Source organism: Desulfovibrio sp. (assembly GCF_041907885.1).
Lineage (GTDB): Bacteria > Desulfobacterota > Desulfovibrionia > Desulfovibrionales > Desulfovibrionaceae > Desulfovibrio.
On sequence record NZ_JAYRGM010000001.1, the window covers coordinates 1 to 57671 of the forward strand.

Here is a 57671-nt window from a genome sequence, read left to right on the forward strand (position 1 = left end):
GAATGTCGCCCACCATGATGCCTTTCTGCTTGCCACGGCCCACCACGTCGAGCTTGGTAACGGCGGGAAAGCCCGCTGACAGCAGCTCGGAGAGAACCTCGGTGGTCTTTTCAGGCCGAATAATCGTGCGAATCATCTGCATAGCTGTTCTCCGTTTTGTGCTGTTGGTTTAGGCGTCCATCAAACCGTGTTCCATGAGCAGCTCTTCGAGCCTTTCCTGGGAGAGGGGCTTGGGGATAACAAACATGTCGTTGCCGTCGATCTTCTGGGCCAGGCTGCGGTATTCGTCGGCCTGTCCGCAGGTGGGGTCAAATTCGATAACGGTCTGCTTGTTGATTTCGGCGCGCTGCACCATGTTGTCGCGCGGCACAAAGTGGATCATCTGCGTGCCGATTTCTTTGGCAACGGCAGAAACAAGTTCGGCTTCGCCATCAACCTTGCGGCTGTTGCAGATGATGCCGCCAAGGCGCACGCCGCCGGTATTGGCGTACTTTTTGATACCCTTGCAGATGTTGTTGGCGGCGTAGAGGGCCATCATTTCGCCCGAAGCCACGATGTAGATTTCCTGGGCCTTGCCTTCACGAATGGGCATGGCGAAACCGCCGCACACAACGTCGCCCAAAACGTCATAGAACACGTAGTCGAGGTCTTCGGTGTAGGCACCAAGGCGTTCAAGCAGACCGATGGAGGTGATGATACCGCGGCCAGCGCAGCCAACGCCCGGTTCGGGGCCGCCGGATTCCACGCAGCGGATGCCCTTGAAGCCGTTCTTCAGCACCAGGTCCAGTTCGATGTCTTCACCCTCTTCGCGCAGGGTATCGAGCACGCTCTGCTGGGCAAGGCCGCCCAGAATAAGGCGCGTGGAGTCGGCCTTGGGGTCACAGCCCACGATCATGATGTTCTTGCCCATTTCGCCGAGGCCAGCATTGAGGTTCTGTGTGGTGGTGGACTTGCCGATACCGCCCTTGCCGTAAATAGCTACCTGACGCATGAGAATCCCTCTGGTTTGATGTTCCCGCGCTCGTTGCGCTTGTCCCTCTTTAAGCAGAAAGCGTGCCACTTGATTAATTGTTTGATATTATTAAACTAATTATTAATCTGCCTGCACAATCAATACAATTTTGTAAATATGATTAGTCGTGAACAAAAATTCGTGTATTTCATAATACACTTAAATTATTAATATATTTTTTAAAAAACCTTGGTTGTGGAAAAGGGCAATACAAAATTGTTTGAAATAGCCAACACCAAGGCCAGCCCCACCGCCAACCCCATAGTCAGCTGCGTGAGCAAACGTGATTGCCCTGGGGCTGTGGTTGTACCGAAAGAGTGATTTATTGCCCTGAGGCTGTGGGCTTTGAGAAGAGGGATTTGCGGCACTGGCGGAAGCCGCGCGGGGTGGGGCAGCCCCCGTGCGTTTGCACAAAGCAAAATTTGTGCGGGCTTGGTTGGGTAAAGCACACCGCCCATTGCAAGTAATGTGTGGCATGGGGGCAAAACTGGCAGGCAGTGTGGGGCTGTGGTGGGCAGCTACTGCGCACGTTGGTTGAGTTTGTCTGCTGGCGCAGAAGCAGGTCTGCGGCGGCTGGGGAATGGTTGATCTAAAATTGTATCAAATCTTGAGCGCATTCGTAGGTTCGGCAAAGCGTGAATGTGGCGGAAACGAGGGCAGATCGTAACGACAAAGAATTATTGCATCAAAAGCAAGCCATGTTGGGGCCGTATTGCCGGGTCTGCGCTGCCTGTGCTGACCAAGGGCAGTTTTGTGTTACAGTGGGAGGTGAAAATGTATTTTTTATAAGTAGTTAGTCATTTTTTGCCAGAGGGGGCAAACTGCTTGCAGATATATAAACTTTATGCTTAACATAAAAATGATTTTTATTATTTATAATTTTAAAAATGAATATTTTAACAATCATTCAATGCATGCTTGTATAAAAAATTACAAATAACTTTTTTCTGTGTTGTGTAAAATGCACGCTTTAAATTGATTACGTGAAAATAAATATTTTCACATTATGCACTGCACGGGGTACGGCATGATAAATGTAAGAATTGGTGTCAAGCTATTGGTTGGTTTTATTGCTGTTTCATTTGTTTCATTATGCATTGGACTGTACAATATGCATAATATGCATACACTGGCAGACGATACTGCTTTAATTGGGAGAATATCATTTCCATACAGCATGAATCTTAGTTCGTTGCGATCAGATTTTATGCGGTTAAGAACAACTCAGAGAACATCACTTATTAAAGATCTTCCTCAAGATGTGGTATCTGCGCAAAAAAATATTGTTGCAGAAGTTAGAAAGTCATATGCAGACAGTATCGCAAAAATAGAAAGCATGCCTCTTGATATCCAGGAAAAGGCTAAAATAGCAGAACTTAAAAAACTCATCGCAGAGTATGATTCCATCAATACGCAATTTTTAAATGCTCTTGAAGTGCATGACTATGATAGCATGTTTGATCTGGCCATGAAGAAAGGGCGTGATAAATCTCATCAACTTGATGCGTATCTGAGCAAGATGATTGCACAGCAGACAGAGCTGGCAGGGCAGGCCTCTGCGCTTGCCGATGCCAATGTGGAGAAATCTGCTGCCTGGACTTTGGGGCTTGTGTGCGCCGGTTTTATGGTGTCTGTGGGGATGGGCGTATTTTTTACCATTGCCATTACCCGGCCATTGAAAAAAGCTGTTCATATGGCTCAGGGCATTGCGCTGGGGGATATTTCTACCCGCATGCAGTTGCGTGGCCAGGATGAACTGGGTTTGCTTGCCCGATCACTGGACAAAACAGCCGACACGCTGGCGACCCTTTTGCAAAATATCAATCAGGTGGCGCAGGCTGCTTCTGTGGGCTACTTGCGCAGGCAGGTGGACGATGCGCAGTTTGCGGGGGATTTTCGCAATCTTGTAAAGGGAATCAATACCTGGACAGGCAGCATGGTTGAGCTGATGGACAAGATTCCCACGCCCATTACCATACGCGGGCACGACAGGGTGATACGCTTTATCAATGATTTTGGAACATTGGGCATCGCGCCTGCCGCAAGTATCGAGGGCATCAAGTGCAGCGATCATTTCAAGGCCGATGACTGCGATAACGGCCATTGCGCCTGCGACCGGGCGCTTCTTTCACACAAGGATGAGTCTTCTTCTACCAGAGCCTGCCCGCTGGCCGGTATGGAGCTGGACATAGACTACAAGGCCACGCCCTTTTCTGCCGAGGCTGTTTGCGAACTGGTTATTGATAAAACAGCCCTTATGAAAAGCCAGCGAACCATTACTACCCTGGCCGTTCAGGCCGACGACATCGCCAACCGTGTTGCCATTGCGGCAGAAGAAATCTCCGCTCAGGTCGAGCAATGTTCTGGCGGGGCCATAGAGCAGACCCGGCGCATTTCTGAAACTGCTTCTGCCATGCACGAGCTCAACGATGCGGTGGGCAAGGTTTCGCAAAGTGCAGCCGAAGCCGCCGAAACAGCCGATCAGGCCAGAACGAAGGCAGAAAGTGGCGCGCACATGGTCGCACAGGTGGTAGAAGGCATTTCTGGCGTGCAGACCACAGCTACCGAGCTGAAAACGGACATGACCTCTCTGGGCGTCCAGGCCGATGGCATCGGCAAGATCATGAATGTCATTTCTGACATTGCAGACCAGACCAACCTGTTGGCCCTCAACGCGGCCATTGAGGCTGCGCGAGCTGGCGACGCCGGGCGCGGCTTTGCCGTGGTTGCCGACGAGGTGCGCAAACTGGCGGAAAAAACCATGACAGCAACACGAGAAGTGGGCGAGGCCATCACGGGCATTCAGTCTGGCACACAAAAGAATATTAATAATGTGGACGACGTTGTGAGCAAGATTGACGCTGCAACAAGCCTTGCCAGCGAATCTGGCGATTCGCTGGGAGAAATTGTGCGTCTTGTGGATATGACCACGGATCAGGTAAGGCTTATTGCCACAGCTGCGGGCCAGCAATATGCCGCCACTGAGGGCATCAGCTCAAGCATCAGCGACGTAAACAGAATATCCCGCGAAACCTCCGTTGCCATGAGCCAGACTTCAAAATCAGTAAGCGAGCTTTCTTCTCAGGCGCTAACGCTCAAGGACATGATCGGCAGCATGCAGAGCGGGGGATAGGCATGAGCCGCTCGCGCGGATGTTGCAAAAAAAATGGTCCGACACACAGAGGGGCAGGCCAAAAGGCCTGCCCCTCTGTGTGTCGGCAACAGTAACGCTAAGGGCTAGCGGGCTTCGAGCCGCTGGCGCAGAATGCTGACCGGGTGCAGGCTGAACTTGCCCGATCCGTGCGTGATCTGCACGCGGCAGGTTCCGCATTCTGAAACCGCCGCCTGAGCGCCGCTTTCGCGAACCTTGGTGAACAGTTCGGAGCCCACGGTCTGGGCAATATCGTATTTTTCCTTTTTAAAACCATAGCTGCCAGATATGCCGCAGCAGCCTGCGTCGGCATTTTCTACTGTAACGCCATCGAGGCGGCGCAACAGCTCAAGACCCGGCAAGCCGTTGCCCTGAGCCCGCAAGTGGCAGGGGGCGTGGTAAATGAGCTTGAGATCAGGCAGTGTTTGCTGCTTGCCATCGGCCTTGAGCGAGAGGTCGCCGCTGTCCACGGCATCGAGCAGAAATTCCTGCGCATCGGCAAGGCTGCACGCGCCGTATTTTTCGGCCACATCGGGGAAGTATTCCGGCAGATCCACGCGAAACATGAGGGCGCAGCTGGGGCAACCCGTAACCACGGGCAAACCGGCGTCACGCCACTGGCCCAGGGCTTTGAGGTTATGCTCCGCATTGGAGCGGGCATGCTGCCAAAAACCGTTGGCAACCATGGGCAGGCCGCAGCACACCAGTTCTTCGGGCACAATAACCTTGTATCCGGCGCGGTTCATGGCCCACACCATATCAAGACCCGTGCGGGGGTCGTACACATCCACGTAGCAGCCGGGGTAAAACACCACGCTGCGCTTGTGGTCTGGCTGATGTACGTGGCGCATGAGCTGGCGGAATGTTTGCGGCGCAAAGGCGGGCAGGGGCGCACGTTTATCGATGCCCAGGGCATCAAGCACGGTGCGCGTGACCGGGTTGAGCATGCCAAAGTTTTTGAGGGCAGCGGGGATGAGCCGCAGCCACTTGGCCATAAGTTCGCCATGCCCAAGCACCCAGTCGCGCAGACCGGGCGAGTGTTTTTTGAACTGGTCGGCCCTTGCCATCATGTTGAGGCTTGAAACAGGCACGCCGTGCGGGCAGGAGATATCGCAGTTTTTGCAGTTGGCGCAATAGTGCAGCGAGGGATCTTCCGTAAGGCCCAGCAGGCGAAAGCGTTCATAGGCCGGGCCGATCATGCGCGGGCCCAGAAACTTGGGCGTGGCCTCTGCCACGGGGCAGTGAACCACGCAGGTGGTGCAGGCTATACACTTGTCCGGATTAATGCGCACGCTCATTGTTTTTCCCCGGCAGCGGCGGCTGCGGCGGCCATGCGGCCTGCCTGCCAGCCCGTGGCAATGGCAACGCCATGACCGCTTTTTTCTGTTGCGTAATCGTAACCGCCAAGGCTGCGCCCGGCAAAAAACACGTTTTGCCAGCGCACGGCAGCGGCGGCATCCACAGGCCGCATTTCGCGGTCAACACGCACGCCCATGCGTGAGAACAGGTGGTTGCCAAAAATCTGCGGTTCAGACCACTGTGTCACATCCTGGGGCACGGTGATGTCAATGTTGAATACCGAATCCCAGCACTGGCCGGGTTCAAGCACCATGCCGCCGCCAAGAATGCCGCCCGTGGCGGTTACAAAGGCGCGGGCCTCGTGGCGGCGCTGCTGGCCAGATGCCTCTGCCAGCACTGACGTGCAGACTTTGTCTGCTGTTTCGGCACGCAGAACCGTGGTGTTTTCCACCAGCTCAAAGTCGAGCTTGTGCAGGGCAGTCAACAGGGCATCGCGCAGGCGCAGGCCACCCACCCCCGGAGGAATGGACAGCATTTCAACCACCGGGCAGCCAGCGGCAACATTGACTGCCTGCCATACTTCGGGGTTGGCCCTGCTGCCGCACAGGGGCGGTATGAGGATCAGGTCGTACTTGCCAGCGTGGGGAGCCAGGGCGTTCAACAGCCACTGGCGGCTTTGCTGTTTGTCTGCAAGGCGGGCAAGGTCCAGCGCGGTGATGGCGCGGTGGGTTTCACCAAAGGGCGAGGGCAGCAGGCCCTGGCTGAATTCCCTGTCGGCCCAGCTTCTGTATCGTTTGAGCTGGCTTACCACCAGGGCGGGCTGGCAGTCGCGCAGGCCTTGCACGCTGAGCACAAGCACCTTTTTGGCACTGGCCATGGCCTGGGTATTCAGGCTGGCGGGCAGCAGATAGGTGGGCTTGAGCGTGCCCATGATGGTGGGCAGCTGGGTATTGCGCGGCGTGCCATCCTGGGCAAGGGCGGGGCGCATGGGCCAGTGCTGTTTTTCCATGGTGTCAGAAAAAAACTGAAAGGCCGAGCGCACGCTTTCTGTTCCCAAAAGGCGGTAGGGGTGGTCTTCGGGCAGCAGGGCCAGGCTTTGCCACGGATCAGAGGCCAGCCTGCTGTCTGCATAACCGAGAAAATCCACCGAACCGCCGCTGATGGCCAGCGAATCCATGCCCGATGTGAGCAGCCGCACGCTGCGGCCCTGTTCGGCTGCGGTCAGCGCAGCCACAAGACCCGCAAGACCAGAGCCGACCACCAATACGTCAACAATCCTGCTCATGGGCGGCTCCATCAAGATTGAGTGTTCCCGCGTACACGGCGCGGCCAAGTTCCATTTCACGTGCCTGCATGCCCCACAGGGCGGGCCGCAGCCCTCCCCAGCGTTCCTGAAGGAAGCGCCGCGCGTTGTCTGTGGGCGAAAGCTCAAGTGAAACGCCGTGCTCGGCCAGTGAGGCCACGGTGCGCAGCGAGCAGAACGTGCCCTGGCATGTGCCCATGCCCAGGCGCGTGCGCAGGCGGATATCGGTGAGCGAATGGGTGGAGGGATCTTTTGCCACGCATTCGATTTCGGCCATGCTCACCATTTCGCATTCGCACAGCAGGGGGTTTGTCTTCGCCTTTTCGGCCAGTTCCAGCACCGGGCCGAGGTCGTCGCCCATGCGGTCGGCCATGAGCTTGATTCCCTGCACGGGAAAATACTTGGCCGCGCGGGCCAGGGTGGCCTCGTCCGGGTCGGGGATGATGGGCTCGATGGCCGTGCGGCAGGGCGCGGAAATGCCCAGTTTGGCGCAAACGCGGTCGGCGGCCCTTTCGCCCATGAGACGGTAGGTGGTAAGCTTGCCGCCAAAGATGGAAATCATGCCGTCGAGGCCCTGTTCCGCATGATCCACAACGTGAAAATTGCGGCTGGCCTTGCGCCCGGCGGCATTGCCCGGCGTATAGAGGGGGCGCGTGCCCGCAAAGGCGCGCAAAATACGGTATTCGCGCACGCGGGGGAACAGCGGTTCACCAATCTTGAGCAGGCGCAGCACTTCCTCGCTGGTGGGGGTTGTGTCGTCGGGCCTGTCGGTGGGGGTGGAGGTTGTGCCCAGAATGGTGATGGAACCGTGCGGAACAAAAATGTCGCCGTCCGAACCGGGGTGCAGGCGGTTGACCACACGCGAGGTAAAGCGGTGGTTGAAGACCACAAGCGTGCCACGGTCGGGCGAAACTGCCACATCAAGCCCGGCCAGCGCCGCAATGCGGCCAGACCACGAGCCGGCGGCATTCACCACAACGGAGCAGGCGATTTCAACGGTTTCGCCCGTGTGACGGTTGATGGCCGTAACGCCGCACACCCTGCCGTTTTTCTGGCAGATGCCGGTTACCTCGTGATAGGTGAGCATTTGCCCGCCGTGCCTGCGGGCAGACATGGCGTTGTGCAGCACAAGCCTGAAGCCGTCCACGCACGAATCGGGCACGCGGAAAACGCGGCTGATTTCGGGCGACATGTTGGGCTCAAGGCGCAGGGCTTCCTTGACGTCGATTTCAGGGGCATCAATACCCGCGCGGCCACAGGCCTCAACCCAGCGGTCCACATAGGCCGGGTCGTCCTCTGGGGTGAGGGCAAAAAAGCCCTCGGTTTCTTCAATGCACTGCCTGCCAATGCGCCGCACGATCATGTTTTCTTCAATACATTCGCGTGCCGACTCATTATCTCCCACGGCGTAGCGGCCGCCGCTGTGCAGCAGGCCGTGAAAGCGCGAGCTGGTGCCGTGGGCCAGGCCGCCCTGTTCCAGCAATATGGCAGGAATACCGCGCATGCAGAGATCGCGCAGGGTTCCGATGCCTGTTGCGCCGCCGCCTATGACGACAACAGTAGTTTCAAGCATGGTTTCTCCAGTGGAGCAAATTGTCGGAATCATCACAAGACATGCAGACGCTGCCAGATGCCGCGCCCGCGTGGCCGAAAAACAACGGCGTATCAGCGCAACAGGGTTGAAGAGCCAGACCGGTTATATGATTGCTGCGGTTTTGCCCAGGATGATTGTTGATGCCGTATGGTTATCAATTTGCGGTGTTGCGTCAAGATTGAACTCTGCCAATCGGGGCAGATGTTCTTGCCTTGGGTGGCAATGCCGCATAATGAAAACAAAAAACTCAAGGATTGCAGATATGGATTGGTCACAAAAACGCTGCGTTGTGCTTGATATGGATGGTACTGTCTACCTTGGTCATATTCCCATTGCAGGAGCCGTGCGCTTTATTCGGCAGCACTGGGACAGGCTGGATTTTTACTTTCTGAGCAACAATACCTCCAAATCACCGCTGACCTACGTGGACAAGCTCAATGGAATGGGTATTGCCGCGCGGGAAGACCTGCTGCTCTCGCCCGTGACACCGCTGGTGGATTTTTTGCGCGCCAGAGGCATCGAGCGTGTGTTCCCCGTGGGCAATGCCGATTTTCAGCGCGATCTGCAAGGCCGCATGCCAGAGCTGCACCTGGTGGAGCAGGGCGCGCAGGCCGTGGTGCTGGCCTACGATACCGAGCTCACCTACCACAAGCTTGCGCGCTCTGCTGTGCTGCTGCAAGACAGCTCGGTGCTTTTTCTCGCCACGCATCCAGACCTTGTGTGCCCCTCGCCCGAAGGTCCCTTGCCCGATGTGGGCAGTTTTATAAGCCTGTACGCCACGGCTACGGGCAGAAAGCCGCAGTATATTTTTGGCAAGCCTGATCCCGCCGTGCTTGCCCCCCTGCTGGCCCGCTACCGCAAGGAAGAAATGGTCATGGTGGGCGACCGCCTGAGCACCGATATGCAGCTTGCCCGCAATGCCGGTATTGATTCCATTCTTGTGCTCAGCGGCGAGGCCACGCGTGACGATCTGTCGCGCGTGGAGCACCAGCCAACCCTGGTGCTGGAAGACCTTGGCCACGCCGACAAAAACTGGGCATAGCCCGTATGGCCCATGCCAAAACCAACACCCGCCGTGGCGCAAACCATGGCGGGTGTTGGTTTTGGTGGGGTACAGCCCCGCTGATGTTACGGTAAGGTGGCTAGTAGGCAACAGCCGCGCCGTCGCCGCGCGGGTCTGTGCCGCCCTGGCGCACGCCGGTGGTCTGATCCACAAGAATCGCGCCAGCATGGCCCATGGTGTCGGTGTAGTTGTCAATCAGACGCACAGGATGGCCACGGCGCTTGAGCTCGTCGGCAACCTTTTGGGGAATGCGGCCTTCAAGCTTGAGATCGTTGGAAGAAGCGCCCCATGTGCGGCCATAGAGCCAGCGGGGGGCGGCAATGGCTTCTTGCGGGGTCATGCCAAAATCCACCACGCGGGTAACAATGGCAGCCTGAGTCTGGGGCTGGCCTTCGCCGCCCATGGTTCCGTACACAAGGTAGGGCTTGTCGTTTTTGAGCAACATGGCGGGGTTGAGCGTGTGGAAGGTGCGCTTGCGCGGTTCGAGGTGGTTAACGTGCTTGGGATCAAGCGAGAAAAAGCTGCCCCGGTTTTGCAGCAGCACGCCCGTGCCGCCCGCCACAATGCCAGAGCCAAAGTCGTGGTAGATGCTCTGGATAAGTGAAACTGCGTTGCCCTGCGCGTCCACAACGCCAAGCCAGATGGTATCGCCCTTGGGGTCAAGCGGCGTGAGGTTCACGGCTGCCTTGGACATGCTGATGCGCGCGGCCTGATCCTTGCCGTGCTTGGCAGAGAGCAGATAATCAAGCGGAATCTTTACAAAATCAGGGTCAGAAAGATACTTGTCGCGGTCCACAAAGGCTTCCTTGGTGGCCTCGATCAGCGCATGGTAGTAATCTGCCGTGCCCTCGCCCATGGATTTGATGTCGAAATTGTTGAGAACATTGAGAATTTCAAGTGAGGCCATGCCCTGCGTATTGGGCGGAAAGTTAACAGCCTTGTAGCCGCGATAATTGACCGAGATGGGGTTAACCCAGTCGGCCTTGTGGCTGGCAAAATCGTTGAGGGTCAAAAGGCCCCCGTTGGCCTGCAAATCGGCCACCATGCGCTTGGCGATATCGCCCTTGTAAAATACCTGTGCGCCCTTGTCTGCAATCTGGTTCAGGGTGGCTGCCAGGTCGGGCAGGCGCATGACTTCGCCCACACTGTAGGGGCTGCCATCCGCATGCAGATAGGTTTTACGGAAGGCGTCAAAGCGCTGAAGGTTGCGGAATTCAGAGTCGGCGGGATTGGTGTTGATCTTGCTCCAGTAGGCAAGCGAGGTGCTTACGGGAAAGCCATTGGCAGCGTAATCGGTTGCGGAAGCCAAAAGCTCTTTCCACTTCATCTTGCTGCCCATGGTTTCCTTGCTGTAGGCATAGGCTGCGTCCCAGCCAGAGACCACGCCCGGCACGGTATTGGCGGCAATGTAGCCACGGGAGGGGATTTTTTTCAGCCCCTTGGAGGTATAAAAATCAATGGTGGCCTTTTCGCCAGAGCGGCCACTGGCGTTGAGCGCCTTGAGCTCGCCGGTTTTGGCATTGTAGATAAGCCAGAAGTTATCCCCGCCCAGAGTACACATTTGCGGGTACACAACGGCAAGGGTAGAAGCGGTGGCAATGGCCGCATCCACAGCCGTGCCGCCGCGCCGCAAAACATCAAGACCCGCCTGCGAGGCCAGATAGTTGGGGCTGGTAACTACGCCTCTGGTGCTCAGGGGGTTGGTGGCGGCAGAAATTGTGGCGGTATACTGGGGGGCGTCTTGTGCCTGACCCGTTGCGGCAGGCAGCAGCAGACCGCATGCCAGCAGAACAGGCATGGTTTTGCGACTGACCAGAGAAAAAAAGTTCATCGACATCATAATCTCCTTGCTGAAATGCTTAATTCAATAAAAACAGCAAGATGTATGCATCATCCGTGCCGTTTTGAAACGCAAGATATTTAAATCACTTGAATTTTTTAATTGTCAATAATTGAAACAATTTTGTCATAATTGTTAAGTTCTGATACATTTTTGTAATAAAATTGGTGTGATATAATGCACCGTCGCGTGCATGCAGATGGTTGATTGTCGCGTGAAGCCATGCTCCTTCAGTAAACAAACCCCAGGCGGGTGCAGGGGAGGTGATTGCTGCCAGCAGGCCGTTAAGTGCAGCAGCGCAAGGGTGGGGCAGCCCTTTCAGGTTTGTGCATCAGCACTGCAAGATCACGCAGCATGGAAACATCGGTGAGGGTGCAGCCCGTTTTGGCTTTGCGCACTATACAGGGGAAAGCTCTGGTCTTTCGAGGGAGGGGCGTTTACGCAATACGCCCCCCCCATTAGCCGTTAATGCGCGCTTTTCAGCTCGGCAACCATTTTGTTGAGATTTTTTGCTTCATCCGCAAGGGCGGCAACCGCTCTGGAGGAGGTGTGCATGATGGTGGCAGTCTCTGCCGCAATGGAGCTGACCTGTGTCACCGTTTGGGTGATGGATTCGGTGGCGGCTGACTGCTCTTCGGAAGAAGTGGCGATGCCGCGCACCTGATCCACGGTAAGGTCAACCATCTCCACAATTTCGCGCAGGGCTTCGCCAGATTTTTGAGAAAGGGCAGTGGCGCTTTCAACATTGCTGGCAGTCACGTCTACCTGATGGATGCTGGAATCCACACTTTTCTGGATGGCGCCAATGGCATTGCCCACGTCGCTGGTTGAGCTCATGGTTTTTTCTGCCAGTTTGCGCACTTCGTCGGCCACAACGGCAAAGCCGCGCCCGGCGTCACCGGCGCGGGCTGCTTCAATGGCAGCGTTGAGGGCCAGCAGGTTGGTTTGGTCGGCAATGTCTGAAATAACGCCCATGATCTGCGATATGGCCTTGGCATGCCCCGCAAGCCGGGTCATTTCGTCTTTCAGCACCAGGGCATCCTGCTGCACGTTGCCAATGGCCTGTACAGACTGAAACACCACTTCGGCCCCCTGGGCCGCGCGCTGGCGCATGCCGGTGGCAAGGTCTGCCGTGGCAGAAGCGTTTTTGGCCACTTCAATAACAGTGCAGTTCATCTGTTCCACCGCAGTGGCGGCTTCTGTGGTGCGTGCGGCCTGTGTGGTTGCCCCGTTCTCGGCATGGGCAATGTTATCGGAAAGTTCGGACGAAATGCCAGTTATGGTTGTAACCACCTTTTCCAGGTGCGTTGCGGCGCTCAACATGCCTTCGCTGCGGGCGCGGCGGGCTTCTTCTGTCATGCGCTCTGCTTTTTCGGCTGCTTCAAGGGCCTTTTGGGTGCTCTGTTCCGCCTCGCGGGTTTTTTCTTCAGAAATAGCCAGCGATTTTTTTACGTTGGCTGTCATTTCGGACAGGCAGCGTTCCAGTACTGTCACCTCATCCTTTCCGGTGGCGAGTATCTGCACGTCCATATCGCCGTTTGAAATGCGCTGCGCGGCCTCGCGCGCGGCCTTGACGGGTTGCAGGATGGAGCGGGTGATCAACAGCATCAGCGGTATGTACAAAAGCACAATGCAGCAGACCACGCCGATGAGGATTTTTTTGAGATTTTCGAATATGGCGTTGCTGATTTCGCCAGCAATTTCGTTTTTAACCTGTTCCACGTTATCAATGTAAACGCCCGCGCCCACCCACAGGCTAGTGCCGGGAACCTGCGAACCATAGGCAATTTTTGACTGCGTGCCGCCGCCGGGCTTGTTGAACACAAAGCTCACAAAGCCGCCGCCTTCCGCCGCCTTTTTGGCAAGCTCGGCATTAAACCGCACGCCGTTTTTATCCACAGAGTTGCCAAGGTCTTTGCCCACCAGATCGGAAAAAACGTGGGCCACAACGATGCCGCCGTCGTACACAAAAAAGTAGCCGGAGCTGTCTTTTTCGTAGCGGGCTTTTTTTATGGCGCTGGCAATGATGGCATTGCGTTGAGCTGTGTCGGTAATGCCGCTGATCTGCTCGCCAATGCTGTTTGCCATGGTGCTTGAGAGATCGCGGATGCGCTGCTTTTGGCCTTCATAAAAAACTTCGCCCACTTTTTGGGCCGAAAGCTCTGTGGCAGCGTTGGAAATGTGGATGAGGGAGTACACAAGACCTCCCACAATCACCAGTGTAAAAACCAAAATCATGAACATGCGGTGAGAGATAGTAAACATCCTGAACATGCACGCCTCCGGCCTCATTTGCAGTTAGGCAAGTAGTTGCTGTTAACAATTTGATATGGTTAAATATTCTATCAGAAGATATTTTTTCATTCAGTATTTTCATGCTGATACTGTTTATCGTATCGTTCTTTGTATTTATAATTTTATACCTTTAATAAAAATATATTTTTTATTAAAAAATCGTTAAAATATTGTTGCGACAAATATTTTTTCCTGATTTCTGGTGTTGTCGAGGTGCGCGGTATCCTGACCCTTGTAAGTGCGAGGTGATGCGCTGACCTAAGCGGCCTCACACCTCTGCCCGTTTGCACGAACAAAAAAAGCCCCTGCCTTGGGAAAGGCAGGGGCTTTACTGTTTTAGCGGGCTACTGCTAGTTGCCGCCCATCAGCCAGTTCATGGGAACGAGCGAAAGCTTGGGGAAGAACAGCAGCAGGAAGAGCATGATGGTTTCAACCACAATGAAGGGCACCAGCTTGACGATCAGGTCGGCAAACTTGATATGCCCGATGCCGCATACAACGTACAGCACCGTGCCCACCGGGGGCGTGATAACGCCGATGCCCAGGTTGAGCACAAAGAGCAGGCCGAAGTAGTAGGGGTCGATGCCAGCCTGCTGGATAAGCGGGTAAAACACCGGTGCAAAGATCAGGATATTGGGCGTGAGATCCATGACCATGCCGATAAGGAACAGGAAGATATTGATGCTGATGAGCAGCAATATGGGGCTGTCGATAAGCGGCGAGAAGAGCGCGGTCATCTGGTTGGGAATCTGCGCAATGGTAATGAACCAGCCCACGGCGGTGGCCGTGGCCACGATCAGCATAACCACCGAGGTGGTACGGGCTGCGCGGGCGCTGACCCGCAGCAGATCGCGGAACGAAAGCTCGCGGTAGTACAGTACGCATACCAGGATGGCGTAAATGGCTGCAAAAGCGCCGCCTTCAGTGGGGGTAAAGATACCAAAGCGAATGCCGCCCAGCAGCAGCACGGGCATCATGAAGGCAGGCGTGGAATCAATAAGAATCTTGATTGCTTCCTGCTTTGTAAAGCGGATGGTTTCGTTGTAGCCGTCTTTGCGCACCACAAAGAACCACACCACCATGAGGGCCAGACCGATAAGAATACCGGGCACAAGGCCGATCATGAAAAGTTTGGTGATGGAAAGGCCGCTCACCGTGGCGCCCAACAAAATGAAGTTGGTGCTGGGCGGAATGATGGGGCCAAGAATGGCGCCAGAAGCGATAACCGCGCCCGCGCGGCCGGGGTGGTAGCCCACTTCTTTCATCATGGGCAGCAGCAGGCCGCCAAGGGCCGCAGCTTCACCCACAGAACTGCCCATAAGACCGGCAAAAATGATACTGGCGATAATGGCCGCATAGCCAAGGCCGCCGCGCACCCGGCCAATCATGAGCTGGGCAAGCTGCACCACGCGCTTTGAAAGGCCGCCCTCTGCCATGATTTCACCGGCAAACACAAAGAAGGGAATGGCCATCAAGGGGTAGTTGTTGGCACCGTCGAGCATGCTGCCGGGAATGATCATGGCGTCCCACATGCCAGAGTGCCACATGAGCACGATGGAGCACAGCACAAGCACGATGGCCAGCGGAACACCAATGAGCATGAAGAAGAAGAGGGAGCCGAGGAAAATAAAGAGTTCCATTCTTCTCTCCTAGCCCTTGTGGAAGGTGGATGCGGGTCTGCGAACAAGGGCCACAAGCGAGCGCACTTCCACAATCACGCCCACAAGGGCCATGATGGGCAGAGTGCCGTTGATAAAGGCCATATTGACGTTGGTTGCCACAGAGTAGGTGTCGAGCGTTTGCAGCACGTTGACCACGCCGCCGTAAAACAGCAGGCCCAGGGCAAAAAGGCCGCATACCGAGGCCAGAATATCCACAGCCTTTCTTTTTGTACCTTCCAGCGTGGTTACAAGCAGATCAACGGCAATGTGCTTTTTGCAGATAAAGGCTTCGATGGCACCAAAAAACGTGATGTACATGAAGAGAAACCGCGCCCATTCTTCGCTGGGCGGGTAGCTAGATGAAAAAATGTAGCGCAGCAGGGCATTGTAAAACACAAGGCCAATCATGCCCAGAAAAATAACGGCGCAAAACACTTCAAACAGCAGTTGCCCCATGGTTTCATGCTTGGGTTCCTGCTCTGGTTCAAGCAGGGCATGCACGCCCGGTGCATGGTCGGGCGGAAAGTTTTTGGAAAGATCCTCGCTCATAACGAACCTCAGTAAAACGCTGCCCCCAATCGTTGGCTTTACAGTGCCATGCCTGTACCGGCATGCCCGTTGCGCCGCCTAGATAGCTGCGTGAAAAATTGTTGCAACCCCCGCGACCCAAGGCTGCGGGGGTTGTGTTCATGAACCGCACAGGCCGGAAAAGCACGCGCTCTTCCGGCCTGTAAAGCAGTGAACAGTTATTTGGATTCGCGGTAGCTGGCGGCGCTGTCCAGAATGGCCTGGCAGTTGGGCACCGTGTCGTAAAAGAGCTTCCAGCTGCGCTTGCCAGCTTCGGCCATGTAATCGTGAAATTCCTTGCTGGGCGTGTTGATGTGGCCTTTGTTGGCAAGGATTGTTTCCTTGGCTTTTTCGTCGCCTTCCTTAACCATGGCCCACACGTCATTGGCCGAGCGCTTGGCGGCTTCGTCAAACCACTTTTTGTCCTCGGCGGGCAGCGACTGGTAGAACTTGTCGTTGATGTAGAGGGAGTGGATAACGAGAATGTGGCCGGTAAGGGTGATTTCGGGCGTGATTTCGTACATTTTGAGGCTTACGATGTCGGCCAGCGGGCTGTCGCCGCCGTCGATAACACCCTGGTCAAGCGCGCCGGGCACTTCGGCAAAAGGCATGGGCTGGCCGCTGATGCCGCATTCCTTGGCAAAGTTGGTGTACAGCGGAATGTTGGGCACGCGCATACGCAGGCCCTTTACGTCTTCCACGGTAACAATGGGCTTCTTGGTGTAGAAGTGGCGGAAGCCCAAGGGAAAGGCGTTCATGGTGCGCAGGCCGGACTTTTCGGTAAAGCCCTCGTTGATAAGATCAAACGTCTTGCCTTCCATGGCGCGGCGGGCATGGTCGAGGTTGTCAAACAGCATGGGGGTTTCAAGCATGGCCATGGCGGGGTGCAGGGCAGAGGTCTGCGTGCCGGTGGCGCACATCTGAATGATACCCTTGCGGGTGGCTGCAATGTAGGCGTCTTCCTTGCCAAGCTGGCTGTTGGGGAAAACCTGCACTTCGTATTTGCCGTTGGAGAGCTCGGCAAGGTACTTGCCAAACAGGTGCATGCCCAGGGTTTCGGGCTCGCCCTCGGGTTTCATACCCGCGATCTTGATGATGGTCTTGGCCTCAGAGGCCGAGGCAAAGCCAAGGGTCATGCCGCAAACAAGACCCAGAGCGATAAACAGTGCTACGATACGTTTCATTCCGTAAACCTCCTCACTTGTAAACTTTTGTGCCACAAAAAGAACAAAACCAAACCCCGACCACAGCAGGGCAGCAGTTATACCGGGCGACGAACCTGCGTACCCCAATGCACGCAGCGTGTCAGATTCTTAAAGGCCAAAAGCTGAAGCAAACTTAAGTGACCTACCACCCAAAATTCAACTGTTATTTGCTAAAAAAGTTTGCCACAGCTCAGATATCTTGAGTTTAAGCCAAAAAAGATTTTTTGGAAAACAGAACGTTGTGGATATAAATTGTTTGGCCAGTGAATTTTTATTGATATAGTTACATTGTATATAGTTTATATAACAAAAAGTAACATTAAATACTGATACAGATAATATTTATAATGTATAAATTTTGTTTTATAAGAAAAATTTATTCACTGGCAGATTGCGAATGGCAGTTGGATTGCTATTTATTTTGACCTAAAAAATTTTTAAATAAAAAAATAATTTTTTTAAAAAAAAATATTAAGCACAAATTAAATATGTAACCAGAGTTAAGTAAATTTTTTTAATATATCACGCAAAGAAAAAAATTTCATGCCATAAAAATTACAATTTGGTGACATTCGTGTGACGGAATTGTGTGGGCTGGAATGTGCAACCATATCTGCCCCTTCAGCTCAGCGGCCATGCCTGGCTGAAGGGGCAGATATGGTGCAGGTTTATTTGCAAAAGGGCCTGCCTGTTGGCAGGAGCCCTTATGTTGCAGCTAGATTTTTTTAAGCTTGTACTCGCGGCTGCCAAGCCCCAGGGTTTCACCATAGGCCAGCTGCACAGTGCCAGATGTGTGGGGCCAGCGGGCGGTAAATTTGTCTGTTATATCAGCGCCTGGCGTGGTCGGTGAAAGTGAGGGAGCCTTGGAGACCAGATCAAAACAGGCCTGATCGAGTGCAACGGGGTCAGTAGAGGCGAGTATGCCCACATCGGGCACCAGCGGCATGTCGCTCCAGGGGGCGCAATCGCAGTCGGGCGTTACGTTGAGCACAAAGTTGATGTAGCAGATGTTCTTTTTGCGGCCTTTCACTACGCCATAGGCATACTCTGTCATGCGTTCCATAAAAGGCTGGATTTCTGTTTCCCAGTCTATGCTGATGGCTTTTTCCGGGCAAACGGTAATGCATTCAAAGCAGCCAATACATTTTGCAATGTCCACAACGCTTTTTTTGCTTTTCATACTCAGCGCGTGCTGCGGGCATACCTTTACGCATTTTGCGCAGCCAACGCATTTCTTTTCGCTTACGGCCACATGTGTTGCGTGCTGGGCCTTTTTGCCACGCACCGCTGCGCCGCCCATGGCCAGATTTTTGATTGCGCCGCCAAAGCCCGCCATTTCGTGTCCCTTGAAGTGCGAAAGTACCACCATGGCCGGTGCGCGGCGAATCTCAGTGGCTATGTGTACCTCTTTGAAATGCTTGCCGTTTATGCGTACCGGCGTGTCGTTTTCTCCGTACAGGCCATCTGCAAGAATAACCGGGGCTTTCACCACCGAGGGCGCAAAGCCGTGCGCGTAGGCTGTTTGCATGTGGTCTACTGCATTGTGGCGGCTGCCAGAATACAGTGTGGTGGTGTCGGTAAGAAAAGGCTTGCCGCCCGCCTCGAAAATCTTGTCCACAACCTGCCGAACCAGGGTGGGATTAAGATGGGTATCGTTGCCGAACTCGCCAAAGTGCAGCTTTATGGCGGTCAGTTCCTTTTTTTTGATGATCTTTTTAAGATTCAGCGCTTCGCACAGGCGGGCAACCTTGGCGATTTTGCTGTCTTCGTGCGAGCGGCAGTGCATGTCTGCATAAAAGACGGTGGCGGGCATTTTATGACCTCCGGGCTGTGTGTTTGAGGGGCCGCAGGCCAGTGCCGAATAGGGCACGGCAGGCGCTCTGGTGCGCGCATAGTCTGTAAATACTACCGCATGCGCTGGCAGCAGGGCAACAAGGGGGCCGGGTAATGTCATTGACACAAGCCATGATTAAGAATAGCGTAGTTCGGTTTTAATTTTTTTCAATCCGTCCGTTATGCATAGTCAAGGAGGCGTTATGGCCGTTTATGTCGTCGATCATCCTCTTGTGCGCCACAAGCTGGGCATTTTGCGCATGGGGGCCACCTCCACGCGTGAGTTCCGTTCTGTTTCCAATGAAATTGCGCGTCTGCTGATTTATGAAGCCACCAAGAGCTTCCGTACCGAAAAGCACACCGTCGAAGGCTGGGCCGGGCCGGTGGAAATTGAAGCCATTTCGGGCAAGATGGTGACGGTTGTTCCCATTTTGCGCGCGGGCCTGGGCCTGATGGACGGCGTGCTGGACATGATTCCTGGCGCAAAGATCAGCGTTGTGGGCCTGTACCGCAACGAAGAAACCCTTGAACCTGTTGAATATTATGTAAAGCTCGCCACTGATATGGATCAGCGGCTGGCCATTATTCTCGACCCCATGCTGGCCACCGGCGGTTCGCTTATTGCCGCAATCAGCCTGCTGAAGCGCCACGGCTGCACGCAGATTTGCAGCCTCAATCTTGTGTGCGCCCCAGAGGGGCTCGAAAAAGTGCAGGCCGCCCACCCCGATGTGGATATCTACACGGCTGCCATTGATTCCCATCTGAATGAAAACGGGTATATCATTCCTGGTCTCGGCGACGCCGGCGACCGTATCTTTGGAACCAAGTAGCGAGGGGCCCATGAGTTCAGCCAGCACGCGGCGCGAGATAGCACCCACTGACTATAATTTTCGCTTCAGGGATTGCCTTGTGGGCGCGCAAATGCTCTTTGTGGCCTTTGGCGCTCTGGTTCTTGTTCCCATTTTGACCGGTCTCGACAGCAACGTTGCCCTGTTCACCGCCGGTGTGGGCACACTGCTTTTTCAGATCTGCACCAGGGGCAAGGTTCCCATTTTTCTTGCCTCTTCATTTGCCTTTATCGCGCCCATCATCTACGGCGTGCAAACCTGGGGCATGCCGCAAACCCTTGGCGGGCTTGTGTGCTCTGGTCTTGTATATTTTCTTTTGAGCGGGCTTATCCGCTGGCGTGGCACCGATGTGGTGCTGCGCGTGCTGCCGCCCATTGTGACCGGCCCGGTCATTATGGTTATCGGTCTTATTCTGGCCCCGGTGGCGGTTCACATGGCCCTTGGCAAAACCGGCGACGGTGCTGTGGTGCTTGTGCCAGAAAACACCGCCCTGTGGATATCAATGACCTCGCTGACAGTGACCGTGCTGGTGTCGCTGATGGGCAAGGGCTTTTTGCGCCTCATGCCCATTTTGTGCGGCATTGCGGCGGGCTTTATTGTTTCCATCTTTCTCGGTGTGGGCGAATGGACCAAGGTTGCCGCAACCCCCTGGTTGCAGATGCCCTCGTTCACGTTTCCCGAATTCGCCTGGGAACCAATACTGTTCATCATGCCCATCACGCTTGCCCCGGCCATTGAGCACTTTGGCGACGTGGTAGCCATCAGCTCCATCACCGGGCGCGATTATCTGAAAGACCCAGGCGTACACGCCACCATGTTTGGCGACGGCGTTGCCACCATGGCCGCTGGCTTTGTGGGCGGCCCGCCCTGCACCACCTACGCCGAAGTAATCGGCGCGGTCAGCCTTACGCGGGTGTTTAACCCCGCTGTCATGACCTGGGCTGCCATGTGCGCCATTTTGCTTTCTTTTGTGGCCAAGATCGGCGCGTTTCTCGGCTCCATTCCTGTGCCTGTCATGGGCGGCATCATGATTTTGCTGTTTGGCGCAATCATGGTGGTGGGTCTTAACACTCTTGTGCGTGCAGGCAAGGATTTGATGGAACCGCGCAACATGATTATTGTTGCGCTGATCATCATTTTTGGCGTGGGCGGCATGCAGTTCAGCATCGGTTCGTTCAAGCTTGGCGGCATTGGCCTTGCTGCCCTTACCGGCGTGGTGCTCAACCTGTTGCTGCCAAAAAGCAGAACACAGCAGTAGTTTTATGGCGTTCCCCTCCCGCATCGACAAGCCGGGGGGGGGACACCGACACCAGTTTTGCTGCTCTGCCTGGCTGCCAGCCGGGTGGTGTGTGCGAGCCCTCTTTTGCGGAGGGCTCTTTTTGTTCTGGCGCGCGGAAAACGGCTGTCACCAAGGCTGATAACCAAGCTGGCCTGTTTTTGTGGTATCAATGCGATATCTTTTGGGTGGGCCAGACAGCCATTGACTTTTTATACGATGGGAAGGGATAGCGGATAAATTGACTGCACAGCCAATACATTTATTCCGTAAAAAACAAGTATCATAGCAACAATTCAATTCATAAAAAATAGTCAATTTTATCACTGCGTAAAAAATTGCCTAGATATCTGGCACTATCACCGTGATAGGAAATTTTTTTTCAAATTCCATCGATATATTATATTATTAATAAAAAACTCTTGAAATTATATAAAATTATATAATCGGAATGAGCCGCCAAAACATCTGTACCTGTGTGAAAAAAAATTGTACAAGGATGCTCCCCACTATTGCACATGGTTTCGTCTGTTACAGGCCGTATCAGACCTTCTTTTTCCTTTTTGGTAAACCCTGAGTCTGCAATGCCGCGTAGTAATAATCACCAGTCCTGGGAATGGGTAGCCGGTCCTGACCTGTGTTATTGCGACGATGTTCCCCTGAAGTCTGCTATTCTTGGCGTGCCCACAGTTAAAGGGCAGACGCTGTTTTTCGGCATGGATGTTGCCGATCAGCAGATGGCCATGGAAACGCTTATGGACGAGTACGGGGAGCCGCGTGCTTTTGCCAATGTTATTGGTCACTACGTGCGCAAGAGCGACGGTGTGCTGTTTCTGCTTGAGATGAGCGGCGTGCCGCTGTTTGATGATGGGTACGGGCTCATGGGTTTCAGGGGGGTAGAGCGCGTTGTTGCCAGTATTTCGCTGTATTCTGCGGGCATTTCCACTGCCATTGAGCTTGATACCATCTACGCAACAGCCCCCATTGCCATGTGCGTTGTTGACCGCAACGGCCTGCTTATCTCTGCCAACGAACACCATGGCCTGCTATCGGGTCGATCGCTGTTTGACACAAGCGGTGCGCACATATCGTTGCTGCACCCTGAGCTGGCAGAAAAACTACAGAACGATTTTTACAATCTGGATTCGGGCGGCCATGCTTCTGACCATGAGGTGCATATCGGGGGCAGGGATTATGCCGTTTCAGTCACGCCCGTGCGCAATGCCTCCAGCATGATTACGGCCCTTTCGCTGGCATATTTTGATATTACCGAGCGCAAGTCGCTGGAATACAAGCTCAAGGAAGCAAACGAACGCCTGCGGTACATGTCGATACACGACCACCTTACAGGCGCCTACAACAGAAGGTTCTTTGATGCCATTATCCGCAGAGAGGCTGCCCTGTACAAGCGGCGAGCAGGCAAACTTTCTGTCATCCTTATAGATATCGACTACTTCAAATTTTATAACGACAAATACGGACATGTGGCCGGGGACGAATGCCTCACGCAGGTCGCCAGCACCATGCAGGAATCTTTGGCGGGTGTGGGTGGAGAGCTGTACCGCTATGGCGGCGAGGAATTTGCCGTGGTGCTGCCAGAATACGATGCCTCGAGCGCGCATGAGGTCTGCGAATCGTTGCGCGCTGCGGTTTATGACCTCAAAACGCCGCATACTGGCAGTGACTGCAATTATGTAACCATCAGCGCCGGCGTGGCTACCATGCATGAAACGCAGGAGGACGCGCCAGCCGCCAACCTTGCCGCCAAACTGGTCAAGGCGGCAGATGCTGCCCTGTATCAGGCCAAAAATGCCGGTCGCAACCGGGTTGAGGCCGTTATAGTATAAGGTGGCTGCTGACGTGCAGTGTGCCTGCCTCCATACTCTTCCATTTTTCTTTTCTGCTCTTTCTTCTTCTTCTTCTTCTTTTTCTTCCTTTTCCCTTACTTGTCGCGGTTATTGCCGTTGCCAGTGTCTTGCATGCTGGTTGGAGCATTGCGGCACACGCAGGGGCGTGCCAAAAGCTCTCGCACCGCCTCGCTCATAAAATCAACAAGGGCGCGTACCCGCAGGGGCAGCCCCTTTTGTACCGGGTACACAACATGGGCGGGTAATTCCTGCGCACGCCACTGCGGTAAAAGCCGTACAAGCCGCCCCGTCGCCAGGTCATCGGCTACAAGCCAGCCCGGAAGCGGGGAAACCCCCAGCCCCTCCAGCGCCGCCTCGCGCAGGCCGGTCACGCCTTCTGCCGTAAGCACCGGGGTTACGTGCAGGGTTTGCTCCTCGCCCGATTCATGAAACAGCGTAATGTTGCGCGCCCCGCCAAAAACTTCTGTACCAAGGGTCAGCCAGGGCCAGCTTGCCAGATCGTCCGGCTTGTGGGGCGGCTGCCTGCGGGCCAGAAAGCCGGGTGATGCCACGGGATACCGCCGTATCGCGCCCAGAGGCCGGGCGATGACAGTTTCGTCGGCCACCGTACCCGCAACCACACCAGCGTCGCAGCCTTCTTCAAGCATGCGCAGGGGCCGGTTTGAATAAATCAGGTCAACGGTAATGGCGGGGTTTTGCAGCATGAAACGGGCCAGAAGTTTGCTCACCACGCTCTGCCCAAAGTCGATGGTGGAAAAAAACCGCACATGCCCCACAAGGGTTGTTTGATCGGCACGCAGGCGGCGCTCGCATTCTTCTGCCATGGCCAGCATGGCGCGGGCGTCGGCAAGAACTTTTGCCCCCATGTCCGTAAGGTGCATGCGGTGCGTGTCGCGCCGCAAAAGCACCGAACCGCACTCACTCTCAAGCTGGGCCAGCTGGCGGCTGAGTGTGGGCTGGGTTGTGCCAAGATTGCGTGCAGCTGCCGAGATGCTGTCGCTCTCGGCAATGCTCACAAAGCTGCGCAGCAGGGCAAGGTTTGAAAATATTGTCATACGCAACCTGTATAACCAATATTGATGTCATGCGTCTACCAATTATCCACGGCAACGTTCATGGTGCTTTCAGCAGAGCAGGGCAAGTGCTGCTGATCTGCGAAAAAAAGAAAAACTGAAGGAAAGCCTCATGAACAGCGAAAATACCTCCCGCCAGGGCAATGCCTCACTCATATATCTGCTGGCATTGGCCGCAGGACTGGCCGTGGCAAACATCTATTACAACCAGCCCGTGCTGGGGCTTATCGCCGCCGAGCTCAAAGGTGGCGATCATGTGGGGCTGGTGGCAACCATTACCCAGATGGGCTACACCCTCGGTCTGTTGCTGCTGGTACCCCTGTGTGACACGCTGAACAGAAAAAAGCTGGTCATGGCCCTGTGCGGGCTGCTTGTGGTTTCTGCCACCGCAGCCGCGCTGGCCCCCGGCATGGCAGTGCTGATGATGGCCTCGGCAGGCATGGGTGTGGCCGCCACCATCACGCAGATGGTTGTTCCCATGGCTGCCGATCTGGCAGAGGAAGGCCAACGTGGCTGGGCCGTGGGTATTGCCTTCAGCGGCGTGCTGTGCGGTATTTTGCTTGCGCGTGTGGTGTCTGGGGCGGTGGGGCAGTGGTTTGGCTGGCGCGAGGCCTTTTGGCTTGCCTGTGCTCTTGCTGTGCTGCTGAGCGGCGTACTTGCCTGGCGGTTGCCCGATCTGCCGCGCAAATCGCAGATGTCGTATGGCAGGCTGTTGCTTTCCATGCTGCAACTGCTGCGTGATTACCGGGCGCTGCGCTATGCCGCGCTGATCCAGGCCTGTGTTTTTGGGGCGTTCAGCGCATTCTGGTCTGTGCTAGCGCTGTATTTGCAGAGCCCGGCCTACGGCCTTGGGGCAAGCGTTGCCGGTTCATTTGGTCTGGTGGGGTTGGTGGGCGTGCTGGCGGCACAGGCTGGCGGCAGACTGACAGACCGTTTTGGCGTGCGCTACGGCGTGCTGCTGGGCAGCCTGACGAGCATTGCGGCCTTTGTTATCATGAGTTTCAACGGCATGGTTGCCCTTGTGGTGGGCGTTATCGTGCTCGATTTTGGCGTGTCTATTGCGCAGGTTTCCAATCAGTCCCTGATTCTTGGTCTTTCCGAATCGGCCAGGGGGCGTGTTAACACCATCTATATGACCGTATTTTTTCTTGGTGGTTCACTGGGGTCGGCAGTGGCAAGCCAGGCCTGGGCGGCCTTTCGCTGGCAGGGTGTAATGCTGGCAGGCGGCGGCTTTGCCGTGGCAGGGCTGGTTTTTCATCTGCTTGAAAGGCGTTGCGCCTGCCGCTCTGGATCCCGGCAGGCGCAGGAATGCTGCTAGGTTTCGGCCCGCATTGTCTGGCTGTTACAGTTTGGCGGCTTCAGCTAGGGGCAGTCATGCTATTTCATTGTGTTAGCGCGGATGCGCCAAAGCTGAAATGCCCAATAACCTTCACCTGACCAGAACACTGGGCCTCTGGAAATTTTCTATAGTGCAGGGCATGCAATACACAGCGCATCCGCATCATTCTACGCAAGGCCGCAAACAACGGAAACACCGTTGCTGCGGCCTTGTTGCTGGCAGCGCATGACGGCGCATGATGGCGGAAACGCGGACGGCCCACAGCACATCCAGGAGGAAGCCGTATGTTTCAGAGCATTGCCGGAAGCACTAAAGATTCCAGCCCATTTCAAGCCTCATTCTGCGTTGATCTGCACGTCCATTCCTGCCATTCAACATGCCCTTCGCAGTGGATTCTGCAAAAGATTGGTTGCGGCGAAAGCTATACTCCGCCCCGCAAGATATACGACATCGCCAGGGCCAGAGGCATGAATTACGTAACCATCACCGATCACGACACCATCAGCGGCGCGCTGGAAATTGCCCATCTGCCGCAGGCATTCATCAGTGAGGAAATTTCGGCATTCTTTCCCGACGACAAGTGCGAAGTCCATGTGCTTGCCTGGAACATAACAGAAGCGCAGCACCGCGAAATATCGAGCCTGCGCCACAATATTTTTGAGCTTGTTCCCTATCTTGCGGGTCAGGGCATTGCCCACGCCTGCGCGCATCCGCTGTGCGCCGCCAACAACCGGCTTACCATTGATCATGTGGAGCAGCTCATACTGCTGTTTTCTGTATTTGAGCTCAATGGAGCCCGCAACAACGTGCAAAACGAGGCCCTGCGCAAGATCGTGAGCGCCCTTACCCCCGAATCCACCTCGCGGATGGAAGAAAAGCACGGTTTCAGAACCCATGTGGCACAGCCGTGGCTCAAGAGCTTTGTGGCAGGGTCGGACGACCATTCGTCATGCAATATCGCAAGAAGTTCAACGGTGGTGGGCGTGCCGCGCGCACTTGTTGGGCGCTCAGGCTACGCGCCAGCGGCGGCGCTCATGCGGTCGGTCATGGAGGGCAAAACGTCCCCCCGGGTCATTCCCGCAACGCCGCTGGGGTTTGCCCACAATCTGTACGCCATTGGCTACCAGTTTTATAAAAATACCACCGGGCTTGCACAGGACATCAACAACAGCACCGTGTTGCGCTTTGCCGAAAACATGCTCACCGGGCAGCCGGATACGCGCAGCCGCAGCATAAAAACGCGGGTCATGTCACTGGGTGGATTTTTGCTGCAATGCGGCCGATGGGTGGCAAGGTCTGAAAAAAGCATGCAGGAAAACATGCTGGAAGCGGCAGGCCGGGCCATTGCGGATTCGCCAGGTTTGGCGGCAGCTGCCGAGAGCGTTAATGTGATTCTGCCGCAGCAGCACATGCCACAGCGCGAGGCCATGTTGGCCAGTTTTGTGGCCGAAGTGACAGAAAGCGTGCAGCTCTCGTGCGCAAATTCTGTTCTTGCCGATGTGCTGAAGGGGAATTTTTTCAACGTATTCAAGCTGGTGGGGGCCATGGGCTCGCTCTATGCCATGCTGGCTCCCTACGGCATCGGCTATTCGCTTTTTGCTCAGGACAAGATGTTTGCGCGCCAGTGCCTGCGCCGCATGGTTGCAAAAGGCAGGGGCGGTGAGATCAGCAGCGAAAACGCGGCCATCGCGCACTTTACCGACACCTACAGCGAAGTAAACGGCGTGGCCAAAACGCTGCAATCCATGCTGCCCCTGGCCAGAGAGCAGGGCAAAAAAATGGATATCCTCACCTGCGTGCGGGATGATAACAGCGAAGCGTGCGCACAGCCCGGCCATGGCCCTGTCAACTTTGATCCCATTGGCAGTTTCTCCATCCCGGAGTACCCGGAACTGTCGCTCAACTATCCCCCGGCGCTCAAAATTGTGCAGCACTGCTACGAGCGTGGCTATACCCTGCTGCATTCGGCCACGCCCGGCCCCATGGGGCTGGCTGCGCTGCTGACGGCAAAGATGCTCAAACTGCCCATCCACGCCACCTACCACACGGCCTTTCCCCAGTATATTCTTGAACTTACTGGCGATCCCTCGCTAGAAGAAGCCACCTGGCGCTATGTATACTGGTATTACAACCAGATGGATGTGGTTTTTGCACCTTCAGCGGCAACCATGAAGGAGCTCATCGCCCACGGCCTGCCGGAAGAAAAAATCCGTCTGTACCCGCGCGGGGTGGATGCCTCGCGCTACACCCCTGCATGGCAAAAGCAGGATGCAACACAAAGCGCTGGTGTGCGCTTTTTGTATGTGGGGCGGTTATCGCGCGAAAAAAGCGTTCATCGCCTGGTGGATGCCTTTCGGCTTGTGCTTGAGCAGATACCCACGGCACGTCTGAACATTGTGGGCGACGGCCCGCAGGCAGAAGACCTGCAAAGGCAGGCGGCGGATCTGCCCGTGACCTTTACGGGCTACCTGAGCGGGGCGGCCCTGGTAAGTGCCTATGAACAGGCCGATATCTTTGTATTTCCCTCCACAACCGATACCTACGGCAAGGTTGTGCTGGAAGCGCAGGCTGCCGGTCTGGCGGTGGTGGTGAGCGGGCAGGGCGGGCCGCGAGAGAACGTTGTTCCCGGCAAGAGCGGGATTGTGGTAAGGCAGGAAACAGCAGAGGCCTATGCCTCGGCCATGCTGGCTCTGGCAAGCGATGCCCACATGCTGCTTGGCATGAAGCGCGAGGCGCGTTGCTATGCAGAATCGCGCAGTTCGCAAAAAGCCTTTGCCGCGCAGTGGAAGCTTATAGAAACACTGGCTCCGCAGGCCTGCTGGTAGGCATTGCCCGCCCGCGAGCGTGTCTGCGCGACTGCACGGGCAGGGGACGCGGCAATGGTGTCCCTGGTTTTTTTCCCAGCCTTGCTTTTAAAGAATGCAACCGCCTCTGGCCGTGGCCTGGGGCGGTTTTTTTCAGTCGCTAACCCGGCTCACCAGGCGGGCCAGAACATCGGGGCCGTCCTTGATGAGTTTTTCGTACAGGGCTGATGCCTCGTTGAATGAAAGCTCGGCCAGCATGTCCTTGCTCTTGTCGGGGTTGGCGGCAATGATGGCTTCAAAGGTCTGGGCTACGGCTTCTTTGTCGCGGCCAGTCAGTTCGCTGAGGGCGTTGACCAAAACATCAAGTCTGCGCATGAAACAATCCTTAAGGCCGTGAAGGCAACTGGGCATGATAACAGCATGGGGATAGCATGCGGCAAGAGTGACAGCTTCTGGCCGGTGCGGTAACCATGCAGGAACAGTACGGTTTATTTGCTGGCAGCTTGTATAGCGCCAATGGGGTGTGCGGTGCAAGCCCTCACGCACAAAAAGCAGCGGGGCGGGGCCAGATTTTTCTGCAACAGCGGCAACAGACATACCGGGGCAGTATTGCGGTTGCCAGCTTAGGCCGGGCCGCCCAGCAGGGCCGGAATGTCAAATTCCGCAGATTCCGCAACAGAAAGCGACCGCGTAATGCGCAGGCCGATATAGCGGGTGAGATCGACAAACTGCGGTTGAATGGAGCGGCCATCCGGGTCTTGCGCCACAAGAACGCAGGGCTGGGCCGGAAAATTGGTGTTGGAGCGGCACACAATGCCCCGGTGGTCGTTGGAAAGTTCCACGGCTGTACCCACAGGAAAAATGCCCACCATCTTGATGAAGCGTTCAACATAGCCCGGCGCCCAGGCCTGCCCACGCATCTTGTACATCATGCCGAGGGCCTTGTTGGGCGGCAGCGCACCCTTGTAGACACGCTTGGAAGAAAGCGCGTCGTACACGTCGCTGAGCGAAAGAATGCGCCCGATAACGCCAATCTGCTTGCCAGAGAGCCGGTAGGGGTAGCCCGTGCCATTGTGTTTTTCGTGGTGCTGCTCGATACCATCAATGGTTTCGCTGTCAACACTAGAGAACTGCCGAATCTTTTCAACACCCAGCTGCACATGGCCGCGCATGGTTTCAACTTCCTGAAAAGTCAGCGAGCGGGGAGCCGTAAGAATATCGTGAGGAATCAGCGCCTTGCCATAATCGTGCAGCAGCCCGGCCAGGCCAACGCTGTGCAGGCGGTCAACGGGCATACCCAAAAAACTGGCAAAAGCCACAGCAAAAATGGTTACGTTGACGCTGTGGGCATAGGTGTATTCGTCTGTCTTTTTGAGCAGCGAGAGGGTAACAAGGGCGTCAACATTGTGCGAAAGGCTTTTAATGATGTCACCCACCAGCGGGCGCGCAAAGGTAAGGTCAAGTGCGCCGCCTCTGGCGGATTCGAGAAAATTTTTTACGTTTTCGTATGCGTCTTCGTAAACTCTGTTGGCGTTTTGCAGTTCAACGGCAAGCGGTGTATTTGGGGTGGGAGCAGCGGCATTTTCGTCGCATGAGCGGTCAGGGTCGTAGTATGCCTCTGCAAAACCCTGTAGAATGATACCGTTGATTTCATCGCTGGACGCCAAAATGCCCTCCTGCATGTAAAGCAGGGGAGCTTTTAGCCATGAAATCCCAGGGTCTACGATGTACATGCCTGGGCGTAGGGTTGCAACGGGTATTTTGATATGCGCCATATGGTCTTGATCGCCTGCCTGTGAGGTGCGTACCTTTGCGTTGAAGATTGCTGCCTGTGCCTGGAGTTGTGGTTGCCCAGGGCTCTGGCAAACAATTTTTTACATCATGCGATATTTGAAAAATAAATTCAACATGCAATTTATGGTAAATGTAATCAGACAATTATAAAATTCAAAGTGCGCTTGATGTTGGCTTGTGAGCTGTGACCGATAAGGATATAGACCAGCTTGTCCGCTACGAAAATGCTGGCAGCCGGTTATCACAATCTGGCAATAATTATTGTTTTGTATAAAACCACTGAAGCCGCAGCGGCGGCGCAGGAGGCAATAATGGTTCTGCTATCAACAAGCATGGGCCGCGTGGCAAACATGACTCGTATTTGTGCCATGTGGGCAGCAGTCATGTGTCTTTGGGCAGTCATGCAGGCAGTGGCCTGCGCACAGGAAACCGCCCCCGCTGCTGCTTCGTGGCTGCCCGACGCGCAAGATGCCCGCAAGGCCCTGCCCAACAATTCCGCTCCTGCCGCGCAGCGCGAACCAGCCACGAAGCTTGCGCCCCTGCCAGCCGCAGATGTGGGAACCATACGCCGGGTTGCCATTGCCGACGGAACAAAGGTGGTTGCCCTTACCTTTGACCTGTGCGAGCTGGATACGGTCACCACGGGCTGCGATATGGAAATTCTGGGTTTCTTGCGTGACGAGCGCATACCCGCCACGCTCTTTATGGGCGGCAAGTGGATGCGCACCCACGCCCGCAGGGTAGTGCAAATCATGGGCGAGCCCCAGTTTGAGATAGCCAACCACGCGTGGTCGCACGGCAATTTTGCCCTGCTTTCCCCCACTGGCCTGCGCGCCCAGGTATTGTGGACCCAGGCGCAGTATGAGCTTTTGCGCGAGCAGGCCTATAGCGAAGCCCTGGCGCAGGGCCGCCCGCAACCTGCCATACCGCCTGTGCCAACCCTGTTTCGTCTGCCTTACGGGCGTTGCAATGATCAGGCCTTGCAGGCCATAGCCAGCATGGGCATGCAGGTGGTGCAGTGGGACGTGGTGGCAGAATCTGGCGCCGACAATACCAAGCCCGAACACGCGCGTCACGAGGCCCATCTGGTTGCCTCTCAGGTGCGGCCCGGCTCCATTATGCTGTTCCACGCCAATCTGGTTCCCAAGGGATCGGCCCGGCTGCTGCGTGAAACTGTGGCAGAGCTGCGCGCCAAGGGCTACAGCTTTGTTACCGCAAGCACCCTGCTGGGGATGGGCAAGCCACAGCGCACCATGAACGGCTACTTCACCTCGCCCGGCGACAACAAGGCCCTGGACAGCCAGTTTGGTGTTGACGGTACGGGGCGGCACACCCCCTTTACCGGCAATTGACCGCAAAAGCCGCGCCCGCAGCCAGAAACCCGAAGCCAGAAACCCGCAGCCACTAACAAGGTCAAGGATGTTTATTTGTGAAGCAATACCTTTTTTTTGACCTCGACGGCACAGTCACCGATTCAAAAACGGGCATCATCCGCTCTGTGCAGCACGCGCTGGCGCACTTCAACGTGAGCCGCTCCGACGACGATCTGCTGTATTTCATCGGCCCCCCCCTGCGCGATTCGTTTGGCAAGATATTTGAGGGCGATACCGCCAAGGCAGAGCTTGCCGTGCAGAAATACCGCGAATATTACACGGTCACAGGTATTTTTGAAAATGCCCTGTACGAAGGCATTGCCGATCTGCTGGCCGATCTGCGCGGCGCTGGCCGGGTGCTTTCGCTGGCTACCTCAAAGCCGGAGCCTTTTGCCCTGCGCATTCTGGAGCATTTTGGCATTGCCAGCCTGTTTGACCACGTGGCGGGCGCAGAGCTTACAGGGCCGCGCAACAGCAAATCATCTGTATTGCGGCATGCCTGCGGCCTTTGCGGTGTTGCCGACATGCAGCAGAGCCTGATGGTGGGCGACAGAAAGTACGATGTGCTGGGCGCGCACGCCGTGGGCATGCCCTGCGCCGGTGTGCTCTACGGCTACGGTTCGCGCCGCGAGCTGGAAGAAGCCGGTGCGGAATGCCTGTGTGACGACGTGCCCGCCTTGCGGCAACTGCTGCTGGCCTAGGATTTCAAAGCTTTTGCATCAAGCCTGCAAACGCGGGCAAGCGCCATTCTGGTGGCAGAACAAAAAAACTCCCCGCAGTGATGCAGGGAGTTTTCTGTTTTATGGAGCAATACCGCTGGCGGGGAGGCAGCCGTAGAAAAAAGGCAGCCCCGGCCCGGTCAGCCGTGCGGGTCTAGCCCAGATCCCAGTCCAGCCCGAAGGTGTCGTGCAGAATGCGCACGGCAAGTTCAACGTATTTTTCCTGAATCAGAATGGTGATCTTGATTTCAGAGGTGCTGATCATGAGAATATTGATGCCTTCCTGGGTCAGCGCGGCAAAAGCACGCGCGGCAACACCAGAGTGGTTGCGCATGCCCACGCCGATGGCAGAAACCTTGGCCACGCTCACGTCGTGCAGCACTTCGCGCGCGCCGGTTTTCTGGGCGACTTCTTCCATCATCTCAAGGGTCTGCTTAAGCTCCTTGCGCGAGACGGTGAAGGTCATGTCGGTGTGGCCGTCCTGGCTGGTATTCTGCACGATCATGTCGACCAGAATGCCTTTTTCGGAAAGGGGGCCAAAAACCGCCGCAGCCGTGCCCGGCACGTCGGGAAGGTCGCGCAGGGTCACGCGGGCCTGGTCTTTGTCATAGGCAATGCCGGAAACGAGTACGGCTTCCATGGTGGAGTCCTCCTGGGTGACAAGCGTGCCGGGATCATTGCTGAACGTAGAGCGCACGCGCACGGGAACCTTGTATTTTTTGGCAAATTCTACAGAGCGTATGTGCAGTACCTTGGCCCCCATGCTTGCCATTTCAAGCATTTCTTCATAGGCAACACGGTCCATCTTGCGGGCCGTGGAGCAGATGTTGGGGTCGGTGGTGTAGACGCCGTCAACGTCGGTATAAATGTCGCATTCCACAGAGCCCAACGCCGCAGCCAGGGCCACCGCAGAGGTGTCCGAGCCGCCACGGCCAAGGGTGGTGATGCGTCCGTCTTCGGTGCAACCCTGAAAGCCGGCAACCACAAGGACATCGTAATCCTTGAGGTACTTGTGCAGAGAGTTGCTGTCGATAGAACGAATGCGCGCACGACCAAAGTCGTTGTCTGTGGTAATGGGAATCTGCCAGCCGAGCAGCGAACGGGCGCGAATGCCCGCATCTTTCAGCAGCATGGTGAACAGGCTGATGGAAACCTGTTCGCCAGTGGAAACGAGGGAATCGACTTCTGCGCGGTCAGGCGTAGAAGACCATTCATCGGCCAGGGCAAGCAGCTTGTTGGTGTCGCCAGCCCGCGCCGAAAGCACCGCAATGACCTTATACCCCTGGGCAAGGCCTGCCAGCACTTTCTCACGCACCTGCTTCATGCACTCCAGCTTGGCAACGGAAGTGCCGCCAAATTTCTGGACCAAAATTTTCATGCCTGTATCCATTGTCCTCAATCCTTGATGGGTACAACAGGTCAGCCCGCGCCCGTCTTAACCGTGGGCAGAGCTGTCCACAGGCCAGAATTGGCGCAGGTGGCGCAAAAGCCCGTCGGCAACGGGGCCGTGGGCTTGCAGCGTCAGTAGGCGACTTTCTTCGCACGGTTGCAGGGATATGTCCAGATAATCTTGCGGCATTTCTGCCTCAGGCAGATATTCTGACCACTCCAGAATGGAAAAAATTTCAGGTCTGTCGAGGCCCTCGGCAATTTCATCGGGCAGGCTGCCGGGGCTGCGGTACAGGTCGCAGTGCATGACCGGCGGGGTTGTGGGGTAGTAGTTGCACAGCGTAAACGAGGGGCTGGCCACCTCTGCCTGATCGCCGCCGGGCAGAGCCTCTACCAGCGCCCTGGTGAGCGTGGTTTTGCCGCTGCCGAGGGGGCCGCGCAACAACAGGGCCGCAACGCCGCAACTGCTTACCGCCTGGGCCAGCAGACGGCCAAAGCGTTCGGTTTCAGAAAGATCGTGAAGGGTTATCTGGGCCATGGCAAAATATCATCCTTGCGGTCACGGGTATGAATTCGGGGCGCGGCCTGCGCCGGGGCAGCCGCGTAGGCGCTCAGCGTGCGGGGCAGGGCATCGGCCACGTCGGAGGGCGTGTTGCCCCTGAGCGGCCAGATATCCGCAAGGCTTTTGCCCGCCAGCGCGTGCAGGGCCACGGCCTGACCAGCCAGTGTGTGTGCTGGCTGCAAACGTACTGGCTGCGAAATATCTGTTGCGGTAGTGCTGTTTTGTTGCGCCGTAGCAAACGCTTGCGCCATGGCGGGCAGCATGCGGGCAAGCAGGCCGCCGGTGCAGCCCGCCAGTACATCGCCAGAGCCGCCCACGGCAAGTTGCGGAACATCATAGGGGCACAGCAGTGTGGGCGATTGCGCCTGCCCCACAAGGCTTGCCGCTCCCTTGAGCACAACAACGCCCCGGCACAGGCCGCACAGGCGGGCCAGCGATTCTTGCCGGTCTGCCTGAATTTCTGCGGCAGAGCAGCCCAGCAGGGCAGCAGCCTCACCGGGGTGCGGGGTGAGAACATCGTGCTCGGCTATGCGGTCAAGCAGGTCTTGCCGCCCTGCCAGCAGCACCAGCGCATCGGCGTCAAAAACCGTAGGCGGTCTGTGGGGCTGGCGCAGCAGGGCCTCGATAAAGTCTGCCGCGTCAGCTCCCCGGCCCATGCCGGGGCCGACCACCAGTGCGGCGCAGCGCTCAAGCAGCTCCACCAGCTCCGCAGGCAGGGCAGCGGGCCACCGGCGCTCTGTAGCGCCCAGCGGCAGGGTCATGATTTCGGGCCAGCTGTTTTTGATATCTGCCATGCCCGCCCCAGGTGCGGCAGCCGTAACAAGGCCTGCTCCGGCACGCAGGGCGGCGCGGGCTGCAAGGTGGGCTGCGCCGCCAAGGCCGGGAGCGCCCCCCAGCACCAGCACATGGCCATAGGAATTTTTGAAGCCATCGGGCAGAATGTGGGCTAGAGGCTCAAGACTGCGGCCATCAAGGGCATAGAAAGAGCATGGGGCCTTGCGCTGGGCTGCCAGCGGTATGCCAATGGCGCGCACATGCAGCGCGCCTGTCCATGCGTGCGCGTGGGGCAGCACCAGGCCGGGTTTTGCAGCAGCAAAGCTCACCGTGGCACTGGCCCGTATGGCCTCTGGCATGGCAAGGCCGGTGCGGCCATCGAGGCCGGAGGGAACATCGAGCGCCAGCACAAAGGGCTGGTTGGGCAGGGCATTGACCGTGCGCACAAGCTCTAGGGCATCGGGGCGCAGCGAGCCGCAAAAACCCGTACCCAGCAGGCCATCAATAATAATGTGGGGCAGTGCCCCCCCGTGGAAGACAGCGGGGCGGCAACGTTCAAATTTTACCCCCGCAGCCCGCGCCACGCGCACATGCCTGCCGCTGGCGCCCTTGCAGGCCGAGAGGGGGCGCGTGTGCAGCACCAGCGGTTCCGCGCCCGCATCCAACAGATGCCGCGCAAGGCAGGCCGCGTCGCCGCCGTTATTGCCGCCGCCCATGAGCAGCCAGATGCGCAGCCCGGCCAGCTCTGGCCGGTACACGCGCAACACATCCAGCGCCGTGCGGGCGGCATTTTCCATCAGCAGTTCTTCGGGCAGGCCAAGGGCAATGGCCTCTGCATCCCACCGGCGCATTTCTTCCGGCAGGGGCAGGGGCGGAAAAAGATCATGAAAAAGCCTTGGCATGGCTATGACTCCAACACTACAACCGCCACGGCGGCGCTGCGGTCATGGCTTATGGAAACATGGGCCGCGCGCATGCCCAATGCCTCGGCACGCTGGCGGGCAGGGCCGTGCAAGTACAACAGTGGTTGCCCCGCCGGGCCGCGCAGCACTTCCACATCCAGCAGGCCAAGCCCGTTGCTGAAGCCCGTGCCAAGCGCCTTGACGGCTGCCTCTTTGGCGGCAAACCGACCTGCAATGTAGGCAATGGGACTCTCCGGCAGGTTTTTTTGCTCCTCTTCAGTGAGGATTTTTTGCAATAAGCGTTCGCCAAACCTGTCATAACTGGCTTTTATGCGTGCAAGTTCCGTAATGTCCGTACCCAGGCCAATGATCATACAGTTGTCCACCAGGCGCAGTGCGGGCGCTGCGCACTGCAAGTTGGGCTGTTGCCCATTAAAAGAAATTAGCGTATTGGTTCGCATTCCACCTAAACTATTCTGACCCGTTCCCCGCCGAAACGTCAAGGCGTTGGCCGTGGGAGCGAACGGAGAAATTTTGTTATGAAGTTGTGCATTATCGGAACAGGTTATGTTGGCCTGGTAAGTGCCGCCTGCTTTGCTGAAATGGGCAATACCGTGACCTGCGTGGATGTTAATCCCGCAGTTGTCGAAAAGCTCAACGCCGGTTCCGTGCATATTTTCGAGCCTGGGCTTGAGCCCATGGTGCGTCACAGCCGCGCCGATGGTCGCCTTACCTTTACCACCCGCCTGGAAGAAGGCATTGCCAATGCCGACTGCGCCTTTATCTGCGTGGGCACGCCGCCCCAGCCCGACGGTTCCTGCGATCTGAGCTACGTGCGTCAGGTGGCGGGCGAAATTGGCCGCCACATGCAAAAAGACCTTGTGGTTGTTGACAAATCCACTGTGCCGGTGGGCACGGCCGACGAAGTGCGCGCCCTTATCGACAAGGAGCTGGCCGCCCGTGGCGTTTCCTACAAGGTAGACGTGGTTTCCAACCCCGAATTTCTCAAGGAAGGCGACGCCATCTCCGACTTCATGAAGCCCGACCGCGTTGTGCTTGGTACGGATTCGGAACGCGCCGCTGCCCTGATGCGCGAGCTGTATTCGCCCTTTGCGCGCACCCGCGACAAAATCATTGTCATGGGCGTGCGCAGCGCAGAAATGACCAAGTACGCGGCCAACTGCATGCTGGCGACCAAGATTTCGTTTATCAACGAAATCGCCACCATCTGCGAAAAGGTGGGGGCCGATGTGCGTGACGTGCGTACCGGCATTGGTTCCGACACGCGTATTGGCTACCAGTTCATCTACCCCGGCGTGGGCTATGGTGGATCGTGCTTTCCCAAGGACGTCAAGGCGCTGATCCACACTGCCGAAAAGGCTGGCGTGGAGCCCAAGCTGCTCAACGCCGTGGAAGACGTCAATGCCCGCCAGAAAAAACACATGGCTGGCCGCATCAAGGAATACTTTGCTCCCCAGGGCGGCGTAAAGGGTAAAACCCTTGCGCTGTGGGGGTTGGCCTTCAAGGCCAATACCGACGACATGCGCGAAGCCGCTGCCATCAGCATAGTCAACGAGCTCACGGAAGCGGGCATGATGGTTCGCGCCTTTGACCCCGTTGCCGCCGACAACGCCCGCCAGATTTTCAAGGACAACCCGCTGGTGGAAATTGTGGACAGCCAGTACAGCGCTTGCGAAGGCGCCCAGGGGCTTTTGGTGGTTACGGAATGGAACCAGTTCCGCAATCCCGACTTTGACAAGATCAAAAGCCTGCTGACAGCCCCCCTGCTGTTTGACGGCCGCAACCTGTACTCGCCCAGCTTTATGGCGCAGCGTGGTTTTGCTTACTTCTGCATTGGCCGCCGCGCCGATTAGGGCCTGTTAACACTATGGTTCTTTTGCCCCCTGCCTGCGTCAGGAAGTCTTTTTATTCCGGTCGAGTACCGGCGGAGTACACTCCCTGCATAAAAAGTCTTCCTTCCTTGGCAGGGAACAAAATCCCTCATAGTGTCAACAGTCCCTTGTAAAAAAGCTCAGAAGATGATCTGAAATGGTTTAAACCGCCCCAAGCGTCAGCTTCGGGCGGTTTTTCTCATAAAAAAGGCTCTGTTCCTGCGGGAACAGAGCCTTTTGGCTTTGAATCTGCGGCAAAAGCCTACACGTTGAACAAAAAGTGCATGACGTCGCCGTCGTTGACCACGTATTCCTTGCCTTCCACGCGCAGTACGCCGGCGGCGCGGCAGGCGGCCTCGTTTTCGTGGCTCATGTAGTCATCGTATGAAATGACTTCGGCCCGGATAAAACCGCGCTCAAAGTCGGTGTGGATAACACCAGCGGCCTGCGGGGCCTTCCAGCCCTTGTGGATTGTCCAGGCGCGCACTTCGTCCGGCCCGGCGGTAAAATAGCTGTACAGGCCAAGCGTGGCATAGCCGGTGTGGATGATGCGCACAAGGCCGCTTTCATCAATGCCGTAAGAGGCCAGCAGTTCGGCCTGTTCCTCATCGGGCAGACCTTGCAGTTCTTCCTCAAGCTTGGCGCAAATGCGGGCAAAGCCCGACTGACGTTCCTGCGCAAAGGCCTCAAGCGTGGCAGAAAAATTGTTGCCATCGGCCACGGCGGCTTCGTCCACGTTGGCGCAGTAGATCACGGGCTTGGCCGTGAGCAGCCCAAGCTCGCGCCATGTGGTCAAAAACAGGTCGTTGTCGGGCAGGTCAAAGCCACGGGCGGGCTTGCCGTCGTTGAGATAGGCCAGCAGGGTCTGCATGATGTCTGCGGCGGCCTTGGCGATTTTGTCAAACTTGCCAAGCTTCAGCAGCTTGTCCAGGCGTTTTTCAACGCTTTGCAGGTCGGCCAGCAGCAGTTCGGTTTCAATGGTGTCCACGTCGCGCAGGGGGTCAACGCCGCCGTCCACGTGGGTGATGTTTTCGTCCTCAAAGCAGCGCACCACATGCACAATGGCCGCGCATTCGCGGATATTGCCCAAAAACTGGTTGCCCAGCCCTTCGCCCTTGCTGGCCCCGCGCACAAGCCCGGCGATGTCGATAAAATCAACGCTGGCATTGATGGTTTTTTTGGGTTTTGCCTTGGCGGTCAGGGCGTCCACCCTTTTGTCCGGCACTGCCACGGTGGCCTTGTTGGGCTCGATGGTGCAGAAGGGATAGTTGGCGGCCTGAGCATTCTGGGCCTTGGTGAGGGCGTTGAACAGGGTGGATTTGCCTACATTGGGCAGGCCCACAATACCAATACTGAGCGACATGTTGTCTCCTTGCGGTACGCAAAAAGGCGTATAGCCCGCAGTGGGCGGCGTGCCCGCGCGGGTTTGGCCGCCGATGCAATCAGCGGCCTGGGTTCAGGAATCAGCTACGGTTTGCCCTTGCGGGCAAGACGGAATCTGGGGAAACGGCGCTGCCTCAAAGGCAACCCGCGCCGTCATTGCAGACAGGCGCGGGCATGTTATAGACGCAAAGCTCGTATGAGGCAAGAAGGCTACTGAAGGCGCGTGCTCACAGAGGGGGCCAGGCCATCGCCGGGGCGTGGTTCGCGCACCAGAGGCCGCAGATCGTCAGTAATGGGCACAGTGGCCGTGGCCATGGCCAGCACCTCGTTGCTTGAGGTGTGGATAAGCCGGATGCTGAAGCGCACCTGCTCGCCCGTGGCAATGTACGTGCCCGCCAGCACCGCCTGGCTTGTGCCGCTTGAGCTCGAAAGCTGGCGCACATCGCGCGTGAGAATAAATTCGCCCTTCAGCTTGTCAAAGCGAATGTCGCGCCCTTTGCGCAGTTCCTGAAAGCGGTAGCCCTCGTTGATGAGCCAGCGGCTGATCTCTTCTGTCATCTGGCGGGCCAGAGGCGAGGCTTCGTCCAGATTATTGATGTTCACCGGGGTAGTGCCCATTATCATGATGCGCGCGCGGGCAAGGGCCTCGCGGTCTTTACGGCTCATGTCGGGGCTGTCGCCGGCAAAGCGCATCATGATCTGTTCATCCAGCTGTTTGGCAATGCTTACGGCTGCCCTGGGCACGTTACCGGCTGCCGCCGCAGTGAGCGGAAAAAGCAGGGCCGCAAGCACAAGCATGGTAATAAAAAAGCGGTTCATGGCAATCCTCAGCGCATGGTGCGCAAAAGCAGTTCAATACCGTTGAGTTCCCTTTTGATGACAGAAAGGGTCTGGTCGTCGGCACAGATGGAGAGGGCCTGAAGGTAGCGCTGCCGCGCTAGTTCATAGCGCCCCTGCTCGCGAAACTGGCGGGCCTGACCAAGATAGGCCAGGCTGTGCTCGTTGGCTTCAGAAAGATAGTTGGCCCTTTCCTTTGCCTCGCGGCGGGCCTGGGCGTCGCCCGGCTGATTGCTGTAGGACGACATGCTGTCAGCCTGAACTGTGGCTGGCAGCGCCGCAAGCGGCAGGGCGATGAAGGCCGCAAAATACAGTGCGCAAATGCTGTTCAACGATTTTTTCATGGCAGTTCCGGCATTACCGGCGTTGTTTGATTACAAGCGTGCCGCTGCTGATGCTGCTGGCAGGCGTATAGAGCGAAGTGGGGGCCGGTCTGGCGTTTGAGCTGTTTTCTGCGGTTTTGACCGGTGGCGGCGGTGCGTCGGCCTGGGCCATGCGCTGCACAATGGGCGTGTTGACCAGCACAAGCTGGCCCGTGCGCATCACAAGGCCATCGCTCGCGCGCACAAGGCGCGCGTTGATAAAGGTTGCGTCCTTGTCCACATAGTAGGTTCCCACAACCAGGGCCGCCCATTTTTGTCCGTTGGTCGAAACCATCTGGTTGGCGGCCAGGGCAAGGTCGTCGCGCCCGCCCTGCACGTTGATGGCCCCGTTGAGCCTGTATTCCCGCGTGGGAAAACCCCGCTGGTTGAATTCGTAAAACAGCGATTCGGCCATAAGCCTGCCCATGGGTGAGCTTTGCGAGGTATTGTTCTGGTTCACAAAGGCCGTGGGCATGGCCACAAAGCCCTGAATGGCGTCGTTGGGCATGGTGGCCAGCATCTGCTCGGCCAGTTCGCGGCTTTTGAGCTTGAACTCGACGGCGTCGGTATAGCCGGGCGAAAGGGCAGAAGGGCCGCTCTTGCCACAACCGGCAAACAGCGGCAGCAGCAGTGCGCAAAATATAAGTAGACGCGGCATGATATGCATATAAACCCCGGTGGTGTTCTAAAAGCTGCCCGTGCGGTGCGGCCATTGTGTGCGGCCAGCCGGTGCTGTTGCCGCCTATGCCAGCAACAGCCCGCAAATGAGGGCCGCTCTTTATGGATACTTATCGTCAGCATGGCCGCAAACTTGAGTGCAGGGGGAAAAAACGTCTGCACGCAGCCCTTTTCAAAAAACTTTGCAAGACACGTTCCAGAATATTTGTCTGTAATATTTTCCGCTTGCGGGGTGAGAAAAAAAATTTCCCAGACCAGTTCTGGGGCCTGCGCCGCAGCCCTGCCGTGCCGGGCGCACTTGGCTTGAAGGGGGAAATAGCATACAAGATTCGTTTACGGCACACTGCGGCTTTTGGCCGTGGGTAGATGATGTTTTTGAGAGGCAAGCATGCACAAGCGCACAACCCGCGCCATCAGTCTGGGCGGGCTTTCCATTGGCGGCGGCGCACCCGTGGTGGTGCAGAGCATGACCAATACAGACACCCGCGATGCTGCGGCCACACTGGCCCAGATAGAGCGGCTTGAAGCACGCGGCTGCGAGGCCGTGCGCGTGGCCGTGCCCGACGAGGCGGCGGTTGCGGCCCTGCCCGCCATCCGCGCTGGCACGCGCCTGCCGCTTATTGCGGATATCCATTTTGACTACCGTCTTGCCGTGGCCTCGCTGGAGGCTGGCCTTGAGGGCCTGCGCATCAACCCCGGCAACATTGGCCCAAGGGAACACGTGGACCGCGTGGTGGATGCCGCCAAGGCTCACGGGGCGGTTATCCGCGTTGGGGTCAATTCCGGCTCGGTCGAAAAACGCCTGCTCCAGCAGTATGGCGGCCCCTGCCCAGAGGCGCTGGTTGAAAGCGCGTTGGGCCACGTGCGCATGCTTGAGGCCCGTGGATTTTACGACACAAAAATTTCGCTCAAGTCTTCATCGGTGCTCGATACCATTGCCTCGTACCGCAAGCTTGCAGAGGTATGCGATTACCCCCTGCACATTGGCGTAACCGAGGCCGGGGGCCTCATGCGCGGCACGGTCAAATCTGCTGTGGGGCTGGGTATTTTGCTGCACGAGGGCATTGGCGACACCCTGCGCGTTTCGCTCACCGCCGACCCGGCGGAAGAAGTGACCGTGGCGTGGGAGATTTTGCGTGCTCTTGGTCTGCGCTCTCGCGGGCCGGAAATCATATCGTGCCCCACGTGCGGGCGCACGGAGATTGACCTGTTTTCGCTGGCCCGCGCAGTAGAAGACCGCCTGGCGACCTCCAAGGCCGACATCAAGGTGGCTGTCATGGGTTGCGTGGTCAACGGCCCCGGCGAGGCCCGCGAGGCCGATCTGGGCGTTGCTGGCGGGCGCGACAAGGGCATCATATTTCGCAAGGGCGAGGTCATCCGCTCGGTCAAAGGGCAGGAAGCCCTGCTGGCGGCTTTTATGGAAGAACTGCAACAACTGCTCAACGAAAAGGAATCACAGTAATGCGTTTCAGCAACTGCTATATTCCCACCCTCAAGGAATCCCCGGCCGATGCCGAAGTGATCAGCCACAAGCTTTTGCTGCGCGCCGGTATGGTGCGCAGGCTTACTTCGGGCATGTACACCTATCTGCCGCTGGGCTTGCGGGTGATTGAAAAAATAAGCCGCGTCGTGCGCGAAGAAATGGCCGTAGCCAAGTTTGAAGAACTGCTCATGCCCATGGTGCAGCCCGCCGACCTGTGGAAGGAATCTGGCCGGTGGGAACACTACGGCAAGGAACTGCTGCGCTTCCGCGACCGCAACGAGCGCGAATACTGCCTTGGCCCCACGCACGAAGAAGTCATCACCGACCTCGTGCGCGGCGAGGTGCGCTCGTACCGCCAGCTGCCCGTGCGCCTGTACCAGATACAGACCAAGTTCCGCGACGAAATCCGCCCCCGGTTCGGCCTTATGCGTGGGCGCGAATTCATCATGCAGGACGGCTATTCCTTTGACGCTACCGAAGAAGGTTCGCAGCAGAACTACTGGGCCTGCCACGCGGCCTACAAGCGTATTTTTCAGCGCCTCGGCCTCAAGTTTCGCCCTGTGGAGGCCGATTCCGGCTCCATCGGCGGCAATTTTTCGCACGAATTCATGGTGCTGGCCGACACGGGCGAAGACACCATTGCCTTCTGCCACAGCTGCGAGTACGCGGCCAACGTGGAGCGTGCCGAGGTTGCCTGGAACGGCCAGCCCTGCACCCAGGCCTGCGCCCCGGCAGAAAAGGTAGCCACCCCCAACGCCCATACGGTGGAAGAAGTTGCCGCCCTGCTTGGCGTGGCCGCTTCCACAGTGGTCAAGACCATGCTCTTCAAGGCGGATGGCAAGGCCGTGGCCGTGCTGGTGCGCGGTGACCGCGAAGTGAACGACATCAAGCTCAAGAACCTGCTGAACGCGCAGGATGTGGTGATGGCCGATGCCGCTGCCGTGCAGGAAATTACCAAGGCTCCCGTGGGCTTTGCCGGGCCGGTGGGGCTCGAAATCCCTGTCTACGCCGATGCCGAGCTTCAGGCGGGCACGGATTACGTGGTGGGCGCCAATGCCGCCGATGCCCATCTGGTTCACGTTGACCTTAACCGTGATGCCAAGGTGGCCGCGTGGGCCGATCTGCGCGCCATCACCCCTGAAGACAAATGCCCCCGCTGCGGTGGCCGCATCGAGCTTACGCGCGGCATTGAAGTGGGCCACGTGTTCATGCTGGGCCGCAAGTACAGCGACGCCATGCACGCTGCCTTCCTTGACGAAAACGGCAAGGAACAGATCATGATCATGGGCTGCTACGGCATCGGTGTTTCGCGTGTGGCGGCTGCCGCCATCGAGCAGAACAACGACGAGCACGGCATTGTGTTTCCGCCGCCCATGGCTCCCTACGACTGCATTCTGCTGAATCTTGACCCGCGTAATGACGAGGTCAACGCCAAGGTCGAGCAGATATACACCATGCTCAAGGATATGGGTGTGGACGTGCTGATGGACGACCGCGAAGAACGCCCCGGCGTCAAGTTCAAGGATGCTGATTTGCTGGGTATTCCCATGCAGCTCGTTGTGGGCGGCAAGGGCCTGGCCAAGGGCATTGTGGAATGCAAGGACCGCCGTAGCGGCGAAAAGGGCGAGCTGCCCGCCGATGCCATGGCCGAAGCCTTTTCTGCCTGGGCCGCCAAGGTTCGCGATGGCTGGGCGCAGCAGCAGGGCTAGGGGCTGTCTCTAACTAGTTCTTTTGGCCGATCCCTGCGTCATCCAGTATTTTTTACTCCAGTCATGGACAGAAGAGTCCACTCCTGTCGTAAAAAACACTGTTTTCCTTGTCCTCGGCGCAAAATCTTTTAGCTAGAAACAGCCCCTAATCCACAACCCAGTCTGGTTGTGCCTTAAAAGATTTGGACCATGCCGTGGGCAATACCACCCACGCCGAGAACCAGGGGTTCATTAGAGGTTGAGGTATGAAGGGGCGCTGCAAGCGCCCCTTCAAATAGATGACAAGCTAGATGGCAAGCCCTGCGCCGAGGGGCCCCGCTGTTGGCAATGCCGCTGGGCGCAAAGATTTGTAGATCAGTCGGCTTGAGGCGCGGGCAAGCCGCGCGGCCTCTGATTTCTGGCCCTGTTGTTGTGCAACATTCGGGGGGGCTTACCGTGCCCCTTTTCCACCCAAAAACACTTGACTGGATACGGGGTCGCAAGCGGAGTACCATGCAGGAAGCCATACTGTCTGTCCGTGAGCTCACGGAACAGCTGCGCAAAACTCTTGAGGGGCGTTTTCCCTTTGTGTGGGTGCGGGGCGAGGTTACAAACCTTACCCGTCCCGGCTCTGGGCACGTCTATTTTACCCTCAAGGATGCCGACGCCCAGTTGCAGTGTGTGTGGTTTCGGCACATGCAAAGGCAGACTGCCCAGGGTTTTGACCCGCTGACCGGCGAGGTTTTTGACGCGCCACGGCCCTCGCCTCTGGAGCTTTTGCGCAACGGCCTTGATGTGCTGTGCGCCGGGCGCATCACCCTGTACGCCCCGCGCGGGCAGTACCAGCTGGCGGTTGAACTGTTGCAGCCTGCGGGCGAGGGGCTGCTGGCGCAGGCCTTTGAGGCCAGCAAGCGCAAGCTGGCGGCTCTGGGATATTTCTGCCACGAACGCAAGCGGCCCCTGCCGCACGATCCGCAGCGCGTGGCACTTGTCACTTCGCCCACGGGCGCGGCCCTCCACGATTTTATGGAACTTGCCGCCAGCCGTGGCAGCGGGGCGCGAATCCGCCTGTTTCCTGCCCTGGTGCAGGGGGCAGAGGCTGCCCCCGCCATTGTGCGGGCCGTGCAGGAGGCCAACGCGCAGGGCTGGGCCCAGGTAATTGTGCTGGTGCGTGGCGGCGGTTCGCTGGAAGATTTGTGGGCTTTTAATGAAGAAGCTGTGGCAGAAGCCGTGTTTCACTCGCGTCTGCCAGTGCTGGCGGGCATTGGGCACGAGGTGGATGTCACCCTTGCCGACATGACCGCAGACCAGCGCGCGGCAACGCCCTCGCACGCGGCGCAGTTGCTCTGGCCCGCACGGGCCGAGCTGGTGCAGAAGGTTGACGAGGCCGAGGCCGCCCTGGTGCGCGCCCTGCGGCGACGGCTTGAGGCGGCGTGGCAAAGCCTTGCCCAGTACGAGAGCGCCCTGCGCTGGTTTTCGCCCATGCGGCATCAGGCGCGACTTGCAGAACAGCTTGACGGCCTGCACCTTCGCCTGCACAGGGCTGCCCGGCAGTGGCTTGATACTGCCAATGCCCGGCACGACAGGCTTGCCCAGGCCCTGCAAAATGGCATGAGCCCAGCACGGCTGGACATGTTAAGCAGCAGGGTAGAGGCGCTTTCGGCCAATCTGGCTGCGGCCATGCCGCGCCTGCTGGCAGCGCAGGAGCAGCGGCACGATGCCGCCCGGCAGCGTCTGCATGCGGCAGGGCAGCAAATGCTTGCCCAGGCCGGGCGCGAGCTGGACAAACTGGAATTTTCGCTTGCGGCGGCCAATCCGCTTGCCCCGCTCAAACGTGGCTATGCCCTTGTGCGTGGTGCGGATGGCGGGCTGCTGCGGTCGGTATCGGCGGCCCCTGCGGGCAGCGCCATTACGGTGCGGCTGGCAGACGGCAGCCTGGCCGCCGTGGTCAGCAAGGTGCAGCCCGATGTTGCGCCCACCACGGCAGGGGCGGATGCGGTGAAACGAGGAAGGAATATCTGATGTCTGGGCGTGTGTCTGTACCACTATCAGCATTTGTGCGCATTACGCTGGCGTTGCTGGCATGTTGCCTGTTTTTTGTCGGGTCAGCCGCGCTGGCGGCTCCCTCGCTTGTACTGGACGCCCCGGAATCGGTGGCGCGTGGCGATGCCTTTCCCGCCCTGGCGGTGAGCGATACGCCCACAAAGGTATTTATTTTTCGCTGGTTGGGCAAAACCTACGAGGCAAGGGCCGAACAGGTGACCGCCAGCACCGCTGCGGGCGCTGCCGCGCGCTGGCAGGCCGTGATGTTGCTGCCTGTGCCGCTGGAAGAAAAAGAAGCAGCCCGCGATCTTGCCGTGTCCCTTGGCGGTGGCAAGGATGCCCCTCTTACGGCCCGCCGTATCGCCCTGTTTGACAAGGATCGCCCGGTACAGAAGCTCAATGTGGATAAAAAATATGTGGATCCCCCCGCAGAGGTGATGGCGCGTATCAAGGCCGACAGGGAGTTGGTACATCGGGCCCTTGCCCAGAGCCTGCCGGAGCGTCTGTGGGTTTTGCCCCTTGTGCGGCCTGTTCCTGGTGACGTATCAAGCCTGTACGGGCTCAAGCGTATTTTCAACGGGCAGCCCCGCGGGGTGCACAAGGGGCTTGATCTGCGCGGCCCGCAGGGGCAGCCTGTGCTTGCCTGCGCCGATGGCCAGGTGGCCCTTACGGGTAATTTGTACTTCTCTGGTAATGTAGTGTACATCAATCACGGCGAAGGGGTGTTTACCGCGTATCTGCACCTCTCTGAAATACTGGTGCAAAATGGCGACAGGGTGCGCCAGGGCCAGGTTGTGGGGCTGGTGGGGGCCACTGGCCGCGTTACCGGGCCGCATCTGCATCTGTCGCTTCTGGTTCAGGGCGAATCGGTTGATCCGCAGCCCTTTTTGACCACCGGCAACGCCGCCAAGGAAAAAAATCCATGAGCGCCAAGACAGACAACAGCTTTGAAAAAAAGATGGCCCGGCTTCAGGAAATAGTGGCGGCGCTTGAAAGCGGCGACCTGCCTCTGGAGAAGGGCATGGCCCTGTACAAGGAAGGAGCGGCCTGTTCGCGCTATTGCCGTGAACAGCTTGAAAAAGCCCGGCACGAGCTTGAAATCTGGCAGGATGGTCAGGCGCGTCCGCTTCAGCCACGCCCAGTGGCCGAAGGCGGGCAGAATGCAGAAGAGGAGGCGGAATAGGCGATGATGAGCGTTGCTGACATGAAGGCCCTGCTGCGCACGCGGGGCAAGGACGTGGAAGCCTATCTGGCCACCTGTCTTGACGGGCGCGATCTACCCCAGAGGCTCAAGGATTCCATGCTTTACAGCCTTCAGGCCGGGGGCAAGCGCCTGCGCCCTGTTTTGTGCCTGAGCACGGCGGCCCTGTGCGGTCTTTCTCCGCAGCGCAGCATGCCCTTTGCCGCCGCCATCGAGATGATCCATACCTATTCGCTCATCCACGATGATCTGCCAGCCATGGACGACGACGATCTGCGCCGTGGCAAGCCCTCGAACCACAAGGCATTTGACGAGGCCACGGCCATTCTTGCGGGCGACGGCCTGCTTACCGATGCCTTTATGGTCATGTGCCGCACCCCCGAAGCACCCGAACGCGTGCTCGAAGCCGTGTCCACGCTTGCGCTGGCGGCGGGGTCTTCCGGCATGGTGGGCGGGCAGGAGTGGGACATGATCTACACCGGCGCGGCCTCCATCAGCCTTGAGCAGATGCGCACCGTACACGCCATGAAAACCGGGGCCTTGTTGCGGGCATCGTGCCTGTGCGGGGCCATTCTTGCCGGGGCGGAACAGCCCGCCCGCGATGCCATTTCTGCCTACGGCGCGGCCCTTGGCGTGGCTTTTCAGATTGCAGACGATATTCTTGATGTGGTCTCCGACACAGAAACCCTGGGCAAGCCTGCCGGCAGCGACGAGGAGCAGGGCAAGAGCACCTATCCCGCCTTGCTGGGGCTTGAAAAAAGCCGCGAGCTGGCGCGTGAGCAGGCTCTGGCAGCCCAGAACGCCCTGGCCTGTTTTGACGGGCAGGAGGCGGATTTTCTGCGGGCATTGGCCGACTACACGGTAACCAGGGCGGCCTGAGATGGATACGAAAGAGCACAGCGGCGTGCTGGACGGTATTGAAAGCCCGGCCCAGCTGAACAAATTTTCTGATGCCCAGCTGGCCCAGCTGGCTGGAGAAGTGCGCAGCCGTATTATTGAAACGGTTTCGCGCAATGGCGGGCATCTTGCGCCCTCTCTGGGCGTGGTGGAACTGACCCTGGCCCTGCTGGCCACCTTCAATGTGGAGCACGACAAGCTCATATGGGACGTGGGACACCAGGCCTATGCCTACAAGATGTTGACGGGGCGCGCCAAAAATTTTCATACATTGCGGTCATTTGGCGGTATTTCAGGCTTTCCGCGCATGGAGGAAAGCCCGTATGACCACTTTGGCGTGGGCCATTCCTCCACGTCCATTTCTGCCGCTCTGGGCATGGCCCTGGCGCGTGACCTTTCCTGTCTCAAGCACCACGTGCTGGCTGTTATCGGTGATGGTTCTCTTACGGCGGGCGAGGCCTTTGAGGGCCTGAACCTCGCCGGGCACATGGGGCGGCGGCTCATTGTGGTGCTCAACGACAATGAAATGTCCATTTCGCCCAACGTGGGCGCGCTTTCGCTGTTTTTGAGCCGCACGCTTTCGCAGCGCTGGGTGCGCCAAACCCGCAAGGAAGTGCTCAATTTCCTGCGTTCCATTCCGCGAATCGGTCAAAAGCTGGCGGTTTACGCCATGCGGGGCGAGTGGAGCTTCAAGTCTTTCTTTACGCCGGGCATGCTGTTTGAGGCTTTTCGCTTCAACTACATCGGCCCTGTGGACGGCCACGACATCACAAGCCTGCGCCGCCATCTGGAAATGGCCGCCGCCATTGAGGACGGCCCGGTGCTGCTGCACGTGCGCACGCAAAAGGGCAAGGGCTACGGCCCGGCAGAAAAAAATCCCACTCTCTACCACGGCATTGGCCTGTTCACGCCCGAAACCGGGCAGCCCCTGCCCTCCACCGCCAAGCTGCCTTCGTTCACTACGGTGTTCAGCAATACGCTGACCGAGCTTGCCGAGCACAATGACAAGATCATTGCCATCACAGCGGCCATGCCCGAAGGCACGGGCACAGACAAGTTCCGCGCGCGTTTTCCCGACCGATTTGTGGATGTGGGCATTTGCGAGCAGCATGCCGTAACCTTTGCGGCGGGCCTTGCCAGCCAGGGCTATCGCCCGGCGCTGGCGGTGTACTCCACCTTTTTGCAGCGTTCGTATGATCAGGTTGTGCATGATGTGTGTCTGCAAAATCTGCCCGTCACTTTTTGCGTAGACCGTGCGGGCCTTGTGGGCGAAGACGGAGCCACCCATCACGGGGCCTTTGATATCGCCTATCTGCGGCATATTCCCAACATTTCCATGCTGGCCCCGCGCAACGAAAATCTGTTGCGCCACTGCCTGCACACGGCATTGTGCCATCCCGGGCCCTGTGCCCTGCGTTACCCGCGCGGCAGCGCCTTTGGCGTGCCCTCGGACGGCGCACCCCGGCTGCTGACCCCCGGCAGGGGCGAAGTGCTGCAACAGGGCGAGGGCCTTGCGGTGATCGCCCTTGGCAACCGCGCCCACCCGGCCCTGGAAGCGGCGGCAATGGTGGAACGGCAAACCGGGATCAAGCCTCTTGTATTCGACCCCGTATGGATCAAACCCCTGCCTGAAGAGCAGCTGGCCGAAATCGCCAATACCTTTGACCGCATTCTTATTGTGGAAGAAGGCGTACTGGCCGGGGGCTTTTCTTCTGCCGTGCTTGAGTTCTGGAATGACCGGGGCCTCATGCGCGGCCAGCGCATCAAGCGCCTTGGCCTGCCCGACCACTTTGTTGAGCACGGCAGCCAGCTGCGCCTGCGCGAGCTTGTGGGCCTGCGCACCAACAATATTGCCGAGGCCATGCTGGAACTGGTGGGGAAAAAATAGCCCTGCCCGCCCTGTGAATGTCAATGCGCCGGAATGCCTGCCAGTTGCGGGCCATCCGGCGCATTTTTCATCTGCTGCATTAAAAAAAGCCACGGGCCGTGCCTGTGGCTTTGTCATGATCTGGATGGGGCGGGGGCTTTGGCGGGGCTAGTCTGCCTGAATGTCGTACTGCTCCAGCTTGTCCCACACGGCGCTGATGACCATGGCCATAATGGCCGCAAGGCGGGCCTTGGCGTGGTCGTCCGGCGGGGTGGCCTGGCCGCGCAGATTGGCAGCCTGCACAGCAAGGCGCTGGCAGAAAAGATCGGGGCACTGCGCCTGCTGTTCCTGCGCCAGCAGGGGCATGTACTGTGCAAATGGGCCGTCCACAAAGGCGTTGAGGGCTGCGTTGACAGCCTCTTCGTCCGCGCTGTCAAAATTACCGCTGGCAGCCGCCAGCAGATGGCCGGTCTGCCGCAGATAGGCCAGAAAAACCGTATTGGGCGCGTGCTGCATGATGGCTGCGGTAACCACCGCATGCACAAAGGCGCGCCATTCTGCGCAAAACATCTCCGCACCGGGGCCAGCCAGATATTCCTCTGGCATTTGTGCGCCGCTGGCCATGTTGATAATGTCGGCGGTCTTGCTGTTGATCTGAAAGAGTATGCAGGCCGCTTCCAGACCCTGGGCGGCACTGAGCTGCTTTTTGGACATCAGGCTTCATCCTTTGGGCAGTTTGGGCCCTGTTCTGCCAGGGCTTGCGCGTAGGCCGCGTAGCCAGCGGCGCGCAGGCGGCAGGCCGGGCATGTGCCGCAGCCATAGCCCCAGGGCTGCCGTTGGCCGCGCTGGCCCATGTAGCAGGTGTGGCTTTCTTCCACAATCAGGTCTACCAGGGCATCGCCGCCCAGCTCTCTGGCCAGCATCCAGGCGTCTTTTTTGCTGCGCCACATCAGCGGCGTGTGCAGGGTAAACTGCGCATCCATGCCGCTGTTTACCGCAACCTGCATGGCCTTTATGCTGTCGTCGCGGCAGTCTGGGTAACCGGAGTAATCGCTCTGGCAGACGCCCAGCACAAGATGCCGGATATTTTTGGCATAGGCCCAGGCGGCGGCGTGCAGGATAAAAATGAGATTGCGCCCCGGCACAAAGGTATTGGGCAGACCATTGGCCCCGTGTTCGTCAATGGGCGTATCAGAGGTCAGGGCCGTGTCGGCCAGCTGGCGAAAAATATCGAGGTTAAGCAGGGTGTCGGCCCCCAGGCGTTCGGCCCACAGGGGGGTTTGCGCTGCAATGCCCTCGCGCACGCGCATGCGGCAGGCAAGCTCTACCGAGTGGCGCTGGCCGTAATCAAAACCCAGGGTGAATACCCGCTGAAAGCGGCTGAGCGCCCAGGCCAGGCAGGTGGCGGAATCCTGCCCGCCAGAAAAAACGACAAGTGCCTGTTGTTCAAGCAGGGGCGAGGTGGTGTTCATTTTGCGTCTGGCCAGATGTTGCAGGGCCTGGCCGGAGCATAACCGGCCATAAAGGCATCCATGAGTGTGCCAAAAAATACGCGGTTTCGGGGCTTGATGTGCTGCACCTCTGCGCAGTCTGTGGGGAAAAACCGCATGGATTCGCGGTTGCCGAGGTAGGTTTTTTTGGCGGCGGGCAGGGTGAGTATATGTGCCCACATGCCCCGCCGGGCAGCGATGGCCTCGTGCTGAAGCTTGCGCAGCCTCTCCTGAAAATGGGCGCTCTGCTCGGTGTGGGGATACACAAAGGCCGCACCGTTGCGCACCATGGTGTCTGAAAGCGAGTGGCCGTCGGGCAAGATGACATCGGCCACAATGCGGCCATAGTGATCCTTGCCCTTGGCGTCCACAGCCACAAGGCGCACTTCCTTGCCCTGGGCCAGGCGCGTGAGCTGCTCTGTGGCCTCGCGGGCAAAATACTGCGGCTTGTGCTTGCCGTGGTCCATTTCTGGGGCATCTATGCCCGCAAGGCGCACCGTGCGCCGGTCTGTGAGCTTGATGGTGTCGCCGTCAAAGCATTTGGCAACCTTGCCTGTGGTGGCTTGCTGCTCTGCGGCGGGGGCAGCCCCAACAGCGCTTGCAAGCACCAGCAGGCACAAAAGAACAAGCACAAAGGCATGCGCCGGGGTATGTTTTTTGCCAGCCGATAATGAAGGCCAGCGGAAAAGCTTTGGCATGTGTTTCAGCATGAGGGCTTTGCTCATTCGTTGCTGTGAGTGTGCGGAATGGGCTTTGGGGTCAAAGACCGCGCATGCCCGGCAGGACATCCTGTCGGGCATGCGCGATGATAATCAGTTTTCGTAATAGGAACGCAGGGGCTGGCTGCGAACGGGGTGGCGAAGCTTGCGCAGGGCCTTGGCCTCGATCTGGCGGATACGTTCACGCGTAACGTTAAAGAGCTTGCCCACTTCTTCAAGGGTGTGGTCGCTCTTTTCTGCAATGCCAAAACGTTTGCGCAGCACCTGTTCCTCACGGGGGGTGAGGTCGGCCAGCACGGCGGCAAGCTGCTCGGAAAGCTTGGTATTGATGACTTCTTCAGCCGGTGCAACGGCCTTTTTATCTTCAATAAAGTCGCCGAGGCTCGAATCTTCTTCGTCGCCAATGGGCGTCTCAAGCGAGATGGGCTCCTTGGCGATCTTGAGCACTTTTTTGACCTTTTCCACCGGGTATTCCATACGCTCGGCGATTTCCTCGGGGGTGGGGTCGCGCCCCAGTTCCTGCACAAGGTAGCGCGAGGTGCGGATAAGCTTGTTGATGGTTTCGATCATGTGTACGGGAATACGGATGGTGCGGGCCTGGTCGGCAATGGCGCGGGTAATGGCCTGACGGATCCACCACGTGGCATACGTGGAAAACTTGTAGCCGCGCTGGTATTCAAACTTGTCTACGGCCTTCATGAGGCCGATGTTGCCTTCCTGAATAAGATCGAGGAATTGCAGGCCACGGTTGGTGTATTTTTTGGCAATGGAAACAACCAGGCGCAGGTTGGAGCGGATAAGCTCCTGCTTGGCGCGCATGGCGGCGGTATTGCCGCGCTTGATGCGCCACAGCACTTCTTCAAGATCAGTGACGTTGTGGCAGCACTTTTCCTGCAAGCGGCTGAGAATTTCAATCTTGCCGATGATCATTTCCTTGAACGAAAACAGCTCGTCCACGCTCAGCTTGAGGTCGCGTGCTGCCTCGTTGGGGTTCACCTCGCGCTTGTCCAGCCCGTCAAACATGGCCTGAATTTCTGCCTGGGTGCGCCCGGTAGAAAGAATGTAGGCCGAAAGGTCGCGCTGGCAGTTGTGCATCTGGCGCACGTAGTCCTCGACCGTTTCAATGATGCGGTCGATGAGCGTTTTTTCCAGCTTGATGTCGCGCAGGCGGGTGACGATTTCGTCCTTGAAGCTGATGATTTCTTTCTGCACTGCGGTAACGCGGCGGTCCATGCAGGCGCAGGCATCGAGCTTTTTGTAAATCTTGCGTTTTTTCTTGAAGGTCTGCTTGATTTCGTCCAGCAGCAGAATAACGCGGGTGCGCTGGTTCATTTCGTCTTCGCTGGGGTCGTCTTCTTCAATGGTTTTGACCACGTCCTTCAGTTTGACGCGGTTCTGGCGCAAGTCTTCGCCCACATTGATGAGTTCTTCAACGGCCACAGGCACTTCAACCAGAGCGTACAGCACGTCCTGTTCGCCCATTTCGATCTTCTTGGCGATGACAACTTCGCCATCGCGGTCGAGCAGGGGCACGGCGCCCATTTCACGCAGATACATGCGCACGGGATCGGTGCTGCGCGAGGAATAGTCTGCCGTGTCCTCGTCTTCAGACAGATCCAGCGAGCCCTCGGTAATGTCTTCGTCAGTCTCGGTGGTGGCGGCGGAAATCTTTTTTCCGTCTTTTTCCGAATCCACAATGACAATTTCGAGCTGTTCAAAGATGCCGATTATTTCCTCAAATTGCTCAGGCGTGCTCATTTCAACGGGCAGGGCCTTGTTGACCTCTTCAAAGGTCAGAAAGCCCGCGCCCTTGCCTTTGGCAATAAGGGACTGTATCTGCTGGATATCTTTAAGATTGCTCATGCCCTTTCTCCAAGGTTTCCTTAAGTGCGCGAAGATAATCTAAATCAGCTTCAAAGTCACCTATGCCGGTATTGGCCCGCATGGCCGCCGACAGCGAGGATGCCTGAGCTGACGCGTAATATTGGTCTAGCGACTGTCGCAACAATTCCAGTTCTTTTTCGCCACTGTCGCAGGGTGCGGCCTCTGGGCCGCGACTTTTGCACCAGAAGTTTTTTTCCCGTTCGTCAAGCTGGTAAAATACTTCTTCCGGCCCGTGGGTTTCAATTTTGTCCCACAGCCGCCGCGCAATGTCTGACCTCAAGGCCAGATCTGCCCCCATTTCCTGCATGTCCCGCAGGCGGTGGGGGTACCGCACGGCAAACATCATTATTTCGCGGTCGCGTATATTCTGCCGCGAACGTGTGGTTGATAGTGCCTGCGGCTGACCTTCCTTGCGCTGCCCGCGCGTACCGGCCAGGCCCTCGCGCAGGTCAGCTTCCGAAAGCTGCAAGTGCGCCGCCAGCCGTGATATGTACGGGCTGATAAGCTCAGGAATATCAAGCTGACGCAAAAAATTGCGCGCCCATTCCACTGTTTCGCGCGGGGCAAGGGCCTTGAGCACATCCACGCAAAAGCGCAGGCCGTCGGGGGCCTGTGCCTGCAATGTCTCAAAGGCTTCACGGCCTTGGCCGCGCAGCAAACTGTCTATGTCTTCGCCTTCGGGCATGATCACCACACTGCACGATAGGCCGCGTGTAAGCAGCATTTCGCACGAGCGTAGGGCTGCCTTGCGTCCGGCGCGGTCGCCGTCAAACAGCAGGGTCATCTGCGATGCAAAACCCGAAAGGCGTTTTATCTGTTCAGGCGTAAGGGCCGTGCCCAGCACCCCAACGGCGTTGTCGTAGCCGAACTGGTGCAGGGTGAGCACGTCCATGTACCCCTCTGTCAAAAGCGCGCGGCCCTTGGTAACAATGCCGCGCCTCGCCTGCGCCAGACCGTAAAGATGCTCCCCCTTTTTATACAGGGGCGTGTCGGCGCTGTTGATGTACTTGGCCTCTTCTTCATCGGCGATAATGCGGCCGCCAAAGGCGATGATCTGGTTTGACAGGCTCTTGATGGGAAAGATGAGCCGCCCGCGAAACCTGTCGTATGGCCGCCCGCCGCTCGATTGCCCCGCAAGCCCGGCCTCTGCGGCCATGCGCATGTCAAAGCCCGCACGGCGCAGGGCATCGGCCAGCGACTGCCATTCGCGCCTGGCCCAGCCAAGGCCAAAGCGCTGTACTATCTCATCGCTCAAACCGCGTTTTTCTATATACCTTCTGCATTCTTCCGCTTCGGCACTTTGCAGGGCCGAGGCAAAATGCCCTGCGGCCAGCTCGTACATGCGCAGCATCTGCTGCCGTGCCGAACGCTGCTTGCGTTCCTGCCCGTCGCGCTGCGGATCGCGCGGGCCACGGTCAATGGTAACGCCCGCTTCGCCAGCCAGCTGTTCAAGGGTTTCCTTAAAATCAAGCCCGTTGATGCGGCTGTAAAAATCAAAAATATCGCCCGATGCGTGGCAGCCAAAACAGTAAAAAAGCCCCTGATCTTCGTTGACAGAAAAGGAAGGCTTGGTTTCCTGATGGAAGGGGCATGGCGCAACCCAGCGCGGCCCGTTGCGCTTCAGCTCCACATAGCGGCGCACCACGTCAACGATATTAAGGCGCTCCTTGATGGCGCGAATTGCGTCCCTGGACTGCATGGGTCACACGCCTGCGTGTTAACGAAAATTCACAATGGTCATGCCGTCGCCGCCACGGTCTTCGGGCGCAAGGGCAAAATGCCCCACAGCGGGAAAACCACGCAGAAAATCGTGCACCTGACGGCGCAAAGCGCCAGTACCCCTGCCGTGGACCACCTCCACCTCTGAAAAACCGGCAAGCAGGGCCTTGTCCATAAAACGCTCCAGCTCCGCAAGGGCCACATCGGCCCGCATGCCGCGCATATCAAGCCGCAGCGAAGCACCCTCACCGCCCGATGTATGCCCAACCACACCGCGTGTGGCAGCTCTGGCCTGCGGGGCGGATGCCTGACCGGGCACGCGCAGGGCCTTCATTTCGGCCCAAAGGTTCACGCCGTTCATCTCAAGGCGCACACGGCCACGGCGTTCGTCCACATCGGTGATGACGCCGTGCTTGTTGAATACGGTGTGCAGCACCTGCTGCCCCGTCGTAAATGTCTGGGGCTGGGGCAGTACTGACTGGCCCTCTGCTGTTTCGTCCTGAGCGGGCGCCAGCGAGGCCCGCAGGCGCGACATTTCCTTAAGCGCCTGCTTGTGGGTTGCGCGTCCTTCCTTCCAGGCGCGCATGAGCTCACCAGCCCTGGTGCGCACCTCGTCGTGCAGGCGAATGCGCTCATTTTCAAACTTGTCGCGCATATCCTGTGTCTGGCGGCGCGTTTTTTCCTGCTCGCGCTTGAGCTCTGTCAGTTCATCCTCGCGCCGGGCGGCAAGATCGTTGAGCCTGCCCAGCAGGGCCGTGGCGTCCTGCCCGTCCTGCAACAGATAATGCTCTGCCCTGCGCACAATGCTTTCCGCAAGGCCGTGCTCGCGGGCCACATCCAGCGCCTGACTGGCCCCCACCTGATCGTAGGCCAGCCTGAACAGAGGTCTTTTGCTTTGCGGATCAAACAGCATGGAGGCCGCCCGCGCGCCCTCACGCGTGAGTGCATAGCTTTTGAGCGCGGGAAAATGCGTGGCCGACAGAACAAAGGTATGTTTGTCGAGCAATTCGTCAAGTACCGCCTGCGCAAGGGCAGCGCCCTGGGCCGGGTCTGTGCCCGCGCCAAATTCGTCGAGCAGCACAAGGCTGCTGGCGTCAAGATGTTTCCAGGCCTTGGCTAGGTGCTCGATCTGGGCGGTAAAGGTGGAAACATTGTCGGCGAGGCTCTGCTCGTCGCCGATAAAGGCATCCAGTCTGCTGAACCAGGGCAGGTGCGAACCGGGACCAACAGGCACGGGCAGGCCGCTCAGGGTCATGGCCGCGATGAGTCCAAGGGTTTTGAGGCATACGGTTTTGCCGCCCGCATTGCCGCCGGTGATAACCAGCGCACGCTCGCCGGGGCGCAGCACAATATCCAGGGGCCGCACGCGGCTTTGGGCCAGGGCTGCGGCAGTGCCAGCCTTGGCATCCTTGCCTTTATCCCTGGCGGCTTCGGCCACGCGGTTGAGCATGAGCAGGGGGTGGCGGGCATCGAGCAGCTGAATGCCCTCGGCCACGGGGGTGAGCGGCAGGCAGCGGCCATCAAAAAGGGCAGCCAGCTTGCGCTTGGCCTGCAAAATATCGAGCTGGGCAAGCAGATCGAGGGCAGCGCGCGCGCCGGGCAGTTCCGCCTCAAGCAGGGTGCGCAGATAAACCAGAACCTTGCGTTCTTCTTCGCGTTCTTCGCGTTTCAGTTCCTGAAGGCGGTTGTTGATCTCCACCAGAAACATGGGTTCAAAGTAGCAGGTTTCGCCTGTTTGCGACCAGTCGTGGATGATGCCCTGCATGCGGCCCTTGAAGTTGGCCTTGAGGGGCAGCACATAGCGGTCGGACGAGAGCGTCATGAACTCGTCTTGCAGATAGGCCAGCATGTTGTACTGCTGGGCAAAATCCTTGACCTTGTGCATGCAGCTTTGGTGCAGGCGGCGCAGTTCGCCGCGCAGGCGGTAGAGCTCTGGCGAGCTTTCGTCGCGCAGCAGGCCGTCGTCTGAAATGCAGCGCAAAAG

The 57671-nt window shown here is 57.7% G+C and carries 45 protein-coding genes (1 of these 45 running past the window's edge); 17 read left to right on the forward strand and 28 right to left on the reverse strand.

What is annotated here, in order from left to right; translation table 11 throughout:
* Both ACE3NW_RS00005 and nifH read right to left on the reverse strand, forming a co-directional pair.
* Positions 1-142 (reverse strand): P-II family nitrogen regulator (locus ACE3NW_RS00005; RefSeq protein WP_374279610.1); only part of this gene is annotated, 142 nt, incomplete at its 3' end.
* A gap of 27 nt (positions 143-169) precedes the next feature.
* Positions 170-991: a nitrogenase iron protein gene (gene nifH / locus ACE3NW_RS00010; protein ID WP_240824534.1), complete on the reverse strand. Its 822-nt coding sequence runs from the start codon at positions 989-991 to the stop codon at positions 170-172.
* Between the two features lie 1048 nt (positions 992-2039).
* Between nifH and ACE3NW_RS00015 the strand changes: the two genes are divergently transcribed.
* Complete coding sequence (locus tag ACE3NW_RS00015; RefSeq protein WP_374279326.1) at positions 2040-4145, forward strand: methyl-accepting chemotaxis protein; 2106 nt, start codon at positions 2040-2042, stop codon at positions 4143-4145.
* Positions 4146-4249: 104 nt separating this feature from the next.
* Here the strand turns inward: ACE3NW_RS00015 and ACE3NW_RS00020 are convergent, their stop codons facing one another.
* The 3 genes from ACE3NW_RS00020 to glpA are packed head-to-tail and all read right to left on the reverse strand — an operon-like array spanning position 4250 to position 8338.
* Positions 4250-5461, reverse strand: coding sequence for an anaerobic glycerol-3-phosphate dehydrogenase subunit C (locus tag ACE3NW_RS00020; protein ID WP_374279327.1), 1212 nt, complete (start codon positions 5459-5461; stop codon positions 4250-4252).
* Positions 5458-6747, reverse strand: coding sequence for an anaerobic glycerol-3-phosphate dehydrogenase subunit GlpB (gene glpB, locus ACE3NW_RS00025; RefSeq protein ID WP_374279328.1), 1290 nt, complete (start codon positions 6745-6747; stop codon positions 5458-5460). Before glpB ends, ACE3NW_RS00020 begins: the two co-directional genes overlap by 4 nt.
* Entirely contained in the window at positions 6731-8338 is a 1608-nt protein-coding gene (gene glpA, locus ACE3NW_RS00030) for an anaerobic glycerol-3-phosphate dehydrogenase subunit GlpA (protein WP_374279329.1), read from the reverse strand. Before glpA ends, glpB begins: the two co-directional genes overlap by 17 nt.
* Before the next feature lie 283 nt (positions 8339-8621).
* Here glpA and ACE3NW_RS00035 point away from each other — a divergent pair, with 283 nt between their 5' ends.
* The gene (locus ACE3NW_RS00035; protein WP_374279330.1) at positions 8622-9401 is read left to right on the forward strand and encodes an HAD-IIA family hydrolase; all 780 of its coding nucleotides are present in this window, start codon (positions 8622-8624) and stop codon (positions 9399-9401) included.
* Between the two features lie 100 nt (positions 9402-9501).
* Here the strand turns inward: ACE3NW_RS00035 and ggt are convergent, their stop codons facing one another.
* From ggt to ACE3NW_RS00065, 6 genes are all read right to left on the reverse strand, one after another.
* On the reverse strand, positions 9502-11253 hold the full coding sequence (gene ggt, locus ACE3NW_RS00040; protein ID WP_374279331.1) for a gamma-glutamyltransferase: 1752 nt from the start codon (positions 11251-11253) through the stop codon (positions 9502-9504).
* 474 nt (positions 11254-11727) lie between these two features.
* A complete protein-coding gene (locus tag ACE3NW_RS00045; RefSeq protein ID WP_374279332.1) occupies positions 11728-13536 on the reverse strand; it encodes a methyl-accepting chemotaxis protein in 1809 nt (602 codons plus the stop codon).
* Between the two features lie 371 nt (positions 13537-13907).
* The gene (locus ACE3NW_RS00050) at positions 13908-15197 is read right to left on the reverse strand and encodes a TRAP transporter large permease (RefSeq protein WP_374279333.1); all 1290 of its coding nucleotides are present in this window, start codon (positions 15195-15197) and stop codon (positions 13908-13910) included.
* A 9-nt stretch (positions 15198-15206) separates the two neighbouring features.
* Positions 15207-15767: a TRAP transporter small permease gene (locus ACE3NW_RS00055; protein WP_374279334.1), complete on the reverse strand. Its 561-nt coding sequence runs from the start codon at positions 15765-15767 to the stop codon at positions 15207-15209.
* Between the two features lie 197 nt (positions 15768-15964).
* On the reverse strand, positions 15965-16969 hold the full coding sequence (locus ACE3NW_RS00060; protein ID WP_374279335.1) for a TRAP transporter substrate-binding protein: 1005 nt from the start codon (positions 16967-16969) through the stop codon (positions 15965-15967).
* A 736-nt stretch (positions 16970-17705) separates the two neighbouring features.
* Positions 17706-18803: a DUF362 domain-containing protein gene (locus ACE3NW_RS00065; protein ID WP_374279612.1), complete on the reverse strand. Its 1098-nt coding sequence runs from the start codon at positions 18801-18803 to the stop codon at positions 17706-17708.
* A 223-nt stretch (positions 18804-19026) separates the two neighbouring features.
* Here ACE3NW_RS00065 and upp point away from each other — a divergent pair, with 223 nt between their 5' ends.
* The 3 genes from upp (at position 19027) to ACE3NW_RS00080 (ending at position 22794) form a co-directional block, all read left to right on the forward strand.
* On the forward strand, positions 19027-19653 hold the full coding sequence (upp, locus tag ACE3NW_RS00070; protein ID WP_374279336.1) for a uracil phosphoribosyltransferase: 627 nt from the start codon (positions 19027-19029) through the stop codon (positions 19651-19653).
* A gap of 10 nt (positions 19654-19663) precedes the next feature.
* The gene (locus ACE3NW_RS00075) at positions 19664-20929 is read left to right on the forward strand and encodes a uracil-xanthine permease family protein (RefSeq protein ID WP_374279337.1); all 1266 of its coding nucleotides are present in this window, start codon (positions 19664-19666) and stop codon (positions 20927-20929) included.
* Positions 20930-21531: 602 nt separating this feature from the next.
* Entirely contained in the window at positions 21532-22794 is a 1263-nt protein-coding gene (locus tag ACE3NW_RS00080; protein WP_374279338.1) for a GGDEF domain-containing protein, read from the forward strand.
* Between the two features lie 95 nt (positions 22795-22889).
* Here ACE3NW_RS00080 and ACE3NW_RS00085 read toward each other — a convergent pair whose 3' ends face one another.
* Positions 22890-23870 carry a LysR family transcriptional regulator gene (locus ACE3NW_RS00085; RefSeq protein WP_374279340.1) on the reverse strand — a complete coding sequence of 327 codons (981 nt, stop codon included), beginning with the start codon at positions 23868-23870 and terminating at the stop codon, positions 22890-22892.
* A gap of 130 nt (positions 23871-24000) precedes the next feature.
* On the opposite strand from ACE3NW_RS00085, the gene ACE3NW_RS00090 reads away from it, so the two are divergent.
* Both ACE3NW_RS00090 and ACE3NW_RS00095 read left to right on the forward strand, forming a co-directional pair.
* A complete protein-coding gene (locus ACE3NW_RS00090) occupies positions 24001-25206 on the forward strand; it encodes an MFS transporter (protein WP_374279341.1) in 1206 nt (401 codons plus the stop codon).
* A 305-nt stretch (positions 25207-25511) separates the two neighbouring features.
* A complete protein-coding gene (locus tag ACE3NW_RS00095; protein WP_374279342.1) occupies positions 25512-28052 on the forward strand; it encodes a glycosyltransferase in 2541 nt (846 codons plus the stop codon).
* 132 nt (positions 28053-28184) lie between these two features.
* Here the strand turns inward: ACE3NW_RS00095 and ACE3NW_RS00100 are convergent, their stop codons facing one another.
* Both ACE3NW_RS00100 and ACE3NW_RS00105 read right to left on the reverse strand, forming a co-directional pair.
* Entirely contained in the window at positions 28185-28406 is a 222-nt protein-coding gene (locus ACE3NW_RS00100) for a hypothetical protein (RefSeq protein WP_374279343.1), read from the reverse strand.
* A 248-nt stretch (positions 28407-28654) separates the two neighbouring features.
* Positions 28655-29806 (reverse strand): HD-GYP domain-containing protein, encoded by a 1152-nt coding sequence (locus ACE3NW_RS00105; RefSeq protein ID WP_374279344.1) that lies wholly within the window; start codon positions 29804-29806, stop codon positions 28655-28657.
* Positions 29807-30136: 330 nt separating this feature from the next.
* Here ACE3NW_RS00105 and ACE3NW_RS00110 point away from each other — a divergent pair, with 330 nt between their 5' ends.
* Complete coding sequence (locus ACE3NW_RS00110) at positions 30137-31177, forward strand: polysaccharide deacetylase family protein (protein ID WP_374279345.1); 1041 nt, start codon at positions 30137-30139, stop codon at positions 31175-31177.
* A gap of 77 nt (positions 31178-31254) precedes the next feature.
* Complete coding sequence (locus ACE3NW_RS00115) at positions 31255-31899, forward strand: HAD hydrolase-like protein (RefSeq protein WP_374279346.1); 645 nt, start codon at positions 31255-31257, stop codon at positions 31897-31899.
* A 172-nt stretch (positions 31900-32071) separates the two neighbouring features.
* On the opposite strand, the gene ACE3NW_RS00120 is transcribed toward ACE3NW_RS00115, so the two are convergent.
* The 4 genes from ACE3NW_RS00120 to ACE3NW_RS00135 are packed head-to-tail and all read right to left on the reverse strand — an operon-like array spanning position 32072 to position 35918.
* Complete coding sequence (locus ACE3NW_RS00120; RefSeq protein ID WP_374279347.1) at positions 32072-33295, reverse strand: aspartate kinase; 1224 nt, start codon at positions 33293-33295, stop codon at positions 32072-32074.
* A 57-nt stretch (positions 33296-33352) separates the two neighbouring features.
* Positions 33353-33844, reverse strand: a complete 492-nt coding sequence (gene tsaE / locus ACE3NW_RS00125; protein WP_374279348.1) for a tRNA (adenosine(37)-N6)-threonylcarbamoyltransferase complex ATPase subunit type 1 TsaE — start codon at positions 33842-33844, stop codon at positions 33353-33355.
* Positions 33832-35544: an NAD(P)H-hydrate dehydratase gene (locus ACE3NW_RS00130; protein WP_374279349.1), complete on the reverse strand. Its 1713-nt coding sequence runs from the start codon at positions 35542-35544 to the stop codon at positions 33832-33834. The genes tsaE and ACE3NW_RS00130 overlap by 13 nt, the downstream gene beginning before the upstream one ends.
* 2 nt (positions 35545-35546) lie before the next feature.
* Entirely contained in the window at positions 35547-35918 is a 372-nt protein-coding gene (locus ACE3NW_RS00135) for a holo-[acyl-carrier-protein] synthase (protein ID WP_374279350.1), read from the reverse strand.
* Positions 35919-36083: 165 nt separating this feature from the next.
* Here ACE3NW_RS00135 and ACE3NW_RS00140 point away from each other — a divergent pair, with 165 nt between their 5' ends.
* Complete coding sequence (locus ACE3NW_RS00140; protein WP_374279351.1) at positions 36084-37418, forward strand: UDP-glucose/GDP-mannose dehydrogenase family protein; 1335 nt, start codon at positions 36084-36086, stop codon at positions 37416-37418.
* Positions 37419-37698: 280 nt separating this feature from the next.
* Here ACE3NW_RS00140 and ychF read toward each other — a convergent pair whose 3' ends face one another.
* The 4 genes from ychF to ACE3NW_RS00160 all read right to left on the reverse strand — a co-directional run bounded on the left by ychF (position 37699) and on the right by ACE3NW_RS00160 (position 40676).
* Positions 37699-38799, reverse strand: coding sequence for a redox-regulated ATPase YchF (gene ychF / locus ACE3NW_RS00145; RefSeq protein ID WP_374279352.1), 1101 nt, complete (start codon positions 38797-38799; stop codon positions 37699-37701).
* Positions 38800-39029: 230 nt separating this feature from the next.
* Positions 39030-39638: a FlgO family outer membrane protein gene (locus ACE3NW_RS00150; RefSeq protein WP_374279353.1), complete on the reverse strand. Its 609-nt coding sequence runs from the start codon at positions 39636-39638 to the stop codon at positions 39030-39032.
* An 8-nt stretch (positions 39639-39646) separates the two neighbouring features.
* Positions 39647-40000, reverse strand: coding sequence for a hypothetical protein (locus ACE3NW_RS00155; protein WP_374279354.1), 354 nt, complete (start codon positions 39998-40000; stop codon positions 39647-39649).
* Between the two features lie 13 nt (positions 40001-40013).
* A complete protein-coding gene (locus tag ACE3NW_RS00160; RefSeq protein WP_374279355.1) occupies positions 40014-40676 on the reverse strand; it encodes a FlgO family outer membrane protein in 663 nt (220 codons plus the stop codon).
* A gap of 408 nt (positions 40677-41084) precedes the next feature.
* On the opposite strand from ACE3NW_RS00160, the gene ispG reads away from it, so the two are divergent.
* The 7 genes from ispG to dxs all read left to right on the forward strand — a co-directional run bounded on the left by ispG (position 41085) and on the right by dxs (position 49896).
* Entirely contained in the window at positions 41085-42158 is a 1074-nt protein-coding gene (ispG, locus tag ACE3NW_RS00165; protein WP_374279356.1) for a flavodoxin-dependent (E)-4-hydroxy-3-methylbut-2-enyl-diphosphate synthase, read from the forward strand.
* Positions 42158-43888, forward strand: a complete 1731-nt coding sequence (locus ACE3NW_RS00170) for a proline--tRNA ligase (RefSeq protein WP_374279357.1) — start codon at positions 42158-42160, stop codon at positions 43886-43888. The genes ispG and ACE3NW_RS00170 overlap by 1 nt, the downstream gene beginning before the upstream one ends.
* 492 nt (positions 43889-44380) lie before the next feature.
* Positions 44381-45889 (forward strand): exodeoxyribonuclease VII large subunit, encoded by a 1509-nt coding sequence (xseA, locus tag ACE3NW_RS00175; RefSeq protein ID WP_374279358.1) that lies wholly within the window; start codon positions 44381-44383, stop codon positions 45887-45889.
* Positions 45889-46836 (forward strand): M23 family metallopeptidase, encoded by a 948-nt coding sequence (locus ACE3NW_RS00180; RefSeq protein ID WP_374279359.1) that lies wholly within the window; start codon positions 45889-45891, stop codon positions 46834-46836. The genes xseA and ACE3NW_RS00180 overlap by 1 nt, the downstream gene beginning before the upstream one ends.
* Positions 46833-47093 (forward strand): exodeoxyribonuclease VII small subunit, encoded by a 261-nt coding sequence (xseB, locus tag ACE3NW_RS00185; RefSeq protein ID WP_374279360.1) that lies wholly within the window; start codon positions 46833-46835, stop codon positions 47091-47093. Before ACE3NW_RS00180 ends, xseB begins: the two co-directional genes overlap by 4 nt.
* Positions 47094-47096: 3 nt before the next feature.
* Positions 47097-47990: a polyprenyl synthetase family protein gene (locus tag ACE3NW_RS00190; RefSeq protein ID WP_374279361.1), complete on the forward strand. Its 894-nt coding sequence runs from the start codon at positions 47097-47099 to the stop codon at positions 47988-47990.
* A 1-nt stretch (position 47991) separates the two neighbouring features.
* Positions 47992-49896: a 1-deoxy-D-xylulose-5-phosphate synthase gene (gene dxs / locus ACE3NW_RS00195; protein ID WP_374279362.1), complete on the forward strand. Its 1905-nt coding sequence runs from the start codon at positions 47992-47994 to the stop codon at positions 49894-49896.
* A 147-nt stretch (positions 49897-50043) separates the two neighbouring features.
* Here dxs and ACE3NW_RS00200 read toward each other — a convergent pair whose 3' ends face one another.
* From ACE3NW_RS00200 to ACE3NW_RS00225, 6 genes are all read right to left on the reverse strand, one after another.
* Positions 50044-50589: a serine/threonine protein kinase gene (locus ACE3NW_RS00200; RefSeq protein ID WP_374279363.1), complete on the reverse strand. Its 546-nt coding sequence runs from the start codon at positions 50587-50589 to the stop codon at positions 50044-50046.
* Positions 50589-51347, reverse strand: a complete 759-nt coding sequence (gene queC / locus ACE3NW_RS00205; RefSeq protein ID WP_374279364.1) for a 7-cyano-7-deazaguanine synthase QueC — start codon at positions 51345-51347, stop codon at positions 50589-50591. The genes ACE3NW_RS00200 and queC overlap by 1 nt, the downstream gene beginning before the upstream one ends.
* On the reverse strand, positions 51344-52075 hold the full coding sequence (locus ACE3NW_RS00210; protein WP_374279365.1) for a thermonuclease family protein: 732 nt from the start codon (positions 52073-52075) through the stop codon (positions 51344-51346). Before ACE3NW_RS00210 ends, queC begins: the two co-directional genes overlap by 4 nt.
* Positions 52076-52177: 102 nt before the next feature.
* Entirely contained in the window at positions 52178-53947 is a 1770-nt protein-coding gene (gene rpoD, locus ACE3NW_RS00215; protein WP_374279366.1) for an RNA polymerase sigma factor RpoD, read from the reverse strand.
* Positions 53934-55667, reverse strand: a complete 1734-nt coding sequence (gene dnaG / locus ACE3NW_RS00220) for a DNA primase (protein ID WP_374279367.1) — start codon at positions 55665-55667, stop codon at positions 53934-53936. The genes rpoD and dnaG overlap by 14 nt, the downstream gene beginning before the upstream one ends.
* 18 nt (positions 55668-55685) lie before the next feature.
* Positions 55686-57671, reverse strand: the 3' portion of a protein-coding gene (locus tag ACE3NW_RS00225) for an endonuclease MutS2 (RefSeq protein ID WP_374279368.1). 429 nt of this gene lie beyond the right edge of the window; 1986 of the gene's 2415 nt are visible here — the last part of the coding sequence; its start codon lies beyond the right edge, outside the window — the gene reads right to left on this strand; its stop codon occupies positions 55686-55688.

Bases quoted from the DNA above. Each gene is read 5' to 3' on its own strand.
- glpA (WP_374279329.1), bottom strand. From the start codon at position 8,338: ATGCTTGAAACTACTGTTGTCGTCATAGGCGGCGGCGCAACAGGCATC.
- ACE3NW_RS00120 (WP_374279347.1), bottom strand. From the start codon at position 33,295: ATGAAAATTTTGGTCCAGAAATTTGGCGGCACTTCCGTTGCCAAGCTG.
- ACE3NW_RS00190 (WP_374279361.1), top strand. From the start codon at position 47,097: ATGATGAGCGTTGCTGACATGAAGGCCCTGCTGCGCACGCGGGGCAAG.
- ACE3NW_RS00095 (WP_374279342.1), top strand. From the start codon at position 25,512: ATGTTTCAGAGCATTGCCGGAAGCACTAAAGATTCCAGCCCATTTCAA.
- ACE3NW_RS00180 (WP_374279359.1), top strand. From the start codon at position 45,889: ATGTCTGGGCGTGTGTCTGTACCACTATCAGCATTTGTGCGCATTACG.
- ACE3NW_RS00080 (WP_374279338.1), top strand. From the start codon at position 21,532: ATGCCGCGTAGTAATAATCACCAGTCCTGGGAATGGGTAGCCGGTCCT.
- ychF (WP_374279352.1), bottom strand. From the start codon at position 38,799: ATGTCGCTCAGTATTGGTATTGTGGGCCTGCCCAATGTAGGCAAATCC.
- ACE3NW_RS00020 (WP_374279327.1), bottom strand. From the start codon at position 5,461: ATGAGCGTGCGCATTAATCCGGACAAGTGTATAGCCTGCACCACCTGC.
- ACE3NW_RS00105 (WP_374279344.1), bottom strand. From the start codon at position 29,806: ATGGCGCATATCAAAATACCCGTTGCAACCCTACGCCCAGGCATGTAC.
- xseA (WP_374279358.1), top strand. From the start codon at position 44,381: ATGCAGGAAGCCATACTGTCTGTCCGTGAGCTCACGGAACAGCTGCGC.
- ACE3NW_RS00170 (WP_374279357.1), top strand. From the start codon at position 42,158: ATGCGTTTCAGCAACTGCTATATTCCCACCCTCAAGGAATCCCCGGCC.
- ispG (WP_374279356.1), top strand. From the start codon at position 41,085: ATGCACAAGCGCACAACCCGCGCCATCAGTCTGGGCGGGCTTTCCATT.
- dxs (WP_374279362.1), top strand. From the start codon at position 47,992: ATGGATACGAAAGAGCACAGCGGCGTGCTGGACGGTATTGAAAGCCCG.
- ACE3NW_RS00075 (WP_374279337.1), top strand. From the start codon at position 19,664: ATGAGTTCAGCCAGCACGCGGCGCGAGATAGCACCCACTGACTATAAT.
- ACE3NW_RS00130 (WP_374279349.1), bottom strand. From the start codon at position 35,544: ATGCCAAGGCTTTTTCATGATCTTTTTCCGCCCCTGCCCCTGCCGGAA.
- ACE3NW_RS00035 (WP_374279330.1), top strand. From the start codon at position 8,622: ATGGATTGGTCACAAAAACGCTGCGTTGTGCTTGATATGGATGGTACT.
- ACE3NW_RS00015 (WP_374279326.1), top strand. From the start codon at position 2,040: ATGATAAATGTAAGAATTGGTGTCAAGCTATTGGTTGGTTTTATTGCT.
- upp (WP_374279336.1), top strand. From the start codon at position 19,027: ATGGCCGTTTATGTCGTCGATCATCCTCTTGTGCGCCACAAGCTGGGC.
- ACE3NW_RS00140 (WP_374279351.1), top strand. From the start codon at position 36,084: ATGAAGTTGTGCATTATCGGAACAGGTTATGTTGGCCTGGTAAGTGCC.
- ACE3NW_RS00110 (WP_374279345.1), top strand. From the start codon at position 30,137: ATGGTTCTGCTATCAACAAGCATGGGCCGCGTGGCAAACATGACTCGT.
- ACE3NW_RS00055 (WP_374279334.1), bottom strand. From the start codon at position 15,767: ATGAGCGAGGATCTTTCCAAAAACTTTCCGCCCGACCATGCACCGGGC.
- ACE3NW_RS00150 (WP_374279353.1), bottom strand. From the start codon at position 39,638: ATGAACCGCTTTTTTATTACCATGCTTGTGCTTGCGGCCCTGCTTTTT.
- dnaG (WP_374279367.1), bottom strand. From the start codon at position 55,667: ATGCAGTCCAGGGACGCAATTCGCGCCATCAAGGAGCGCCTTAATATC.
- queC (WP_374279364.1), bottom strand. From the start codon at position 51,347: ATGAACACCACCTCGCCCCTGCTTGAACAACAGGCACTTGTCGTTTTT.
- ACE3NW_RS00065 (WP_374279612.1), bottom strand. From the start codon at position 18,803: ATGCCCGCCACCGTCTTTTATGCAGACATGCACTGCCGCTCGCACGAA.
- ACE3NW_RS00155 (WP_374279354.1), bottom strand. From the start codon at position 40,000: ATGAAAAAATCGTTGAACAGCATTTGCGCACTGTATTTTGCGGCCTTC.
- rpoD (WP_374279366.1), bottom strand. From the start codon at position 53,947: ATGAGCAATCTTAAAGATATCCAGCAGATACAGTCCCTTATTGCCAAA.
- ACE3NW_RS00085 (WP_374279340.1), bottom strand. From the start codon at position 23,870: ATGACAATATTTTCAAACCTTGCCCTGCTGCGCAGCTTTGTGAGCATT.
- ACE3NW_RS00200 (WP_374279363.1), bottom strand. From the start codon at position 50,589: ATGTCCAAAAAGCAGCTCAGTGCCGCCCAGGGTCTGGAAGCGGCCTGC.
- ACE3NW_RS00060 (WP_374279335.1), bottom strand. From the start codon at position 16,969: ATGAAACGTATCGTAGCACTGTTTATCGCTCTGGGTCTTGTTTGCGGC.
- ACE3NW_RS00160 (WP_374279355.1), bottom strand. From the start codon at position 40,676: ATGCCGCGTCTACTTATATTTTGCGCACTGCTGCTGCCGCTGTTTGCC.
- ggt (WP_374279331.1), bottom strand. From the start codon at position 11,253: ATGAACTTTTTTTCTCTGGTCAGTCGCAAAACCATGCCTGTTCTGCTG.
- ACE3NW_RS00100 (WP_374279343.1), bottom strand. From the start codon at position 28,406: ATGCGCAGACTTGATGTTTTGGTCAACGCCCTCAGCGAACTGACTGGC.
- ACE3NW_RS00135 (WP_374279350.1), bottom strand. From the start codon at position 35,918: ATGATCATTGGCCTGGGTACGGACATTACGGAACTTGCACGCATAAAA.
- glpB (WP_374279328.1), bottom strand. From the start codon at position 6,747: ATGAGCAGGATTGTTGACGTATTGGTGGTCGGCTCTGGTCTTGCGGGT.
- tsaE (WP_374279348.1), bottom strand. From the start codon at position 33,844: ATGGCCCAGATAACCCTTCACGATCTTTCTGAAACCGAACGCTTTGGC.
- ACE3NW_RS00090 (WP_374279341.1), top strand. From the start codon at position 24,001: ATGAACAGCGAAAATACCTCCCGCCAGGGCAATGCCTCACTCATATAT.
- ACE3NW_RS00210 (WP_374279365.1), bottom strand. From the start codon at position 52,075: ATGCTGAAACACATGCCAAAGCTTTTCCGCTGGCCTTCATTATCGGCT.
- nifH (WP_240824534.1), bottom strand. From the start codon at position 991: ATGCGTCAGGTAGCTATTTACGGCAAGGGCGGTATCGGCAAGTCCACC.
- xseB (WP_374279360.1), top strand. From the start codon at position 46,833: ATGAGCGCCAAGACAGACAACAGCTTTGAAAAAAAGATGGCCCGGCTT.
- ACE3NW_RS00050 (WP_374279333.1), bottom strand. From the start codon at position 15,197: ATGGAACTCTTTATTTTCCTCGGCTCCCTCTTCTTCTTCATGCTCATT.
- ACE3NW_RS00045 (WP_374279332.1), bottom strand. From the start codon at position 13,536: ATGTTCAGGATGTTTACTATCTCTCACCGCATGTTCATGATTTTGGTT.